The sequence below is a fragment of the Plantactinospora sp. B6F1 genome (assembly GCF_040120695.1).
Taxonomy (GTDB): Bacteria; Actinomycetota; Actinomycetes; order Mycobacteriales; family Micromonosporaceae; genus Plantactinospora.
Window position 1 is genome coordinate 1 of the sequence record NZ_JBEEAC010000035.1, and the last position, 56,272, is coordinate 56,272.

53 protein-coding genes and 1 pseudogene (1 of these 54 cut by a window edge) are annotated in these 56,272 nt (G+C 71.9%); 32 read left to right on the plus strand and 22 right to left on the minus strand.

What is annotated here, in order from left to right; genetic code table 11:
- Positions 1-74 precede the first annotated feature (74 nt).
- The gene (locus tag ABNF97_RS28695) at positions 75-1,058 is read right to left on the minus strand and encodes a GlxA family transcriptional regulator (RefSeq protein WP_349340447.1); all 984 of its coding nucleotides are present in this window, start codon (positions 1,056-1,058) and stop codon (positions 75-77) included.
- 184 nt (positions 1,059-1,242) lie between these two features.
- Here ABNF97_RS28695 and ABNF97_RS28700 point away from each other — a divergent pair, with 184 nt between their 5' ends.
- The 4 genes from ABNF97_RS28700 to folE all read left to right on the plus strand — a co-directional run bounded on the left by ABNF97_RS28700 (position 1,243) and on the right by folE (position 5,315).
- Complete coding sequence (locus ABNF97_RS28700; protein WP_349340448.1) at positions 1,243-1,374, plus strand: hypothetical protein; 132 nt, start codon at positions 1,243-1,245, stop codon at positions 1,372-1,374.
- Between the two features lie 102 nt (positions 1,375-1,476).
- On the plus strand, positions 1,477-2,052 hold the full coding sequence (gene hpt / locus ABNF97_RS28705) for a hypoxanthine phosphoribosyltransferase (RefSeq protein WP_130465432.1): 576 nt from the start codon (positions 1,477-1,479) through the stop codon (positions 2,050-2,052).
- Between the two features lie 516 nt (positions 2,053-2,568).
- Positions 2,569-4,596 (plus strand): ATP-dependent zinc metalloprotease FtsH, encoded by a 2,028-nt coding sequence (gene ftsH, locus ABNF97_RS28710; RefSeq protein ID WP_130465431.1) that lies wholly within the window; start codon positions 2,569-2,571, stop codon positions 4,594-4,596.
- Positions 4,597-4,637: 41 nt separating this feature from the next.
- The gene (gene folE / locus ABNF97_RS28715) at positions 4,638-5,315 is read left to right on the plus strand and encodes a GTP cyclohydrolase I FolE (protein WP_130465430.1); all 678 of its coding nucleotides are present in this window, start codon (positions 4,638-4,640) and stop codon (positions 5,313-5,315) included.
- 82 nt (positions 5,316-5,397) lie between these two features.
- On the opposite strand, the gene ABNF97_RS28720 is transcribed toward folE, so the two are convergent.
- Positions 5,398-5,829: a hypothetical protein gene (locus tag ABNF97_RS28720; RefSeq protein ID WP_130465429.1), complete on the minus strand. Its 432-nt coding sequence runs from the start codon at positions 5,827-5,829 to the stop codon at positions 5,398-5,400.
- Positions 5,826-8,747: an FtsK/SpoIIIE domain-containing protein gene (locus ABNF97_RS28725; protein WP_502930561.1), complete on the minus strand. Its 2,922-nt coding sequence runs from the start codon at positions 8,745-8,747 to the stop codon at positions 5,826-5,828. The genes ABNF97_RS28720 and ABNF97_RS28725 overlap by 4 nt, the downstream gene beginning before the upstream one ends.
- A gap of 193 nt (positions 8,748-8,940) precedes the next feature.
- On the opposite strand from ABNF97_RS28725, the gene ABNF97_RS28730 reads away from it, so the two are divergent.
- Entirely contained in the window at positions 8,941-9,498 is a 558-nt protein-coding gene (locus ABNF97_RS28730; RefSeq protein ID WP_349340475.1) for a hypothetical protein, read from the plus strand.
- Between the two features lie 13 nt (positions 9,499-9,511).
- Here ABNF97_RS28730 and ABNF97_RS28735 read toward each other — a convergent pair whose 3' ends face one another.
- The 3 genes from ABNF97_RS28735 to ABNF97_RS28745 form a co-directional block, all read right to left on the minus strand.
- On the minus strand, positions 9,512-10,141 hold the full coding sequence (locus ABNF97_RS28735; RefSeq protein ID WP_349340449.1) for a hypothetical protein: 630 nt from the start codon (positions 10,139-10,141) through the stop codon (positions 9,512-9,514).
- 114 nt (positions 10,142-10,255) lie between these two features.
- Positions 10,256-10,810: a Uma2 family endonuclease gene (locus ABNF97_RS28740; protein WP_349340450.1), complete on the minus strand. Its 555-nt coding sequence runs from the start codon at positions 10,808-10,810 to the stop codon at positions 10,256-10,258.
- A 119-nt stretch (positions 10,811-10,929) separates the two neighbouring features.
- Positions 10,930-11,157 (minus strand): winged helix-turn-helix domain-containing protein, encoded by a 228-nt coding sequence (locus tag ABNF97_RS28745; RefSeq protein WP_349340451.1) that lies wholly within the window; start codon positions 11,155-11,157, stop codon positions 10,930-10,932.
- A 396-nt stretch (positions 11,158-11,553) separates the two neighbouring features.
- Between ABNF97_RS28745 and ABNF97_RS28750 the strand changes: the two genes are divergently transcribed.
- On the plus strand, positions 11,554-11,868 hold the full coding sequence (locus ABNF97_RS28750; protein WP_502930562.1) for a DivIVA domain-containing protein: 315 nt from the start codon (positions 11,554-11,556) through the stop codon (positions 11,866-11,868).
- Positions 11,865-12,131, plus strand: coding sequence for a hypothetical protein (locus ABNF97_RS28755; protein WP_349340452.1), 267 nt, complete (start codon positions 11,865-11,867; stop codon positions 12,129-12,131). The genes ABNF97_RS28750 and ABNF97_RS28755 overlap by 4 nt, the downstream gene beginning before the upstream one ends.
- 79 nt (positions 12,132-12,210) lie before the next feature.
- Here ABNF97_RS28755 and ABNF97_RS28760 read toward each other — a convergent pair whose 3' ends face one another.
- On the minus strand, positions 12,211-12,615 hold the full coding sequence (locus tag ABNF97_RS28760; RefSeq protein WP_207230669.1) for a MerR family transcriptional regulator: 405 nt from the start codon (positions 12,613-12,615) through the stop codon (positions 12,211-12,213).
- 107 nt (positions 12,616-12,722) lie between these two features.
- On the opposite strand from ABNF97_RS28760, the gene lipP1 reads away from it, so the two are divergent.
- Complete coding sequence (lipP1, locus tag ABNF97_RS28765) at positions 12,723-13,685, plus strand: LipP1 family hormone-sensitive lipase (protein ID WP_349340453.1); 963 nt, start codon at positions 12,723-12,725, stop codon at positions 13,683-13,685.
- Between the two features lie 113 nt (positions 13,686-13,798).
- On the opposite strand, the gene ABNF97_RS28770 is transcribed toward lipP1, so the two are convergent.
- The 9 genes and pseudogenes from ABNF97_RS28770 to ABNF97_RS28810 all read right to left on the minus strand — a co-directional run bounded on the left by ABNF97_RS28770 (position 13,799) and on the right by ABNF97_RS28810 (position 23,755).
- Positions 13,799-14,776, minus strand: coding sequence for an aldo/keto reductase (locus ABNF97_RS28770; protein WP_349340454.1), 978 nt, complete (start codon positions 14,774-14,776; stop codon positions 13,799-13,801).
- A complete protein-coding gene (locus ABNF97_RS28775) occupies positions 14,754-15,164 on the minus strand; it encodes a MerR family transcriptional regulator (protein ID WP_349340455.1) in 411 nt (136 codons plus the stop codon). The genes ABNF97_RS28770 and ABNF97_RS28775 overlap by 23 nt, the downstream gene beginning before the upstream one ends.
- A 33-nt stretch (positions 15,165-15,197) precedes the next feature.
- Positions 15,198-15,347 (minus strand): hypothetical protein, encoded by a 150-nt coding sequence (locus tag ABNF97_RS28780; RefSeq protein WP_349340456.1) that lies wholly within the window; start codon positions 15,345-15,347, stop codon positions 15,198-15,200.
- 387 nt (positions 15,348-15,734) lie between these two features.
- Positions 15,735-16,871: a M23 family metallopeptidase gene (locus ABNF97_RS28785; RefSeq protein ID WP_349340457.1), complete on the minus strand. Its 1,137-nt coding sequence runs from the start codon at positions 16,869-16,871 to the stop codon at positions 15,735-15,737.
- Positions 16,872-16,897: 26 nt separating this feature from the next.
- Positions 16,898-17,443 (minus strand): hypothetical protein, encoded by a 546-nt coding sequence (locus ABNF97_RS28790; protein ID WP_349340458.1) that lies wholly within the window; start codon positions 17,441-17,443, stop codon positions 16,898-16,900.
- A gap of 4 nt (positions 17,444-17,447) precedes the next feature.
- Positions 17,448-19,397, minus strand: coding sequence for an MFS transporter (locus tag ABNF97_RS28795; protein WP_349340459.1), 1,950 nt, complete (start codon positions 19,395-19,397; stop codon positions 17,448-17,450).
- A 2-nt stretch (positions 19,398-19,399) separates the two neighbouring features.
- Positions 19,400-22,157, minus strand: a pseudogene (locus ABNF97_RS28800) (ATP-binding protein); the annotation flags it as partial.
- 902 nt (positions 22,158-23,059) lie between these two features.
- Positions 23,060-23,422: a hypothetical protein gene (locus ABNF97_RS28805; RefSeq protein ID WP_130465418.1), complete on the minus strand. Its 363-nt coding sequence runs from the start codon at positions 23,420-23,422 to the stop codon at positions 23,060-23,062.
- A gap of 15 nt (positions 23,423-23,437) precedes the next feature.
- On the minus strand, positions 23,438-23,755 hold the full coding sequence (locus ABNF97_RS28810) for a hypothetical protein (RefSeq protein ID WP_130465417.1): 318 nt from the start codon (positions 23,753-23,755) through the stop codon (positions 23,438-23,440).
- A gap of 458 nt (positions 23,756-24,213) precedes the next feature.
- Between ABNF97_RS28810 and folP the strand changes: the two genes are divergently transcribed.
- The 7 genes from folP to ABNF97_RS28845 all read left to right on the plus strand — a co-directional run bounded on the left by folP (position 24,214) and on the right by ABNF97_RS28845 (position 29,262).
- Positions 24,214-25,035: a dihydropteroate synthase gene (gene folP / locus ABNF97_RS28815; protein WP_130466377.1), complete on the plus strand. Its 822-nt coding sequence runs from the start codon at positions 24,214-24,216 to the stop codon at positions 25,033-25,035.
- A gap of 83 nt (positions 25,036-25,118) precedes the next feature.
- A complete protein-coding gene (gene folB, locus ABNF97_RS28820; RefSeq protein ID WP_130466376.1) occupies positions 25,119-25,496 on the plus strand; it encodes a dihydroneopterin aldolase in 378 nt (125 codons plus the stop codon).
- Positions 25,493-26,017 (plus strand): 2-amino-4-hydroxy-6-hydroxymethyldihydropteridine diphosphokinase, encoded by a 525-nt coding sequence (gene folK, locus ABNF97_RS28825; RefSeq protein WP_130465416.1) that lies wholly within the window; start codon positions 25,493-25,495, stop codon positions 26,015-26,017. Before folB ends, folK begins: the two co-directional genes overlap by 4 nt.
- A 185-nt stretch (positions 26,018-26,202) precedes the next feature.
- Positions 26,203-26,682, plus strand: a complete 480-nt coding sequence (locus ABNF97_RS28830; RefSeq protein ID WP_349340477.1) for a DUF3180 domain-containing protein — start codon at positions 26,203-26,205, stop codon at positions 26,680-26,682.
- Positions 26,683-26,860: 178 nt separating this feature from the next.
- Positions 26,861-28,204 (plus strand): ABC transporter permease, encoded by a 1,344-nt coding sequence (locus tag ABNF97_RS28835; RefSeq protein WP_349340461.1) that lies wholly within the window; start codon positions 26,861-26,863, stop codon positions 28,202-28,204.
- A gap of 96 nt (positions 28,205-28,300) precedes the next feature.
- Positions 28,301-28,609: a hypothetical protein gene (locus ABNF97_RS28840; RefSeq protein ID WP_130465414.1), complete on the plus strand. Its 309-nt coding sequence runs from the start codon at positions 28,301-28,303 to the stop codon at positions 28,607-28,609.
- Between the two features lie 161 nt (positions 28,610-28,770).
- Positions 28,771-29,262, plus strand: a complete 492-nt coding sequence (locus tag ABNF97_RS28845) for a hypothetical protein (RefSeq protein WP_130465413.1) — start codon at positions 28,771-28,773, stop codon at positions 29,260-29,262.
- A gap of 77 nt (positions 29,263-29,339) precedes the next feature.
- Here the strand turns inward: ABNF97_RS28845 and ABNF97_RS28850 are convergent, their stop codons facing one another.
- Complete coding sequence (locus tag ABNF97_RS28850; protein WP_349340462.1) at positions 29,340-30,368, minus strand: ABC transporter ATP-binding protein; 1,029 nt, start codon at positions 30,366-30,368, stop codon at positions 29,340-29,342.
- Between the two features lie 2 nt (positions 30,369-30,370).
- Here ABNF97_RS28850 and ABNF97_RS28855 point away from each other — a divergent pair, with 2 nt between their 5' ends.
- The 4 genes from ABNF97_RS28855 (at position 30,371) to ABNF97_RS28870 (ending at position 35,571) form a co-directional block, all read left to right on the plus strand.
- Complete coding sequence (locus ABNF97_RS28855; protein ID WP_130465411.1) at positions 30,371-31,063, plus strand: ABC transporter permease subunit; 693 nt, start codon at positions 30,371-30,373, stop codon at positions 31,061-31,063.
- A 205-nt stretch (positions 31,064-31,268) separates the two neighbouring features.
- The gene (locus ABNF97_RS28860) at positions 31,269-32,003 is read left to right on the plus strand and encodes an ABC transporter permease subunit (protein ID WP_130465410.1); all 735 of its coding nucleotides are present in this window, start codon (positions 31,269-31,271) and stop codon (positions 32,001-32,003) included.
- Positions 32,004-32,313: 310 nt separating this feature from the next.
- Positions 32,314-33,327 carry a glycine betaine ABC transporter substrate-binding protein gene (locus ABNF97_RS28865; RefSeq protein ID WP_130465409.1) on the plus strand — a complete coding sequence of 338 codons (1,014 nt, stop codon included), beginning with the start codon at positions 32,314-32,316 and terminating at the stop codon, positions 33,325-33,327.
- Between the two features lie 144 nt (positions 33,328-33,471).
- On the plus strand, positions 33,472-35,571 hold the full coding sequence (locus ABNF97_RS28870) for a hypothetical protein (RefSeq protein ID WP_349340463.1): 2,100 nt from the start codon (positions 33,472-33,474) through the stop codon (positions 35,569-35,571).
- Positions 35,572-35,614: 43 nt separating this feature from the next.
- On the opposite strand, the gene ABNF97_RS28875 is transcribed toward ABNF97_RS28870, so the two are convergent.
- Both ABNF97_RS28875 and ABNF97_RS28880 read right to left on the minus strand, forming a co-directional pair.
- Positions 35,615-36,778 (minus strand): NADH-quinone oxidoreductase subunit D, encoded by a 1,164-nt coding sequence (locus tag ABNF97_RS28875; protein WP_486484883.1) that lies wholly within the window; start codon positions 36,776-36,778, stop codon positions 35,615-35,617.
- A 140-nt stretch (positions 36,779-36,918) separates the two neighbouring features.
- Positions 36,919-38,022, minus strand: a complete 1,104-nt coding sequence (locus tag ABNF97_RS28880; protein WP_349340464.1) for an SAM-dependent methyltransferase — start codon at positions 38,020-38,022, stop codon at positions 36,919-36,921.
- 268 nt (positions 38,023-38,290) lie between these two features.
- On the opposite strand from ABNF97_RS28880, the gene ABNF97_RS28885 reads away from it, so the two are divergent.
- The 10 genes from ABNF97_RS28885 to ABNF97_RS28930 all read left to right on the plus strand — a co-directional run bounded on the left by ABNF97_RS28885 (position 38,291) and on the right by ABNF97_RS28930 (position 50,575).
- Positions 38,291-39,340, plus strand: coding sequence for a DUF2520 domain-containing protein (locus ABNF97_RS28885; protein WP_130465405.1), 1,050 nt, complete (start codon positions 38,291-38,293; stop codon positions 39,338-39,340).
- 22 nt (positions 39,341-39,362) lie between these two features.
- The gene (panC, locus tag ABNF97_RS28890) at positions 39,363-40,223 is read left to right on the plus strand and encodes a pantoate--beta-alanine ligase (RefSeq protein WP_130465404.1); all 861 of its coding nucleotides are present in this window, start codon (positions 39,363-39,365) and stop codon (positions 40,221-40,223) included.
- Positions 40,224-40,276: 53 nt separating this feature from the next.
- Positions 40,277-40,702, plus strand: coding sequence for an aspartate 1-decarboxylase (gene panD / locus ABNF97_RS28895; RefSeq protein WP_130465403.1), 426 nt, complete (start codon positions 40,277-40,279; stop codon positions 40,700-40,702).
- A 200-nt stretch (positions 40,703-40,902) separates the two neighbouring features.
- The gene (locus tag ABNF97_RS28900; RefSeq protein ID WP_349340465.1) at positions 40,903-41,805 is read left to right on the plus strand and encodes a septum formation family protein; all 903 of its coding nucleotides are present in this window, start codon (positions 40,903-40,905) and stop codon (positions 41,803-41,805) included.
- 136 nt (positions 41,806-41,941) lie between these two features.
- Positions 41,942-43,660 carry an L-aspartate oxidase gene (locus tag ABNF97_RS28905; protein ID WP_130465401.1) on the plus strand — a complete coding sequence of 573 codons (1,719 nt, stop codon included), beginning with the start codon at positions 41,942-41,944 and terminating at the stop codon, positions 43,658-43,660.
- The gene (gene nadC, locus ABNF97_RS28910) at positions 43,657-44,544 is read left to right on the plus strand and encodes a carboxylating nicotinate-nucleotide diphosphorylase (protein WP_349340478.1); all 888 of its coding nucleotides are present in this window, start codon (positions 43,657-43,659) and stop codon (positions 44,542-44,544) included. Before ABNF97_RS28905 ends, nadC begins: the two co-directional genes overlap by 4 nt.
- A 40-nt stretch (positions 44,545-44,584) precedes the next feature.
- Entirely contained in the window at positions 44,585-45,343 is a 759-nt protein-coding gene (locus ABNF97_RS28915; RefSeq protein ID WP_130465400.1) for a type III pantothenate kinase, read from the plus strand.
- A gap of 169 nt (positions 45,344-45,512) precedes the next feature.
- Positions 45,513-46,967 (plus strand): lysine--tRNA ligase, encoded by a 1,455-nt coding sequence (gene lysS, locus ABNF97_RS28920; RefSeq protein WP_486484993.1) that lies wholly within the window; start codon positions 45,513-45,515, stop codon positions 46,965-46,967.
- Positions 46,968-47,077: 110 nt separating this feature from the next.
- Complete coding sequence (locus ABNF97_RS28925; RefSeq protein WP_130465398.1) at positions 47,078-47,428, plus strand: Lsr2 dimerization domain-containing protein; 351 nt, start codon at positions 47,078-47,080, stop codon at positions 47,426-47,428.
- Positions 47,429-48,043: 615 nt separating this feature from the next.
- The gene (locus ABNF97_RS28930; protein ID WP_130466373.1) at positions 48,044-50,575 is read left to right on the plus strand and encodes an AAA family ATPase; all 2,532 of its coding nucleotides are present in this window, start codon (positions 48,044-48,046) and stop codon (positions 50,573-50,575) included.
- 75 nt (positions 50,576-50,650) lie between these two features.
- On the opposite strand, the gene ABNF97_RS28935 is transcribed toward ABNF97_RS28930, so the two are convergent.
- Positions 50,651-51,538: an HhH-GPD family protein gene (locus ABNF97_RS28935; protein ID WP_349340466.1), complete on the minus strand. Its 888-nt coding sequence runs from the start codon at positions 51,536-51,538 to the stop codon at positions 50,651-50,653.
- 117 nt (positions 51,539-51,655) lie between these two features.
- Here ABNF97_RS28935 and ABNF97_RS28940 point away from each other — a divergent pair, with 117 nt between their 5' ends.
- The 3 genes from ABNF97_RS28940 (at position 51,656) to ABNF97_RS28950 (ending at position 53,559) form a co-directional block, all read left to right on the plus strand.
- Positions 51,656-52,168, plus strand: coding sequence for a glycine cleavage system transcriptional repressor (locus ABNF97_RS28940; RefSeq protein ID WP_349340467.1), 513 nt, complete (start codon positions 51,656-51,658; stop codon positions 52,166-52,168).
- 20 nt (positions 52,169-52,188) lie between these two features.
- Positions 52,189-52,746: a peptide deformylase gene (locus ABNF97_RS28945; RefSeq protein WP_349340479.1), complete on the plus strand. Its 558-nt coding sequence runs from the start codon at positions 52,189-52,191 to the stop codon at positions 52,744-52,746.
- A gap of 81 nt (positions 52,747-52,827) precedes the next feature.
- Positions 52,828-53,559, plus strand: a complete 732-nt coding sequence (locus ABNF97_RS28950; protein ID WP_349340468.1) for a hypothetical protein — start codon at positions 52,828-52,830, stop codon at positions 53,557-53,559.
- Positions 53,560-53,688: 129 nt separating this feature from the next.
- Here the strand turns inward: ABNF97_RS28950 and disA are convergent, their stop codons facing one another.
- Positions 53,689-54,870 carry a DNA integrity scanning diadenylate cyclase DisA gene (disA, locus tag ABNF97_RS28955; RefSeq protein ID WP_349340469.1) on the minus strand — a complete coding sequence of 394 codons (1,182 nt, stop codon included), beginning with the start codon at positions 54,868-54,870 and terminating at the stop codon, positions 53,689-53,691.
- Between the two features lie 237 nt (positions 54,871-55,107).
- Positions 55,108-56,272: the 3' portion of a DNA repair protein RadA gene (radA, locus tag ABNF97_RS28960; protein ID WP_130465393.1), read on the minus strand. The gene runs 281 nt beyond the window's last position; 1,165 of the gene's 1,446 nt are visible here — the last part of the coding sequence; its start codon lies off the right edge, out of view; it ends in the stop codon at positions 55,108-55,110.

The window sequence follows — 56,272 nt, forward strand, 5'->3', positions numbered from 1 at the left end:
GCCCCCCCCCCCCACGCCGGGTGTCTATGTGTGTGTCCACGCCGCCGTGTCTATGTGTGTCCATGCCGCTGTGGTCAGCCGGGGAGGAGGGCCTGGTCGTGCGGGGCGCGGCTCCGGAAGGTCGACCGGTAGGCGTGCGGGGTGGCGCCGAGCCGGCGGCCGAAGTGGTGCCGCAGGGTGGCCGCGTCGCGGAAGCCGGCCCGGCTGGCGACCGCCTCGACGCTCAGCTCGGTCTCCTCCAGCAGCCGCCGGGCCAGCAGCACCCGCTGGTTGGTGATCCAGTCGTGCGGTGTGGTGCCGGTCTCGGCCCGGAAGCGCCGGGCGAAGGTGCGGGGCGCCATGTGCGCTCGGCCGGCGAGGTCGTCGACGGTGAGTGGCCGGTCGAGGTGCTCCATCAGCCAGCTCAGCACCGGCTCCAGGGTGGGCGCCGCCGGGGTGGGTGCGATCGGTGCCTCGATGTACTGCGCCTGCCCGCCGTCGCGGTGCGGTGGCACCACCATCCGGCGGGCCAGTTTGGTGGCGAGCGCCGAGCCGTGCTCCTGGCGGACCAGGTGCAGGCAGGCGTCGATCCCGGCCGCCGTGCCGGCCCCGGTGAGCAGGTTGCCGTCCTGCACGTAGAGCGAGTTGCAGCGCACCTTGGCCAGCGGGTACATCTCGGCGAGCCGGTCGGCGTACTTCCAGTGGGTGGTGCACTCGCGCCCGTCGAGCAGGCCGGCGGCGGCCAGCACGAACGCGCCCGAGCAGACACTGAGCACGTACGCCCCGCGGTCGGCGGCGCGGCGCAGCGCCGCCAGCACGCTCTCCGGGATCGGGGCGCCGATGTGGTGTATCGCGGGCAGGGCGACCAGGTCGGCGTCCTCGACCGGGGTCAGGTCCGCGCTCGGGGTCAGGCCGAAGCCGGACCGGGTGCGGACCGGCCTGCCGTCGTGGGTGCAGACGTCGAAGCGGTAGCCGGGGAAGCCGTCGGCGACCCGGTCGGTGCCGAAGACCTCGCAGAGCACCCCCAGCTCGAAGGGGGCCACCGGTTCCAGGGCGATCACGGCCACGTTGCGGAGCATGGATCGAGGCTAGCCGAGATGTGGCAGAAATTCGATGGTGTATGGCAAAGCTGCCACTGTCCGAACGGTACCCGGCGGCGCAGACTGGAGTCACGACAGCCGGTGCGCACCGGCGGCGAACCAAAAGGACCGGTCAGGCCCGCGATACCGGGCCGGCCGCATCGACCGGAGAGGTCACGCCGCCATGGAACTCTTCTTCTCGCTCTTCTTCCTCGTCCTGGTCCTCGCCTCGATGCTCGGACTCACCGCCGACAGCCGCGACTCGGCCGACTGGCGGCCCAGCAACGGCGGCTGGCGGGCGTCGCCCCGCGGCTGAGGTACCGGGTCGAACCGTCCGCGCCTGGCCAGCCGGGGTGGGCACCGCGGGAAGGTGCCGCCCCGGCGACGGGCGCGAAGGGGCGTACGGCAGGCTAGGCGCATGGTGCAGGGCTCCTGGTACGACGCCGACATCGACCACGTGATCATCTCGGAGGAGCAGATTCGGGAAAAGATCGCGGAACTGGCCAAACAGGTGGCCGCGGACTACGCAACCGTGGAGGACGGAATCCTCCTGGTCTGCGTGCTCAAGGGGGCGGTCATGTTCATGGCCGACTTCTCCCGGGCCCTGGGCCGATACGGCCCCTCGGCCGAACTCGAGTTCATGGCCCTCTCCTCGTACGGGCAGGGCACCAGCTCCTCCGGGACCCTGCGGATCCGCAAGGACCTGGACCGGGACATCGCCGGCCGGCACGTGGTGGTGGTGGAGGACATCGTCGACTCCGGGCTCACCCTCTCCTGGCTGCTGCGCTATCTGGAGTCCCGGAAGGCGGCCAGCGTCGAGGTGGTGGCGCTGTTCCGCAAGCCGGACGCGATCAAGGTCTCGGTGCCGGTGAAGTACGTCGGCTTCGACATCCCGAGCGAGTTCGTGGTCGGCTACGGGCTGGACTTCGCCGAGCGCTACCGCGAGGTCCCCTACGTCGGCGTGCTGAAGCCGGAGGTCTACGCCCGGTCCTGAGCCGGCCCGTCGACGAGCCGGCCGGACCTCCGGCTCGTCCTCGTCGGGACGGGACTTTTTCGGCCCGGCTCGGACCCCTCGTCCGGTCTTCAACGCGAACCGATGTCCGGTACGCCCTGAGCATCCTGAATGTCATCGCCGAAATATCGAGTCGACGTACAGCGCGCTCCCAGGAAACGCGGTTACGGTATGCGGTGGTGGCGCGGAGCATCCCGCGCCGGGTTCCCTGCCCAGTTTGACCCGAAAGATGGGCCGTACGGGGTCAGGCGCTCGGTAATGGTCCGTGCTCACCCGGCACCCCGGGCGGAAGCGGACCTGTTACCCCAGGGCTCGCAGGCTCGCTCCTCTCGCTCACGGTGTACCGTCGAATGACCGCGGCGCGGTACCAAGCGCCCGGCGTCGGGGCCGGCTCGCAAGGGCCCGGTGTCGGCCCGTCGCTCCGGCGGCGACAGAAGGCAACCAGACGATCAGGACGTCGATCAGGAGGGTCCGGGCGTTAAGGCGCTCGACAACAGCATGGAACGTACGCGTTTCTTCCGCCGCCCGGTGGTCTGGATCATCCTGGTGATCATCGGTGCGATAGCGCTCAGCTCATTCTTCAGTGGCGGCCCGAGCTATCACAAGGTCGAGACCAACGTGGTGCTCGACCAGCTCAACAAGGGCGACATCGAGAAGGCCATCTTCCAGGACAAGGAGCAGACGCTCCAGCTCGACCTGAAGAGCGCGGCCAAGTTCGGTGACACCGAGACGGACAAGATCCAGGCCCAGTTCCCGTACGAGGTGGGCGACGAGGTCTGGAACTCGGTCGCCGCCGCCAAGGCGGCCGGCCGGATCAGCGGTCCGATCGACACCGAGGTCTCCGGGGACAACCTCTTCGTCTCACTGCTGGTCAACCTGCTGCCGATCGTCATCCTGGTGATCCTGCTGCTGCTCTTCATGTCGCAGATGCAGGGCGGCGGCTCCCGGGTGCTCAACTTCGGCAAGTCCAAGGCCAAGATGATCACCAAGGACACCCCGAAGACCACCTTCGCGGACGTCGCGGGCTCGGAGGAGGCCGTCGAGGAGCTGCACGAGATCAAGGATTTCCTGCAGAACCCGGCGAAGTACCAGGCCCTCGGCGCCAAGATCCCCAAAGGTGTGCTCCTCTTCGGCCCGCCCGGTACCGGTAAGACGCTGCTCGCCCGGGCCGTGGCCGGCGAGGCCGGCGTGCCGTTCTACTCGATCTCCGGCTCCGACTTCGTGGAGATGTTCGTCGGCGTCGGTGCCAGCCGGGTCCGCGACCTCTTCGAGCAGGCCAAGGCGAACGCCCCGGCGATCGTCTTCGTCGACGAGATCGACGCGGTCGGCCGGCACCGTGGCGCCGGCATGGGCGGCGGCCACGACGAGCGGGAGCAGACGCTCAACCAGCTCCTGGTCGAGATGGACGGCTTCGACACCAAGGGCGGCGTGATCCTGATCGCCGCGACCAACCGGCCGGACATCCTCGACCCCGCGCTGCTGCGCCCGGGCCGGTTCGACCGGCAGATCGCGGTCGACACCCCGGACATGGAGGGCCGCAAGGCGATCCTGCGGGTGCACGCCAAGGGCAAGCCGTTCTCGCCCGACGTCGACCTCGACGCGGTGGCGCGGCGTACCCCGGGCTTCACCGGTGCCGACCTCGCCAATGTGATCAACGAGTCGGCGCTGCTGACCGCCCGCAGCGACAAGCGGGCGATCTCCAACGACGCGCTGGAGGAGTCGATCGACCGGGTGGTCGCCGGCCCGCAGCGCCGGACCCGGGTGATGAGCGACAAGGAAAAGAAAATCACGGCCTACCACGAGGGCGGGCACGCTCTGGTCGCCTGGGCACTGCCGCACTCCGCCCCGGTGCACAAGGTCACGATCCTCTCCCGGAGCCGCTCCCTCGGGCACACCCTGGTGCTGCCGACCGAGGACAAGTACACCCAGACCCGGGCCGAGATGATCGACACCCTGGCGTACGCACTGGGCGGCCGGGCCGCCGAGGAACTCGTCTTCCACGAGCCGACCACCGGTGCCGCGGACGACATCGTCAAGGCCAGCGCGCTGGCCCGAGCGATGATCACCCAGTACGGGATGAGCAGCAAGCTCGGCGCCATCAAGTACGGCACCAGCGGCGACGAGCCGTTCCTGGGCCGCAACATGGGGCACGAGCGGGACTACTCGGACGCGGTGGCCGCCGAGATCGACGCCGAGATCCGGTCGCTGATCGAGCTGGCCCACGACGAGGCCTGGGAGATCCTGGTGGAATACCGGGACGTCCTGGACAACCTCGTGCTGGAGTTGATCGAGAAGGAGACCCTCTCCACGGCCGACATGGCGCGGATCTGCGCCCGGGTGGTCAAGCGGCCGCCGATGGCGCCGTACAACGGGTTCGGCAAGCGACAGCCGTCGACCGAGCCGCCGGTGCTCACCCCGGCCGAGAAGGAGAAGCTCAAGGCGCAGGCCGAGGCCGACGGCGTCCAGGCGACCGTCGGGGGCAACACCACCAGCAACACCACCCCCAACTCGGATGGTCCACACTGAGCGCAGCAAGCTACCAGGCCGCCGACATCACTGCCGGCGGCCTGTCCGCGTCCGCCACCGAGCCGGACGGCGACGAGGAGCTGGACTACCTCGCCGCCCGGTTGGTCAACGGCAAGCTCGGCGGCGGGCCGGTCGAGGATGCCGTCGACCTCGCCCGGATCGAGAAGGCGGTCCGGGAGATCCTGATCGCCGTCGGCGAGGACCCGGACCGGGACGGCCTGCGCCAGACGCCGGCCCGGGTGGCCCGGGCCTACGCCGAACTCTTCGCCGGACTGCGGGTCGACCCGGCCCAGGTGCTCAGCACCACCTTCGAGGCCCACCACGAGGAACTCGTAGTGGTCCGGGACATCGACGTGATGAGCCTCTGCGAGCACCATCTGCTGCCGTTCCGGGGTTCGGCGCACATCGGCTACATCCCGGGCGAGAACGGCCGGATCACCGGGCTCTCCAAGCTGGCCCGGCTGGTCGAGGTCTACGCCCGCCGGCCGCAGGTGCAGGAGCGGCTGACCTCGCAGATCGCCGACCTGCTGCTGACCAGGCTGGAGCCGCGCGGCGTGATCGTGGTGCTGGAGTGTGAGCACATGTGCATGGCGATGCGGGGCATCCAGAAGTCCGGCGCCAAGACCATCACCTCGGCGGTACGCGGACTGCTGCAACGGGACGCCAAATCCCGCTCCGAAGCGATGGCGCTGATCCTGAACGCCGGCCGCGCCATCTGAGGCGGCCGTTCGGGGCCATCCGGCCGGCCCCGTCCCCGGTCAGGGCAGTCGCCCCGGTCCGGGGCCACCCGGCCCGCCTGGGCTATCTGATCAGGTAGACGCCGCCGAGGCAGAACGCCGTCAGCAGGCCCAGCAGGCCGGTCACGAGCGCGCCGTAGAGCAGCACCCGGGTCCACGGCAGCGTGCCGGCGCCGGGCAGCCTGGTGGCGGCGTCCGCCGCGTCCGCGGTCGCCCGGGCATCCCGCAGCGCCGCCAGCACCGCCTGGTGACCGTCGGCCATCGCCTGTCCGGCCGCCACGACCTCGGGCTCGGTGGGTACCAGCTCGGCCTCGGAGACGCCCAACGCGCGCAGCCGGGACTGCTGGGGTACCAGCCTGGCCCGGAGCCCGGCCAGCTCCTCCCGGGCGCTGTGCACGCCCCGCTCCTGCTCGGCGGCGGCGGTGGCAGCGGAACGCCGTACCGCGTCCAGCCGCTGAGCGGCGGCCAGGTAGTCCTGCCAGGGGTCTGCGCTCACCGCGTGCCTTCCCCGTCCGGTGTGCCGTAGGGGACGACCAGGCGGGCCAGCTCGGTGCGGCGATCGTAGAGCAGCGCCCGGCCGGGGCGGGGGTGCCACCGTACCGGCCGGCCCAGCAGCCGGGTCACCTCCGACCCGGGTACGTCGAGGAAGAGCAGCCCGTCGACAGTGGCCGATGGCTGCGTTACGGCAGCCTCGGTGCCGTTCGCCGGCTCCGGATCGGCGGCCGGTCCTGTCCCCGGCCGTTCGGCGTCCGGTGGTTCGGGCTGAGGCGGTTCGGCGACCAGGTTGGCGAACGGTTCCACCGCCCGCCACCAGCCGAGCAGGTGTACGCCCCGCCCCGGTCCGTCGCGCAGCAGTGCCCGGAGCCGGTCGACCAGCGGGTTGCCGACGCGGGCCAGCTCGTCCATCCCGAACGCCACCAGGTAGCCGGGTCCGGGAAGCCCCAGCGCGCCAGCCAGCCCGCCGGCGTCCACCCGGCACACCGGATGCCGCCGGGACAGCTCGGCGGCCAGTGCCTCGGCCACCGGATCCGGGCCCGGGGCCGCGATCACGAACTCGATGCTGCCGGCGGGGTGCTGCCCGGCAAGCCCTCGGGCCGCGCCGGCCACGACCCCGGCGCCGGACCGATCCGGCCCGAGGACCGCGAGATGCCGGCCGGGCGACCGGTCGAGCGGTAACTCCGCCGGGCGCGGTGACACGTCGACCAGCAACCCGACCGGCGCGTTCGCCGGGTGCGGCAGGTCCACCACGCCTGCTGTTCCGCCGGTTCCGGCCGGCTCGTCGTTCTCGGCGGGCTGGCTGTTCTCGGCCGGCTGGCTGTTCTCGGCCGGACCGCTGTTCTCGGCCGGCCGACCGGTTCCGGCCGGTCTGCCGGTCTCCGTCGGTTCGCCGGCACCGGGTGTGACCGGATCGGCGGCCGGGACCGGCGGCGGTGGCGGGGTCAGGTAGCCGATGAAGACGGCCGGAGCGGGCGTGCCGGCCGGGCGGTCTGCCCAGAGCCGATGTCGCAGGCCGCTGAGCACGCCCGGGTCGGCGTGCGGATCGGGGAACCGGACCGTCCGTTCGTGCCCCCGGGTCGCGCCGCGCGGACCGCCCAGCCCGCCAGCGGTGTTCACCACCGCCGTACCCAGGGGCAGGCCCGCCGCCGAGTCGTTCGTCGGCTCCAGCACGTCCGTGCCGCCAGGCAGCGCCACCCGGACCGGGAACTGCCCGAGGAACGAGTCCCGCCGGGCGCGCAGCGCGGCCAGGGCCGGCGCCGGTCGGCCGGCCAGGATCAGGTGGACCCCCGCCGACCGGCCCCGTCGGGCCACCGACTCCAGCCGGACCAGTGCCTCGGCACCGATCGCGTCCTCCTCGGCCAGCAGCACCGCGTACTCGTCCAGCACGCAGAGGATCCGGGGGGCGGCACGGCGGTCGGGGTCGGCCCGCTGGGCGGGCACCGGCGCCGCGCCGGCCGGGTGGCCCGGCCCCACCGCTGCCGGGGACGGCTCCGCCGCGCCACGACGGTCCAGTTCGGCGTCGAGTTCGCGGAGCACCGCGAGGCCGTACTCCCGGTCGGCCTGCACCCCGACGGCCCGGACGTGCGGCAGCCACGGCCCGCCCGGCCCGGTGCCGCCGGACCCGTCCGCCGGCCCCGGCACGAACTCGGCGAACGCCGTCCCCTCGGCGAAGTCGATCAGATAGAGCGCCAACTCGTCCGGGTGGTAGCGGGTGCAGAGCCCGTAGAGGACGTTCACCAGGAACGCGCTCTTGCCGGCGCCGCCCCGGCCGCCGACCAGCCAGTGCGGGGTGCGTTCGTCGAACCCGAGCGGCACGGTCCGGTCACCGTCGTGCCCGACCGGGGTGCTGAGCCCGGCGGCGGCGGACTCGGTCCAAAATCCGTCCGCCGGCTCCGGCAGCAGGTCGTCGACGGTACGCCGGTAGTCGGCGCGGAACCGCGCGGCCAGGTCCCGGCAGACCCGGTCCAGCAGCGGGACCGGCGGGCAGTCGTCGAGGAAGACCGGCGCGCCCAGACCGGTACCCGGCAGGTGCGGTGCCGGAGCGCTGAACGAGGCTCCGGGCGGGTCGCCGACCAGCGCGTACGGGTTGCGCATCGCGATCATGGTGGATCGGGCCAGCGGTGCCTGACTCGTCTCCGCGGACAGTGGCGGAGGCGGCCAGCCGGCGACGATCAGGTGCAGCCCCGCCTCCGGACCCTCCCGGGCCAGTACGCCGATCCGGGCCAGGTCGCTCGGCTCGGACAGCTCCGGCAGCGAGCCGACCACCACCAGCAGGGTGCGGTCGTGCCGGTTGTAGCGGGCGGTGGCCGGCCGGGTGGGGCGTACCCATTGCTCGGCCTCGGCCAGCACGGCCCGCAGGCCGGTGCGGTCGGTGGCCGGCGGCGGCATCAGGCCCGCGTCGGCGAGCGGGGCGAACGGGGCGAAGAGCTGGCCCTCGGCGGTGGCGTCGACGCCCCGCACCAGCAGCGAGCCGGCCGGGGCGGCGGCGAGCAGCCGGAGGAGTACGCAGCGGAGCAGCCCGGCGACCCGGGGATCCCGGCTGTCCGCGTCGACGGTGAGGTGGCCGGTGCCGAGCAGCGGCACCACCACCGGAAACCGGGCGTCGTCCAGTGGTTGGGCGGTGCCGATCCGCACGAAGGCCGGTCGGGCGGGGCCGCCGAGCGGGGCGTCCTCGGACTGGGCGTCCAGCGGTGCGCCGAGCCACCCCGGAGCGAGTTGGCTCGCCGCCGCGCGCAGCCGTTCGGCGAGTTCGTGCTGCTCCCGCTGGTCGGCGGGGATCGGCCGGATCGCCTCCAGGGCGGTGGCCGCGGCGGCGGTGGTGGCGGCGGCCCGGCGGTGCAGTACGGCGGCTGTGCCGGCGGCGGCCCGCCAGCGCAGCGTGGCGGCGTGCCCGGTCGGCCCCCTCCAGGTGTCCACCGCACCAACTCCCTCGTCCTGGTCTGAGACGGTATCCCAGTGCGGCGGCATCTTCGGGGACCTGCCGGGATGGTCGTGGCACAGATAGCTGAGGTAGCGGATAGTTATCAGTTGCTCCCTTTTGGTTATCAAGCTGGAATTCACGCCCATTGGGTACCCGGGCGCCAGCGGTTAGCCTCAGGGGGTGGAATCAGTGCATCCCCCGGCCGATTCCCAGGTGTCCCGGGTACCCACCCAGCGGACCCCGCCCGGGCAGGCCGCTCCCGAGCCGGTCGCACCGCCACCGGCGCCACGTCGACGGCGGCTGGGCCTGGTGCTGGCGGTCGTCGGCGGCGCGCTTGCGCTGTTCTGCCTGGCCGGCGCCGCACTCGCGTACGTCGCCTACGACCGGTTCACCGCACCCGACCGGAGCGCCCCGGACGTGGTGGTCGACAACTACCTGCGGGCCTACCTGGTCGACGAGAACGACGTACTCGCCGAACAGTTCGAGTGCGCCGACCGGGCTGGGCTAGCCCCGCTGCGGACGCTCCGCGCCGACCTGGCGGCCCGGGAGCGGCAGTTCCAGATCACCTTCACGGTGAAGTGGGGGCCGCTGGACGTACGCACCCAGGGGGAGCGCGCCGAGGTCACGGTGGAACTGGTGATCTCGTACCTGGTAGACAACCTCTCGCAGACCGAGCACCAGCGGTGGCGCTTCGGCACCACCCAGGACGACGGCTGGCGGGTCTGCGCCGCCGACCCGGTGACCTGACGGGCCCGCCGGGTCACTCGATCCAGAGCAGGTGCACCGGCACCTCCAGTGTGGTCGGCGGCCGGCCGCTCCAGGCCCAGCGGTACCAGTCCAGCTCGGCGGTGACCCGCACGCAGATGTCGCCGTCGTCGCTGGTGTAGACCTCGGTGACCGCGCGCAGGTCGCGCCGCTCGACTGCGTCGGCGACCTGGACCACCCGGCGGCCGGCGACCGCGTCCGCCTCGACCACCGGCACCGGCGCCCGGTGCGTCGGCGCGTCCAGCGAGACCAGCCGGGAGATCACGTCCGGCCGGGCCGGACGGGGGATCGGCGGAGTGCCGCCCCCGGACGACGGGGCCTCGCCGAGAATCTCCACCCAGACCCGCTCCACCGGCACCAGTGGGGCGAAGACCTCGGTCTGCTCCGCCTCCGCCCGGTACCACTCGTGCTCGGCCAGCACCGGCACGTAGGTGCGGCTGCCCTGCACCACCCGCTCGTCCGCCCGCAGGTCGGCCCGCCAGCCGAGCCCGGGCAACCCGACCAGCACCCGACGGCCCCGCAGGTCCACCCGGTTCGCGGCGGCGGCGATCACGATCGGTCGGGGCGGCGCCGGAGCCCAGTCGGGCTGGCCGGCGAACGGATCGGGAAGGGGATCATGACTCACGGATCGCTCGACCTACCTGTGGCTCCTGGACGGAACGCGCTCGGCGCCTGACACCGCTATTCTCCAGGCTCCCACTTCGACGGCAACACGTTGCGTGACGGTCAGCCGACCAGATCAGTCCAGGCCGTGCTCTCCCGGGGCGGTGTTGAGCACCCAGGCGAGCGGCATTGTGGCTCCCGCCTGGTAGCGCGTGCCGTCGAGCCGGTACATGGTGACGGTCTGACCTGGGTCCTGGTCGATGGTCCAGTACTGCGGTATGCCCGCGCCGGCATACTCGGCCGGTTTGGCGGCGGTGTCCATGGCAGCCGACCCGGGCGAGATGATCTCAACCGCGAGCAGCACGTCCGCGACCGGCAGCCATACGGATTCGGCTTGCGGCTTACTCCAGACGACCAGATCGGGGATGCGACCGCCGACACCGCCGGTCACGCCGGGGATGCGCAGGCCGACGGCCTGGGCGACGCGGTCCGCCGGGATGCCGGCGGCGAGCAGCCAGCCCATGAGCCGGGTGGCGATGATCGCGTGCGTGTATCCAGCCGGCGGCATGACCGACAGCACTCCCTCAGGGCTGATCTCATACCGGTGGTGCTCATCCGCGGCCATCATCGCGGTGAGGTCGTCAAGCGTGATCACCGTGGGCATGTGTCGACCGACGGCCTCCGCACTCATGCCCGCCATGTTACTGGCCGGCCTGAGCTTGTGGGGCCTGGTCAGCGCCGATGAAGTGCGATTCGTCGATGACGCCGGGCCGCGCGAAGGCGGCAAGCGCCGGCTCGAGTTCGCCACCATCACCGTCCTGGCTTCTCGGCGACGAAGACGCCGCGACCTGGGCGGCCGATCAGGATTCCACGCTGGCGGAGCCGGGCCACTGCTCGCGAGATGGTCGACTTCGATACGTCGTAGTGGTCGGCCAGTTCGCTGGTCGAGGGAATCTGAGTGCCAGGTGGCAGGTCACCTTCCTTGATGCGCTTTACAAGATCGTCGATCAGCTCGTTCATGGTTGGCGGGATAGGCACGGTTCGTCCCCTGCGGTCGGTTGGCCCATCCAGTATTGATCACGGTTCGCGACGTAGGCAATGCAGGTACGCAAAATGACGCCGCATCCTCGAATGACGTACTTGACGTAGGTGACACTGGACGAGTAACTTCGCAGACGGCGGTTGCAGGGCCTTTGTGGTCGGTTGGCACCTTCGCAGGGCGATGCGAGCGCCGTAACACCTCTCCGGCATCGGCTGGCAGACGAGCACCTCATGCGACAGCAGGGCTGCCCCTGTTGCCGTACCGCCGCTCTGGGCTGCGGTGGCCGGGGCGGGGTGGTCCGGGCGGACCCGAAACGGCCGGATCACCCCCACCACCAGCGCAGGCACGAGGACGGGAACAGGACGGCACACCAGGCGAAAGGATGGACGGACGTGCGACAACTCCTTCGGCGCATCCTGACGAGACCGACGGGAGCGGACCGGTTGTCTTCGGTGCTCGGCGAGCGCCGCTCTCGGCCGTACCAGCCGATGCGGCCCTGGCAGGTGCGGGGCCGGCGGTTCCGGACGACCTGGCGTGGTCTGGATCCGGGCGAGGTCGCGGCCTTTCTCGACCGGGTCGCCGACGATCTCGGCAGCGTCTATGCCCAACTCTCCAGCAGCCAGGAGGAGGCGGCCCGGATCAGGGACGCGCTGCGGCGCTGGCAGTCCGCCCAGGCGCCGAGCATGCGCGAGATGGCGCGACGGTGAGCGCTGAACTGCACCGGTACGTCATCCACCTGCCGATCGTCACGACCGACCTGCCCCGGGCCCGTGTCCTGGCCCGGACCGTCGCCCGGGCGCTGACCTTCCTCTGCGTGGACGTGCCGGAGACCACCGTCTCGGAAGAACGGAACCAGGACGTACGCCATCGGGTCTTCTGCACCCGGCGGCTGCCCAACGGCCGCCGCTGCGGGCTGCGGATCGACCACGAGATTCCGTGCACCCCACGAGTACGGCGGCGGTCGATATGACGACGTGCTGGTCGGCGCCGACGGTGCCCGGGCGGCTTCCACCGCGCGAGCCAGGGGCAACAGGCCGGAGGGACATCGGCTACCGTGCTGTGTCCCCTTCCCTGATGTGGGACTTGAACTCGGGACATTCGATCAGCGGGGTGTGGGTGCAGGCGGAGGCGTGCCGGAGGCTGTCGCGCATGCGTGTGAGGCGAGCGACGTCCTGGTCCAGCTCTCGAGCCTTTTCCGCCATCCGCTCGCGCAACTCGGCGTCGCCAGGACTCGCGACGAGGAAACGCGCGATCTGCGCCAAGGTGAACCCGGCAGCTTGCGCACAACCGATGAGCGTGATCCGGTCGATGACGTCGGGGCTGAATGTCCGGCGTAAGCCGTTGCGCCCGCTCGACCGGATCAGCCCGCGCCGTTCGTAGAACCTGAGCGCCGATGCCGTCATCCCGGTCTGCTCGGCGACCTCGGCGATGTCCAGTTCTGCCGTGCGCGGCACGTCGCAGCTCCTCTTCGATTGACCAGGTGGGCGCCCTTGACTTGAACCACGGTACAAGTCAGAGGCTGTGGGAACACATCCCGCTCCGGACTGGGAGATCACCCACCATGCCACTCCACCCCCAGGTCAAGGCACACCTCGATCGGCTTGCTGCCGTCAGGTTCGGCAGCCTGCACACCGTCTCGCCCGCGCAGGCGCGTGCTGGGGCCCGCCGATTGACTGCGGCGTCGGTCGGCGAACCGGAGAAGGTGGCCGAGGTATGCGACCGCGTGGCCGCGACCGAGGCCGGCGAGGTGCCGATGCGCATCTATCGCCCGCTCGGCGTCCCGACGGGCGGCCGAGCGCTTCCCGTCGTGGTCTACTTCCACGGCGGCGGCTACGTGCTGGGCGACCTGGACTCCCATGACGGCCTCGCCCGCGCGCTCTCCAACGGTTCGCGAAGCGTGGTCGTGTCAGTCGACTACCCCCTGGCACCGGAGAACAAGTTCCCCGCTCCGGTCAACGCGGGCTACGCGGCGACCAAGTGGGTCGCCGACAATGCCGGCGAACTAGGAGTAGACCCGGCGCGACTCGCCGTTGCCGGCGACAGCGCCGGCGGCAACCTCGCCGCCGTCGTCACCCTCAAGGCACGTGCCGCCGAACAGCCGCACATCGGATTTCAACTGCTCGTCTACCCAGATCTTGACTTCCGGCGTACGAACCAGTCAATCAGCGAGTTCGCCGGTAGGTACGGCAACATCACCCGGGAGGCCCAGGAGTGGTTCATGAACCACTACCTCACCACTGAGGACGACAAGCTCCACCCGTTCGTGTCCCCGCTTCTGCAGCCCGACCTGAGCGGACTCCCACCCGCCTTCATCATCACCGCGGAGTACGACGCCCTACGCGACGAGGGCGAGGAGTACGGCCAGCGCCTGACCGCCGCAGGCGTACCCGTGACCGTCAAGCGCTACGACGGGATGATCCACGAGTTCCTGCGCCATCCGTTCGACGACGCAAAAATCGCCATCGGCGACGCCACGGCCGCCCTTAGGAACGTCTTCAACCCCGGGGGCACCATCGATGTGTAACTGACTGGTCAGCCACTCCGGGTGGCTGGCCGGCGGCCAGCGACATTCAGCCGCTAACGGCAGCTCCCGTTCAGGACACGGGCACCTCGATGATCGGCAGCGCGAGCAGCGGGTCACTTGCCGACCCAGCGCGCGGCGGCATCCGAGAGCCGCTCGCCTCGAACAGCGTTTGTCGGCATGAGATCGGCAATGTGTTGGATTTGCTCGGACGTCAACGTTAACGTGGCAGCGGCGGCGTTGTCTTCAAGGTGGCGGACCTTGGTCGTGCCTGGGATCGGGACAGTGCCCCGTTCGAGAAGCCAGGCCAGTGCAAGTTGTGCCGGTGTTACGCCCATTTCGCCAGCGAGCGCCCGCAAACGGTCGACAAGGGCCAGGTTGGCGGCTCGATTGCCCCCGCTGAAGCGGGGGTTGCCACTACGCAGGTCGTCGTCGCCGAACGCGGTATCGGTGGTGATCTCCCCGGTGAGCAGGGCCCGGCTGATCGGCGAGTAGGCGACGAGGGTGATGTCGAGTTCGCGGCAGGTCGGCAGTATCTCGTCCTCGACGTCGCGGCTGAGCAACGAGTACTCGGTTTGTAGCGCAGCGAGCGGATGGACAGCATGAGCCTGTCGCAGGGTCTGCGCGTTCACTTCAGACAGTCCCAGGTGGCGGACCTTACCTGCGGCCACCAGTTCGGCCATCGCTGCGATGGTGTCCTCGGTGGGGACATCGGGGTTTCGCCGGTGCAGGTAGAACAGGTCGATGTGATCAACGCCGAGGCGTTGCAGCGATTTGTCGCAGGATTTCCTTGCCCAGTCTGGTGAGGAGTCGATGCGCATCGGGCCGTTGTCGCGCCGGATCCCGAACTTGGTACACAGGAACACTCGGTCGCGTCGATCGTGAATTGCTTTGGCGATGAGCTGTTCATTGTGGCCATCGCCATAGGAGGCGGAGGTGTCGATGACGTCAATGTCGAGGTCGAGGGCTCGGTGAATGGTACGTATGGATTGCGCCTCCTCTGGACGGGGCCCGTATAGTGCGCTCATTCCCATACAGCCCAGGCCGATGGCCGAGACTGTGGGGCCGGATTCACCCAGCGTGACTTTGCGCATTGTTGTCCTCCAGAAAGCTGCGGTAACGGTCGATTTTGCGGTCGATGACGACGAGATCCCGCTGGAGGGCGGCGATGCGGTCCAGCGTGCGCTGACGGTGTGACTCAAGCAGTGCCAGCCGGTCGGGCCGGGTGGCGGCGCCGCCATGGATCAAGGCGACATATTCGTGCATCTCGGTGAGCGGCATACCGGTCGCCCGCATCTTGATCAGGAGCTCCAGCCGGTCGAGGTCAAGCGGACGGTAGCGACGCTGCCCTGCGGCATCTCGCGGGATCGTCTCGAGAAGCCCGATGCGCTCGTACCAGCGCAGAGTGTCGGGAGACAGGCCAACCATGTCGGATACCTGGCCGATTGTCGGACCGTCGATCGCCGATGCGTCGCTCCCCATGGCGGCAGCATGCCCTCTGGAGCCGACTCCAGGTCAAATAGAGATACCCAGATGTGAGGCTGCGGCGGCGTCGTCCATGGCGCCGTTCTCGAACGCGGTGTGGTAGCGGGCGATCGCGGCTTCGGTGCCAACGATCTGGTTGGTGACGACGGCGAGACCGGGGGAGCTCAGGGGTCTTCTCATCGATCTGTCGTCTTCTTTACGGGTCAGGGCAGCATGTACCACCATTTCGCCGGCAAGCCCGACCTGGCGCTCGCCGCGATCAACCGCACGGCCGAGGAGATGCGGACCAAGGCCGAGGCGCGGTTCGCCACCTCCGGCACGGCCGTAGAGCGGGTCACCGCCTATCTGCGACGCGAACGGGACGTCCTCAAGGCTGCCCCATCGGCCGCCTTACTCAGGATCCCGAGGTCATGGACGATCCGACCCTGCGCGCACCGGTCGAGGCGACCCTCTCCTGGCTACGCGAACGCCTCAGCCAGGTGCTGACCGAAGGCCGTGACCGCGGGGGGCTCCGATACCGCGATCAGGAGGTTCTCAACCTCGCGGGAGCAGGTTGCATTGGATGCATCACCGCTCAGTTCCGGTGAGGGGTGCGCCGCGGTCCCGCATGAACGGCACCGGGTCGATGGCGCCGTGCCGGCTCCGGTCCCCGCGCAGGTGCACCTCGAAGTGCAGGTGCGGCCCCGACGAGTTGCCGCTCGATCCGACCCGCCCGATCACCTGCCCGGCCTCCACCATGTCGTTCTTGGAGACCATCGGCCTTTCGACCATGTGGCAGTACCGGGTGATCACGTTGCCCGCGTGCAGGATGTCGACGAACCAACCGCAGCCGCCCTTGCCCGGGAAGCCGTCCACGTCACAGCTCAACCGGCCGCGTCGGTCCGGGTCGCAGCGGGCGACCAGTACCCGGCCGGTCGCCGCCGCCCGGATCTCGGTGGTGTACCTGGCGGCGCCGATGTCGACGCCGTTGTGCGCCGGCCGGGCGGCGGTACGGAACCCGGAGCCGACCCCACCGGGAATCGGTGCGGTCCAGCCCGAGGCGGCGATCTCCGCCCCGTCGGCGCAGCCGAGCCCGAGGTCGGTACCGGCGGCCCGGGCGGCCCCACCGGTCAACGCGTTCACGATCTCGGTCGCCAGCGGCTCGTGCTTCGCGTACGCGTTCGGGAAGGCGCTGATCTGCACCGCCTGGGCGGCCCGGGTCAGCGTCCGCTTCTGCCAGTCCCGGATGGTCTTCAACTTCTGGTAGAACTTCCGGGCCGCGTACTCCGGGTCCAGGATCTGCTCCGGGGTGCCCCAGCCGGTGCTGGGCCGCTGCTGGAAGAGCCCGAGCGAGTCGTGGTCGTTGCGGTCGCCGAGGTGCCCCAGGTTGTTCAGGCCGGACTCCTGCATGGCGGTGGCGACCGCGATCACCCAGGCCCGGGGCGGCAGTTCCAGCTCCCGGCCTACCTTGATGATGATCGCCGCGTGCCGCATCTGGCTCGCCTTGTAGGGCCCGACCAGCGGCAGATCCCCGTCGGTCTTGACCGGGTCGGTGTTGCCGCAGCCGAAGGTGGCCGCCGCCATGTTCTCCTCCTCCGAGGCGAACATGGTCACCAGGAACGCGCCGGTGCCCCCGACGCAGCAGAGCAGCGCGAGTACCCCGGTCAGCGCCATCGCCAGCGCGACCCGACGTACCGGCCGCCGGGCCGGACCGCGGTCGGTCATCCCCACACCTGCCTCCCCGCGCCCGCTCAGCGCCGCTGCCAGTCCACCGTGTCGACCCGCCAGCGCCCCTGGTGGGCGACCAGGCCGAGCCGGAGTTCGCCGGAGTCCACCGGTACGACCACCTCGACGAGGCTGTCGTTCAGAGGTACGACGAGCAGGTCGCCGGTGATCCGGTCGGCCGGCACGGTGACCGGGTCGACCCCGGTCAACTGCTCGGCCAGGGTCTCGGTGGCGAGCGGCCGGAGCCCCTCGTGCCACTCGGCGGCGGCCACGTCCCGGTGGTCGAGCCAGGCGGTGGCGAAGGACCGGGCCACCGCCGCCGGCTCGGGTGCGCCGGGACTGGTCCGCGGCGACGGCTCCGTCGTCACCGTCAGTCCGTCGTCGCCCGCCTCCGGGTCGGTGACGTTGATCGGGCCGGGAGTGCCGCCGATGAGGGTGGGCCGGTCGTTGCCGGGTCCGGCCACCAGCCGGGCCGCGCCGACGATCCCGACGACCACCACGGCGATCGCGACGGCGATCCCGAGCCGGGACCGGAGGAGCCGGGTGAAGAGGAACTCGAGGGCCCGCCGCATCGGGTCACCTCGCCTCGGAGCGGATCCGGGGCGCCCGGGCGGGCGCCGGATCGGGTGCCGGCGCGGAATCGGGCCGGTAGATCACGTAGGAGGGGTTCTCCACCGGCACGTCCGGCTCGGTCCACTCCGCCGGCCGACGTTGGGACGACCGGCCGGGGCGTGAGCCGCTGCCGGGGGCGTCGGCCGGGGAGGTGTCGGCCGGGCCGGTGTCCAGGTCGGTACTGCTCTCCGCGCGGCTGGCGGCGCCGGCCTGCACCGGGTCCTCGTGCCGGGTCTCCGGGCGTATGTTGGTCTGCTGGATCACCAGGCTGCGGTTCTTGACCCGGATGTCGGTGCGGTGGTCCGGGTCGTCGAGCTGCGACGCGGCCCGGACGTCCCGGAAGAACCGGCGGTGCCAGGAGCCGGCCGAGGCGATCACCTCGGTGCTGTCCTTGCCGCCGAGCTGGGTGATCCGGCGGTACGGCCGCAGCAGCAGCCAGCCCACCACCCCGCAGAGCCAGACCAGCACCACCTGGAGCCAGCCGGGAATGGTCGGGGTGCTCATCACCAGGTCGACGGCGAAGAGATAGATCGCCGCGCCGGTGCCGAAGATGGCGATGTTGAACACGGCGGCCACCACGGCGTTGCCGAGCCGGCGCAGCCCGGCGCTGGCCGGGCGGAGCAGTCCGACCGTGCCGAGCACCGGTGCGGCGATCACCGCCCACCGGAAGAGCAGGAAGCCGAGGAGCACCAGCAGGGACGCGGTCAGGTCGAACATCGCGAAGAGGATCGCGGCCAGGATGGCGATCAGCCCGGCGCCGATCCGGTCCGAGTCCCGGGCGCCGCGCAGGTACTCGTACGCCTCCGGGTCCTCCTTCTGGATCTGCGCGGCGACCTTCATCCACTGTTCCTGCTTGGCCGAGACGGTGGTCTGCCGGGTCTCCGGGTTGGCGGCGATCTTCGCCGTCTCCTCCCAGGTGAACGCCTTGGCGTCGTAGAGCGCCCGGCCGTACTTGCGGGCCGTCTCGCTGTCCGAGGAGCCGAGCGCGCCGCGCAGCCAGTTGCGGTAGAGCATCGACTCGGTCGCGGTGTCGGCGGCCCGCAGCGCCGGTGGCCGGTTGTCCTTGCAGCCGGCCGGGTTGAGCGAGCCGCAGCGGTCGGCCGGGATGCTCTTGTCCCGGGGGCCGACCGCCTCGTGCACCACGGTCAGGGTGGTGACCAGGGTGCCGTCGGCGACGTTGGCGGACCGGACCGGCCAGGCGGCGATCGCGGTCACCGCGACCATCACCAGCACCGCCCAGCCGGCGGTGGTCATCGCGTTGCTCATGTCCGACTGCCGGGAGCGCCAGAGCAGGTAGATGCCGACGACGCAGAGGGTGATGATGCCGAAGACGCTGAACACCCGCTCGTAGACGGCCTTGGTGGCCTGCTCCACCAGCGGGTCGGCCCAGTCCCACATGGTGCTCGGGTCCCAGGCCCGCTCGCGCAGCGCGTTCGAGGCACCGATGATCGCGGCGGCGATCCTGATCTCGCCGTCCGCGATCTTGTTGAAGACCTTGCTGCCCGGGTCGATCACGTCCGAGGCGCAACCGCCCGAGTCGTCGTACGTCTCGTAGCTGTAGCCGGCGTTGCCGTACTCGGTGTACATGCCCTTCACGCCCGGCTTGCCGCTCGCCTCCGGGCGGGTGGCGAACCAGCCGCCGAGCCCCTGGTCGGGCGCGCTCGGGGTGGGCGCCTTCACGCAGTCCCGGATGTTCTGGCCGACGTTGGCGAGCCGGTCGACGCAGTCCCGGAAGTCCGCCTCCCACTCGGCGGTGGTGCAGAGCGCGACCTTGGCCTGGCTCGGCACCGGCGTTGCGGCGGCCGGAGCGGCGGCGGCCGGCGTGGCGCTGCCGAGCACCGGCCAGCTCAGGGTGGCGGTCGCCAGCACCCCGATCGCGAGCAGCAGGGCGGCGAGGCGGGCTCCGAGCCTCATGGTCAAGCCTCCAGGTCCGCGACGGGGGAGGGCAGGTTGGCCTGGGCGGCCTTCGCCGTGACCGGGGTGGTGTCCAGGTGGTCGAGCAGGCCGGGCACGTACGAGACGTCGACGCGTACCTTCTGCACCCGGCCGTCGACGTCACGCATCACGAACTCCCGGAAGCCGAGCCGGTCCGCGGACGACGTGTCCACACTGGAAAGCGAGGCCAGGGTCGCCTCGTAGCCGTCGTTCACCGGCACCCGGAGCAGCCGCAGCGCCTCGGAGGCGATCTCGACGTCCTCGGCGATCCGGCCGACGAAGACGGTGGAGACCAGGTTCTGCACGTCCAGCCCGAGGATGTCCTTCGGGTTCTGCGAGGAAACCAGGGCGGCGAGGTTCCACTTGCGGGAGTCCCGGGCCAGCCGGACCAGGAACGACCGGCCGGAGCGCCAGCCCTCCATGAAGTGCGCCTCGTCCAGGCCGACCAGTTTGCGCGACGACATCGCGCCGCCGTAGCAGCGACGTACCGCCAGCCGGTGCGCGGTGTGCAGCATCGGCAGCGCCAGCGCCTCCTCGGCCGACCAGTACTCCCGCTCGATCTTCAGGTCCGGCAGCCGCAGCCCGGCCATGGTGATCACGGTCAGCGTGGCGTCGGCCCCGAGCAGCCCCTCCGGTGGCCGGCCGAAGAAGAGCAGCGCCAGCGGCATCTCGGCGGTGTCCAGCAGTAGGTTGGCCAGCTCCCGGCCCTCGTCCTCCAGCCCGGCCAGGCAGGCGACCACGTCGTCCAGGGTGGAGGTCTCCTCGGCCGGCACCTGCCGGACCGCGTGCCGGAACAGCGTGGCGGTGGAGGCCTCCCGGGCCACCTGCGGTGGCACCAGCATCATGCAGATGTCCTGCACCAGCATCCGGCGCTCGGCCCGGGCGTTGGAGACCGCGATCTGGAACTCCCGGTCACCCGCCGCGCCGGTGGGGAACTCGCTGCGCAGCGGGGTCGGGATCAGCGCGTAGGGCGCCAGGGTGCCGTGCTCGGAGCCGGTCAGGTTCAGCACCCGCGAATACGGCCGAAGCTCCGGCATCGCGCAGAGCCGGGCCAGCGGGCCGGACGGGTCGAGCAGGGTCACCTGCACCCCTCGGCGGGCGGCCAGGTAGCCGAGCGCGCCGAGCAGGGTCGACTTGCCACCGCCCGGCTCGGCGACGAAGACGGCGAGGCCGGAACGCTCGCGCACCTCCATCGGGAAGTGCAGGTCGAGGAAGACCGGCCGGCGGCAGGTGCCGGCGGTACGCCCGATCAGGTCGCCGCGCCGGTCGCCGACGGTGGAGGCGGCCTGCGGCAGCGCGGCGGCCAGCAGCGGAACCGGCATCCGGCGCAGGTAGCCGGTGTTGGCGATCGGTTCGCCGGGAATGAACTCCCGGGCCAGCCAGTCCTGGTTCTTCGGATGCTGGAGCGAGATCCGCAGCTCTCGCGAGTAGAGCTGGATCAGCCGGCGGGCCCGCTCCAGGCACTCCTCCCTGGTCCGTCCCCCGACCGCGATCCGGTGCCAGCCGTGCGCCCGGGCCGAGTCCACCGGCAGCCCGGTGGTCATCTCGTCGCCGATCACCAGCGCCCGCTTGGCGAGCCGCTCCAGCTCGGGCGGGGCGTCGATGCCGTGCTCGGCGTAGTCGAGCTGCTGGGAGCGGATCATCCGCAGCCGGTGTTCGAGGTTGCGGAACGAGTCGGCGGAGCCGAGGATGTCGACCCGGGTGGAGAGCTCCATCGGCCAGGGCAGCCGCTCGTGGAAGTGCAGCCACGGCTCGTGCCGCTCCGGGATCTCCAGCGGTTCCATCCGGCCCACCGCGAGTACGGCGACGTGCCGCTCCTCCCCGGTCATCCGGTTGACCAGCTTCACCGTCGACCCGTACGGGCTGCGGTAGCGCTCCACCTGCTCGGTCAGGGCGAGCAGGTCGCCGCGCTCCCACCGGCCGTTGGTGACCGGCGAGAGCTGGCCGGGCGGGGCCATGCAGAGCGCCACGGAGCGGTACATCAGCCACTCCAGCTCGTCGGCGGTGACCTGCCGCCCGCGCATCCCGAAGGCGCCGAGCACCTCGTCGAACTGCTCGACCGTCCGGCCCAGCTTGCGGCGTTCCCCGTCGGAGGTGCCCCGGCCGAAGGCCCGGAGGATCCGCTCGGCCAGCGAGTTGCCGAGCGACCGTCGGGCGAAGGTGACGCCGAGGTAGGTCTGCCCCTCGGCGTGGTTGACCGATAGCAGGTGCCGCTGGGCGGCGACCAGGTGGTCCGACCAGCTCGGGGCGCCGGACACGGTGGCCAGCGGCTGCGGGGTGTGCTGGTCGATCGTCCGGGCCCACTCGTCGGCCGGGAACGGCCGGGTGGTCCGGCGCAGGTGCAGCCGGAAGCCGGCGAGGCCGGCGTACTGCTCGGAGATGGCCGCGAGCAGCGCCTCCCGTTCGGCGTCCGGCCGGAACGCCCAGCGCACCTCCGGCAGCCAGTACCACGCGGTGACGGTGTTCGGGGTGAAGGTCAGGTGACCGGCGATCTCGGTGATGGCCAGCTCGACGGCGGGATCCCGGTCACCGAAGCGGAGCTTCGGTGCGCGTACCCGCTGGGGTTTGGTCAGCGGCTGCGGCCCGGCCGGCTTCGACGCGCTCCGCCGCTGCTTCGGTGCGACCGGCGCTCGGTCCCGGTCCCCGTCCCGGGCGGGATCGCGGCGGTCGCGGGTGGGACGGTCGGCGGTCCGGCGGTCTGGTCGTTCGGCGGGCTCGCGGACGATCGGCAGCGCGCCCGAGTGTTCGCCACCGCGCTGCTGCGGCGCCGGGCCCGGACGCCCGGGGTACGCCTCGGGCGGGGTGCCGGCCAGGGCCGCGGTCCGGTCGGCCGCCGGGGTGCGGTGCGCCGCTGGTTCGGTCGGCCGCCCGGCACCGGTGACCGGGTCGGGGTCGGGGCGGCCCGGTTCCGCCTGCCGGCGGGGGACGTCTGCCACCTGCCGGTGGGCGGCCTCCTCCACCTGCCGGTGGGCGGCCTCGGCCAGGGCGTCGGTGGGTTCGTCCTGCCCGGGGCGGGTGGCCGGCGGCGCGACCCGGGCGGTGGGCTGGCCGGGCACCGCCTCCCGCTGGCCCGTGCCGCCCGCCGGGGGCTCGTCCGGTTCCCAGGTCGGCAGGCCGACGGCGGCGTCCCGATCCTCGCCCCAGCGCCCGCGCGGTTGCGGGGTGGGACGCTGCGCGGGGCGGGGTGCCGGCGCGGCCGGCGGGGACGGTTGGACCGGCCCGCCGAAGAGGTCGAGGAAGGGGGAGTCGATGTCCGGGTGCTCGACCGGGGCGCGCGGCGGGGCCGGTGCCGCGCTGGCGGGTCGGGCCGGTGCCGCGCTCGCGGGTCGGGCCGGGCGGTTCCGGGTCGGTGGCTGCGGCGCCTGGAAGACGGCGACCGCGCCGTGGCCGGTGTTGCTGAGCAGCGCCGCGTCGTACTCGTTCTCCTCGACCAGCTCGGACGGCGGGTAGCCGGAGGACTGCGTACCGTTACCGGGGTTGTCGGCCGGGTGAGCTGCCGGGTGCGACGAGCCCGGCCGGGAGGGGCGGGTCATGCCGCCGCCTCGCCCGGCCTGGCGAACTCCGTGGTCCTGACGAACTCCGTGCTGGAGCGGCAGGGGAATCTGGTTCGCTCGGTCACGCCGTCACCTCACTGGGGTCGGTCATGTCAACTGCTCCCGGATCCGGATACGGGTCGCGACCAGTCGGGGGTCGCGCTGCTCTGTCGCCGGTTCGCGGGTGCGCCGCCAGTCGGTCAGTGCCGTCCGGATGACCATCCGGGCGGGCCGGTCGGGATCGACGTACCGGAAGACGAAGGATGTGGTGACCATCGCGAGCGCGATCTCCCAGGCGGGGATCAGCTCGACCTTGAGGGTGAAGAGCCAATGAATGAACATGAACAGCGGCACCAGCAACATGAAGAGCCCGTACTGCGTGTATGGCAGGTGGACGGGCAACGTGTAGCCGGGCGGCCCCAGGTAGACCAGGCGGGCCCGATAGATGTCGTCGTCGGTGCGCAGCCGCATCTCGTGCTCCGCGGTCTATTCGAAGATCAGGTTGATCAGGTTCTCGCCGACGAAGAACAGCGTCGCCGCCCCGGCGATGAAGGCCAGGCCGAGCAGCGCGATCGCCGAGCTGGTCAGTACCTTGGAGACCTCGCCCTTGCTGGCCCGACCGATGAAGATCACGCCGAGCACGGCGAGCAGGATGGGCGCGATGTTTCCGGCGAAGAAGCCGACGATCCCTTCGGTGTCGATATTGCCCTCGGGCGGTGGCTCGGCGGCCGTGACCGACGCGAGGGTGTGGAGCGCGTGCGTGGCGGCCGGCCATGCCGTCTCCACCAGCTCCATGGCGAACATCGGAATCCTCCCCGGGTGCGGTGACGCCTCGCCTCCGCACTGCTGTCAAGCCCGGTCAACCGGGTCGGTCGTGGGGTGTTGATCGACCCTGCGTCTCGCAATCACCGCGAAGAGTGATGGTTTGTGGGCATCTTTGTCCTAATTCGGCCCATCTCTTAAGTTCTGGCATCTGGCTGATGCGAGCGTACGGCGCGTGCCTGTTTGGAACAAGCGGCGACGAGTGCCACCGATCCGCCCCGACCCGCCGGTTTTCACGCCCCTCCGACCCGGACCGTCGCGCGGCGGCGGACCGGCGCCGGGCGGCGGAGCGGCGCCCGGCCGCGGCAGGGGGCGAGCTGGGGTGTTGCCGGCTGGGTGGGTAGCGTCGGGGGGTGAGCGAGTCAGTCCCGGGTGCCGCCGCCACAGGTGGTGGATCGCCCCTCGTCGGCGAGCTGCTCGGCGCGTCCCGGCCGGTGGTGATGGGCGTCCTCAACGTCACGCCCGACTCCTTCTCCGACGGCGGCCGGTACGCCGACCTCGACGCCGCGGTACGGCACGGGGTACGGATGCACGCCGACGGCGCCCACCTCGTCGACGTGGGTGGCGAGTCCACCCGGCCCGGCGCCGACCGGGTCGACGCGGAGACCGAGGCCGCCCGGGTGCTGCCGGTCATCCGGGAACTCGCCGCCCGGGGAGTGCCGATGAGCGTCGACACCTACCGGGCCAGCGTCGCCGCCGCCGCGCTGGAGGCCGGCGCGACCGTGGTCAACGACGTCTCCGGGGGGCTCGCCGACCCGGACATGGCCAAGGTGGTCGCCGAGGCGGGCTGCCCGTGGATCCTGATGCACTGGCGGGCGCACGCCAAGCGGATGCAGGAACTCGCCCACTACACCGACGTGGTCGCCGACGTGCGGGCCGAGCTGGCGCAGCGGGTCTCCGACGCCCTCGCCGCCGGGGTCGCCGCCGACCGCATCGTCATCGACCCCGGCCTCGGCTTCGCCAAGCGCCCCGCCGACAACTGGCAGCTGACCGCCCGGCTGCCGGAGCTGCTGGCGCTCGGCTATCCGCTGCTCTTCGGGGCGAGCCGCAAGTCGTACCTGGGTGCGCTGCTGGCCGACCCGGACGGCACGCCCCGGCCGACCGAGGGGCGTACCGCCGCCACGATCGCCACCAGCGTGCTCGCGGTCGCGGCCGGAGCCTGGGGGGTACGGGTGCACGACGTGCGGGAGACGGTGGACGCGCTCGCGGTCTGGACCGCCAGCGGCCGCCCCCGGCTGGCGACCGGGGAGGTGGCCGGATGACGGGTACGGCTGGCGACCGGGAGGAGGCGCAGGTCGGGGCATCCGACCGCGAGACCGATCGGATCGCCCGGGAGACTGACCGGATCGCCCGGGAGACCGACCGGATCGTGCTGACCGGGCTGCGGGCACGCGGCCGGCACGGCGTCTACGACTTCGAGCGCGCCCAGGGGCAGGACTTCGTCGTCGACGTGGTGCTGGAACTCGACCTGGGCGCGGCGGCCCGCTCCGACGACGTGGCCGACACCGTGCACTACGGCGAACTGGCCGAGCGGCTGGTCGGGATCGTGACAGGCGAGCCGGTCAACCTGATCGAGACGCTGGCCGAGCGGCTCGCCGCCGCCTGTCTGGCCGATCCACGGGTACTCGGCACCTCGGTCACCGTGCACAAGCCACAGGCGCCGATCCCGCACGACTTCGCCGACGTGGCGGTGACGGTGACCCGGAGGAGGCCGACCCGATGACCCGGGCCGTGCTCTCGCTCGGCAGCAACCTCGGCGACCGGCTGGAACACCTGCGCACGGCGGTGACCGGGCTGCGCGACGTACTTCTGGTGGCGTCCGGGATCTACGAGACGCCGCCGTGGGGTGACCCGGACCAGCCGGCGTACCTGAACGCGGCGTTGATGGTCGCCGACGACGCGGCCGGCCCGCGCGACTGGCTCGACCGGGCCCGGGCCGCCGAGGCGGCGGCCGGCCGGGTCAGAGACCCGGAGCGCCGGTTCGGGCCGCGCAGCCTCGACGTCGACGTGATCGGAGTCTGGACGGCCGACGGTCAGCCGGTGCACAGCGCCGACCCGGAGTTGACCCTGCCGCACCCCCGCGCCCACCTGCGGGCCTTCGTGCTCCGGCCGTGGATCGACATCGAGCCGTACGGGCGGCTGCCCGGCCACGGCGCTCTGACCGACCTGATGTCGACCGAACCGGTCGGCACCGACGCGCTGGACCTGCGCCCTCGTCCGGATCTGCGGTTAGAGTCGGATTGACGGTGACCGGTCGAGGATGGCCGGTCGACGGTGACCGGGCCGCGGGCCGGACGGGTCCGCCGACCGGCGGGACGCGCCCGTCCGGTCGACACCGGACCGGCGCCCCGTGTCGACGAGCGGAGTGAGGAAGAGTTGTGACCGAGCGCAGACCCCCGACGCGCGGCCCGGCCCCCGAGCGCGGGCGGATGGGTCCGACCAGACCCGCCTCGCTGGTCGTGGCCGGGCTCGCCTCGGCGGCCCTGGCCTGGTTGCTGGTCAGCAGCTTCTACAGCCACATTCCGCCGCTGCCCTGGCTGCCCATCGTCACGCTGCTCGGGCTGGCCGCCCTGGAGGGCTTCGCCGCGGCGAACACCCGGGCCCGGATCGAGCGCAGGCCCGGCCGGGACCCGGTCGACCCGCTGGCGGTGGCCCGGTTCGTCGTACTGGCCAAGGCGTCGGCGCTGGCCGGGGCGATCTTCGCCGGCTTCTACGCCGGCTTGGACGTCTGGCTGCTCATCGAGCGGACCCGGGCGGCCGCCAACGACGTACCGGCGGCCAGTGCCGGACTCGGCGCGTCGCTCGCCCTGGTGGGTGCGGCGCTCTGGTTGGAACGCTCCTGCCGGGTGCCTGATCGTGATGATCGAGACTCGGAGAGTGACGACCTGAGGCGGCGCGACGAGCCCTGAGCAGGCCGTCCGGGTAATCGACGCGTACCGGGGGTGACGGCCGGGCGTGCTCGCGGGTACGGTGCCTCCGACCGGGCCGGATCCGCCAACTCCGCTGGATCGGGCCCACGTCCGACCGCTTCGGTCCCGGATGCCGCCCCGGGCCGGGGCCTGTTCGCTGGACGAACGGGAGGCGCGCATGGCGTACGACGATTCGATCTATCGGCGACGGGACCCCGGAATTGATCCGGTCGGTACCAGCGAGCGGGAGGATCCCCGGTACGGCGGTGACCCCGGATACGACGCCGACCCCCGTACGTCGTCCAGCCACCTCACCGGGCGGTTCATGGGTGGCGAGTCGGCCACCGTCAGCGACCCGGACCCGGTCGCACCGACCCGGCGACGGAACGTCTCGCCGGCCGCGCTGGAGAACGTCTTCGACGATCCCGCACACGGCGAGCCCGGACGGGATCGGATCGGGGTGCACCTGCTCTGGGAGCTGGTGCTGCTGGTCGTGGTGGCGGTGCTGCTCTTCCTGTGCAACCGGGACTATCCCGACCTGCTCCGGGGCGCGCAGCGGGAGAGCCTGCTCGTCTTCGGTACCGCGATCGGGCTGCTCACTCTCGGCGCCGGGCTGACCCTGCGGACCGCCGCGCCCAACCTCGCACTGGGCCCGGTCGCGGTCGCCGCCGCGCTGCACTTCGCGGAGAACTCCGACCGGGGCGTCGTGTCGGCGATGCTGCCGGCGCTGGTCGCCGGGGTGGGCGTCGGCCTGGTGATCGCCATCCTGGTGGTGGGCTTCCACGTACCGGGCTGGGCGGCCAGCCTTGCCGCCGGACTCGCGGTGATCGTCTTCATCGAGCAGCGGAGCGCCCCGGTCGACGTGCAGGGCGAGTACGACCCGACCCGGCACGCGGTCTACCTCTTCGCCGGCTTTGCCGCCGTCGCCGTGCTGGCCGGCCTCTTCGGCACCGTCAAGACGGTACGCCGGGCCGTCGGCCGGTTCCGCCCGGTGGCTGACCCGGCGCTGCGCCGGGGTGGGGGTGCCGGATTCATCGTCACGTTCGGCCTGGTGGTGTCGACGGTCTTCGCCGTCGCGGCGGGAATGCTGCTCGCGGCCGGCGGCACCGGGCCGGTGCCGCCGACCACCGGCATCGAGTGGACCGGTCTGGCCTTCGGCGCCGCGCTGCTCGGTGGCGCCAGCGCCTTCGGGCGGCGGGGCGGGATCGCCGGCGGGATGCTCGCGGCCGTCGCGCTGGCGCTGTTCATCCGGTACGCCGACGAGCGCAACCTGGACATCGCGCCGGCCGCCCTGGCCGCCGTGCTGGTGACCGCCGGTCTGGTGGTGACCCGGCTGGTCGAGGCGAACGGCCGCCCCCGGTCCTACGCCGAACCGGAGCGGGACTGGGTGGAGGAGCCGGAGACGCCGAGGGCGAGCTGGGACACCGCCCAGGCGTCGCCGCCGGAGCCGTGGACCTCCACGCTGCCGAGCCAGCAGACCGACCGCTGGGGCGGCGACCGCTGGGACGCCCCGGACCGCTGACGCTGGTGGATCGTTGACGCGGCCGGCCGTCGGCGCTGGTGGATCGTTGGTACTGGCGGTGCGGCTTGCGGCGGTTCGGGCGGATAGGCTCGGCCCATGACGGAATCGCGTCCCGAGTCCCGTACCACCCCGACCTTTGCCGAACTGGACGCGCTCTCCACGGAGGAGCTGCGGCAGCGGGCCTTCGCGCTGGCCCGGGAACGGCGGGACATCGGATTCTTCTGGTCGGTGATCCGGCACCTGCCGAACGCGGACGAGGCGGCGGCGCTGGACGGCGCGCCGAACGCGGCCGGCCCGACCGTCGACGAGGCGGTCGCGCTCTGGCGGGAGTTCACCGGCCACGGCTACGAGGAGACCGCACCGCTGCTCCGGGCTGCCTTCATCGACTATCTACAGAAGCCCTGACCGGGGACCCTACAGAGGCACTGACCTGGACCCTACAGAAGCCCTGACCGGGATCCCGAAGCCCTGACCGGGACACCGGGCCGCCCGTCTGGTGAACCCAGCGCACCCCGCGAACATGACACCGGGTTTCGCGATCAGATTCCCCTGGGAATTACCTGTGCATGGCTCTCACCAACAGATACAAGACGGCCACGGGTGCGGGCACGCTCACCGCACTCGTACTGGTCCTGGTCTTCGGCAGCCCCTGGTATGCCGACTGGGCCCGGAGCGAGACCGACCCTGACACGGCGGGTGGCTGGTTCCTCCGGCTGCTCGCCTGGCCCTCGTGGCGGTTCGACTCCGACGACACGATCCAGAACGTCATCGCCGCCGACCTCAAGGCAATCCTGGTGGTGGTGCTCACCTGGGTCTTCCTCTACCTGTTGCCCGGCTCGCAACTGGCCCGGGCCCGGGGCACCGTCAGCCAGTTTCTCGCGGGCTGGTCGGCGTACGTCTTCGCCGGTGCGTTCGCGGCCCTGCTCGCCACGTTGATCGGCAGTAATCCGTCGCTGCTCGGCGCGTTCCAGGCCGCCGGCAGCGGTGCCACGTACGGCTTTTTCGTCGGCTGGATCATCGGCCTGGCCACCCTCGGCGGCTGGCGGGGCCGGCACTGAGCCCGCCACCGCACCGGACCCGTTCGGCCCGATGGCGTGCCGGGCGGCGGTCCGGTGCGGGCCCCCGTGAGGAGCGACTATCCGCCGACCGGGTCGGCCGGGTAGTCGATGCTGAGAATCTGGTGCCGGCTGACCGTCCCGAGCGGCTCGCCACCCTCGCCGGTCACCATGGCGTCGTCCGAGTTGGTCCGGAGCAGCACCGCCAGCGCGTCGTAGAGCGACGACCCGAGCGGCACGGCGGGCAGCCCGGCAGCGCTGACCGGGTCGGCCAGCGGACGCAGCAGGTCCGGGGTGATCGGGGTGACCGCGAGTCGCCGGATCGCCCGGTCCGCCCCGACGAACTCCCGGACGAACGCCGACCTGGGCTCGCCGAGCAGGGTCGCCGGGCTGGCATACTGCTCCAGCCTGCCGCCCTGGGAGAGCACCACGATCCGGTCGCCCAGCCGTACCGCCTCGTCAAGGTCGTGGGTGACCAGCACGATCGTCTTGCGTACCTCCGCCTGGAGCCGCAGGAACTCCTCCTGGAGCCGGGCCCGCGCGATCGGGTCGACGGCCGAGAACGGCTCGTCCATCAGCAGCACCACCGGGTCGGCGGCCAGCGCCCTGGCCACCCCGACCCGCTGTCGCTGGCCGCCGGAGAGTTCGTGCGGATAGCGCGGGCCGAAGGTGGCCGGGTCGAGACCGACCAGTTCCAGCAGCTCCGCGCCGCGTTGCGCGATCCGCGCCTTCGGCCAGCCGGACAACCGGGGTACGGTGCCGACGTTCGCGGCGATGGTCTGGTGCGGGAAGAGCCCGACGTTCTGGATCACGTAGCCGATCCGCCGCCGGAGCCGCACCGGATCGGTCCGGGTGACGTCCTCGTCGCCGAGCAGGATCCGTCCCGAGGTCGGCTCGATCAGCCGGTTGATCATGCGGAGCACCGTGGACTTGCCGCAGCCGGAGGGCCCGATCAGCACGACCAACTCGCCGGCCTTGACCTCCAGACTCAGCTCGTCGACCGCTACCGTGCTGTCGGGATACTGCTTGCGTACCTGGTCGAGGGTGATCGCGGCGGCACCCGTGGTGCCGGCGGACCCGGCGGAGCGGGCCTCCGGGGTAACGTCCACGTATGTCCTTCCGGGTGATCGACCGGGCTGACCCGGGTAATCCGTGGTTCTCCTGGGATTATGTGCAGCGCAACTCGGAGACGATTCTCGCCGCACTGCGGGAGCACGCGTCCCTCACCGCCCAGGCCGTGCTGATCGCCGCCGTGGTAGCGATCCCGCTCGCCGTGCTGGCGTACTGGTTCCGGCCGCTCACCGGGCCGATTCTCGCACTCTCGGGTGTGCTCTACACCGTTCCGTCGCTGGCACTGTTCGCATTCGTCGCACCGTACCTCGGGACGGGGACGACGACGGTGCTGCTCGGGCTGGTCCTCTACGCCCTGCTGCTGATCGTCCGGAACGCACTCGCCGGGCTCAACCAGGTGCCGGAGGAGGTCCGGGACGCGGCCCAGGGCATGGGGTACGGCCGATTCGCCCGTCTGCTCCGGATCGACCTGCCGCTGGCGTTCCCGGGTATCCTCACCGGCCTGCGCCTGGCGACCGTTTCCACGGTGGCCCTGGTCACCGTCGGGGTGCTCGTCGGGCACGGCGGCCTCGGGCAGCTCATCCTCGGCGGGTTCCGAAACAACTTCTTCAAGGCCGAGATCATGACCGGCACCCTGCTCTGCGTACTCCTGGCCCTGGTGCTGGACCTGCTCCTTGCCGGCCTCGGCCGGCTGCTCACCCCGTGGGCACGGCGTCGGCGAGCGACCGGGTGAGCGCGAGGAGTGAGCCGGTGTTGCGAGCCCCGCAGTCGCGAGCCGGAGATGAGCAGGGGTGAGCGCGAGGAGTGAGCCGGTGTTGCGAGCCCCGCAGTCGCGAGCCGGAGATGAGCAGGGGTGAGCGCGAGGAGTGAGCCGGTGTTGCGAGCCCCGCAGTCGCGAGCCGGAGATGAGCAGGGGTGAGCGCGAGGAGTGAGCGGCGATGAACCCGATCGAGCAGGCCGTCGTCTGGCTGAACGACCCGCTCAACTGGACCAATCCCGGTGGCGTGCTCGACCGGCTGGTCGAGCACCTGGTGATCTCCGGCGCCGCCGTCGCGATCGGCTGCCTGGTCGCCTGGCCGCTCGGGCTCTGGCTCGGGCACACCGGCCGGGGCGGTGGCATGGTGGTGCTGGTCTCCAACGTCACGCTGGCGATCCCGACCATCGCGCTGCTGACCATCCTGCCGCTGACCGCGCTCGGCTTCGGTAAGCCGCCGGTGATCATCGCGTTGGCGGTCTTCGCGGTGCCGCCGCTGCTGGCGAACGCGTACACCGGGATCCGGCAGGTTGATCCGGAGGTGCGGGAAGCCGCGCGCGGGATGGGACTCTCCGGCGGGCAGTTGCTGCGCCGGGTGGAGCTGCCGCTCGCGGTGCCGTACCTGGCGGCGGGGTTCCGTACCGCCGCGGTGCAGGTGGTGGCGACCGCCGCGCTCGCCTCGTTCGTCAACGGAGGCGGGCTTGGCCAGATCATCAGCGCCGGGTTCGGGCTGGGCATCTCGGTCGGCGGTGGGCAGATCCTGGCCGGCGGGCTCCTCGTCGCCCTACTCGCGCTCCTGGTCGAACTGGTCTTCGCGCTGCTGGAACGGGTGGTCACGCCCCGGCCGCTGCGCCGTGCCCGGCGCCGGATCATCCGCCGCGCCGACCAGCGGGCGGCGGCCGCGGTCACCGGCTCCTGACCGGTCACCGGCTCCTGACCAATCACCGGGCTCCTGACCGGTCGGGGCGGTGTGGGTTTGGTCACTCTTGCAGTCCTCGGCGAGGCCGGATGGGGTGATCTGGTCCGTGCGATTTTCGCTTAGAGTGGTCAAGTAGCTGCGCTCTGTGGCTCTTTGCGTGACGATCCGGTGACGAAGCCCATCGCGAATTGTCGTACCCGGCGAGAGGATGTTTCGTGAGAAGGCGCGGGCGGCCTTCCTGACATGTCGCCCGTCGGACACGCGGCCGGCCCGATCCGGGCCGCGCCGGGACACAGGAGGCGGGCGATTCATGCGTACACGTTCACGTCTGGCAGCCGGCGCCGCCGGTGCGGTCGTCGCGGCTGGGTTCCTCGCCGGCTGCGGTGGGGCCGGCTCGTCCGGCACCCAGGCTCCGGCGACCGGGGCGCAGGGTGCCGGTTGCGCACCGGTGGCCGGGTCGAGCCTGGTCGTGCTCGACGACGACAAGAAGCTGCAGAACAGCGACAACATCATTCCGGCGATCAACAGCAAGGTGGCCCAGCCGCCGCTGGTCGCGGCCCTGGACAAGGTCTCGGACAGCCTCGACACACCCAAGCTGATCGGCCTCAACAGGGCGGTCGACGTCGAGCGCAAGACCCCGAAGGTGGCCGCCGAGGAGTTCGCCGCGGCCAACAACCTCACCGCAGGCATCCCGACCGGCGGCACCGGGTCGATCACCGTCGGCGTGGCCAACTTCAGCGAGAGCCAGACCCTGGGCGAGCTGTACCGGATCGCCCTCACCGCCGCCGGCTATGAGGTCAAGGTCCAGCAGATCGGCAACCGCGAACTCTACGAGCCGGCCCTGGAGAAGGGCGACATCCAGGTCGTCCCGGAGTACGCCGCGACGATGGCCGACTTCCTGAACAACAAGGTCAACGCATCCTCCGGGTCCACCCCACCGCCGATCTCCTCACCGGACCTCGACCAGACCGTCAACGGGCTCAGGGCGGCCGGTGAGAAGGTCGGCATCACCTTCGGCAAGCCGTCGGCGGCCCAGGACCAGAACGCGTTCGCGGTCACCAAGGAGTTTGCCGACAAGTACGGCGTCCGCACGCTCAGCGAGCTGGCGGCGAAGTGCTCCGGCTCGGCGACCGTGCTCGGCGGGCCGCCGGAGTGCCCGCAGCGGCCGAAGTGCCAGGCCGGACTGGTGCAGGTTTACAACTTCAACGCGGGCCGGTTCGACTCGCTCGACGCCGGTGGCCCGCAGACCAAGTCGGCGCTGACCAGCGGCACGATCAGCGTTGGGCTGGTCTTCTCGTCGGACGGCGCGCTGGCCACGAGCTGACCGTCGGCGCGGGGGTGCACCTCCCGCCCGAGGAGTGGAACCGACCGTGGCCGGTCGACGTCGCCGTACGTGGCGTCGACCGGCCGCTCACATGCCCGCCGCAGCCATTCCGGTCCCCGGCAAGTGTGAGTAGGCTCGACTGCCATGTCAGCCCGCGAGGCCACCGAGGGAACCCGCCGTAGGCCGCTGCTGACCGTACTCTTCTGGTCCGGGGTCGGGCTGGCTCCGCTGGCCGCCCTGTTGCTCCTGGTGGGGCAGGGCAACGGGCCGCTCCGGATCGCGGCGGTGCTCGCCGTGCTGGCGGTCGTACTCATCGGATTGTCGATCACGTTGCGCGGCGACTCGGAGGGCGTCCGGCTGGACATCGAGGAGACCCTCGCCGAGGAACTCGACGACCTTCGGGGCGAGTTGCGCAACGACATCGCCACCGCCGCCCGGGCCACGCACAAGGCGTTCGGCGAGAAGCTGGCGGTCGTGCAGGGCAACGTCGAGGCGCTGCGTGGCCAGATCGAGACTTTCCGGGCCACTGCCGCCGCGCCGGGCGGCTCCGCCGCCCCTGCCGGGCCGGGCACCTCCGCCTCCGTCATGGCGGGCACCACCCCCGCCTCCACCAAATCGGGCAGGTCTTCCGCCTCTGCGGTGTCGGGCAGGTCTTCCGCCGCTGCCGTGTCCGGCGCCGGGGCCGGTCCGGCCGTTGGTGACGCACCGGTGGCCGGCGGTCCGGCTCGGTCCCACGCCTCGACTCATTCACACGCCTCGACTCATTCACACGCCGCGGACCAGAGCGACAACACCGGCGAGTTCCACGGCCGCCCCGGTGGCGGATACCGGGACGGCGGCCACCAGGGGAGTGACTATCCCGACGGCGACCGGCCCGGGGCGGGGCGGCGGCGGTACGACCGGGACGACGGCGCACCGGGCGAGTCCGGGCAGTACGGCCGCTCGTGGTCGCAGGGCGCGCGAACGCACCGGGGCGGTCCGGCGGGAATGCCCGGCGGCCCCGGTGGGGTGTCCGGACCGCCGCTCGGCCGAGGCGTCGTCCGGCACACCGAGACCGTGCAGGTGACCACCCGGCAGACCATCGTCGGCGGACACGAAGACGATCATGGCCACGGTTACGACGGCGGAACCTACGGTGCAGCCGGCTACGGCGGCGGCGTCCATTCGGGCGGCTACGGGGACGGCGCCCCTTCGGGCGGCTATGGCGGCGGCGCCCATTCGAGCGGCCATGGCGGCGGAACCCACGGTGGCGGTGGCCGGGCCGGCGGCTACGGCGCCGGAACCATTGGCGGCGGCGTACACGGCGGCGGCTCGGCCGGGACCTACGGCGGCGCCGGCTCGGGCGGCGGGACCTACGGCGGCGGGACCTACGGCGGTGCCGGTTCCGGTGGCGGGACCTACGGCGGTGGCACCTACAGCGGTGCCGGTTCGGGGGACGGGACCTACGACGGCGGGACCTACGGCGGCGCGGCAGCACACGGTGCCGATGCGGGCGGTGGCACCTACGGCGGTGGCACTTACGGCGGTGGCACGTACGGCGGTCGCCGGGAGTCGGACGGGCGCGACGAGGATCCGGACGACCGGCGGGCGCGGGGTCGGGGCTCCGCCGAGGCTGCCGACGAGGGGCGGGCCGGGTGGCGGTCCGGCGGCTGGCGTGGCCGTCCGGCCGACCCGGAGCCGGAGACCGGCGACCCGGCCGACGACTCGTACTGGGCCGAGCTGCGGGCCGGCGACCGCTGGGCATCCGTGCGCGACGACGACCGGGGCCGCGAGGTCCGGATGGGCGAGCGACGGGCGTCGATGCGGTCCGACGGGTCGGGTACGGAGTTGCGGGTCGAGGACCGCTGGGCGGAGATGCGCCGGGAGGAGCCGGGGCCGGACGAGGGCCGGCGGACCGGTCGCCAGTGGTCGGAGCCCGCCGACGAAGACCGACGGTACGGCGACCAGCGCGGCTCGGGCGGCTGGTCCGGTCAGGACGGTGCCCGGCACGGCGCCGGTGCCGACCTCGGTGACGGCCGGGGCTGGGAGCCCTCCGGCGGTGCCGCGGCACTGCCCGCCGCAGGGGTGGACCCGGCTTCCGTCTGGGGCCCACCCAGCCAGAAGCCGGAACCGGAGCCTGCCCGGCGGGGGCGGCGGCACCGCGACGACGAAGAGTACGGCTACCCGCCGTTGGACGAGGCACCCCGGGCCGGCGGTACCCGCCGTTCCGGGTACGGCTACTCCGCCGACGGCGACTGGCGTTGACCGGTCACCTGCCCCACCGGTTACCTGCCGATGGCGCCGACAGCTACTTGTCGATGTCGCCGACGACGAAGAACATCGAGCCCAGGATCGCGATCAGGTCCGGCACCAGGCAGCCGGGGAGCAGCGTGGCCAGGGCCTGCACGTTGGCGTACGAGGCGGTGCGCAGCTTCATCCGCCACGGCGTCTTGTCACCCCGGGATACCAGGTAGTAGCCGTTGATCCCGAGCGGGTTCTCGGTCCAGGCGTAGGTGTGCCCCTCCGGGGCCTTCACCACCTTGGGCAGCCGCACGTTCACCGGACCGCTGATCCGGTCGACCTGGTCCAGGCAGCGTTCCGCGAGGTCGAGTGAGACGTACACCTGGTCGAGCAGGATCTCGAACCGGGAGTGGCAGTCACCGGCGCTGCGGGTGACCACCGGCACCTCCAGCGCCCCGTACGCCAGGTAGGGCTCGTCCCGGCGCAGGTCGAAGTCGAGCCCGGAGGCCCGGGCTACCGGTCCGGAGGCGCCGTACGCGGCCGCGTCGGCGGCGGAGAGCACCCCGACCCCGACGGTACGGGCCAGGAAGATCTCGTTGCGCCGGATCACGTTGTCCAGGTCCGGCAGGCGGCGGCGTACCTCGCCGATCGCCGTCCTGGCCCGTCGGGTCCAGCCGGCCGGCACCTCTTCCTTGAGCCCGCCGACCCGGTTGAACATGTAGTGGATCCGGCCGCCGGAGACCTCCTCCAGCACCGCCTGGAGGGTTTCGCGTTCCCGAAACGCGTAGAACATCGGGGTGATGGCGCCGATCTCCAGCGGGTAGGAGCCGAGGAACATCAGGTGGTTGAGCACCCGGTTCAGTTCGGCGAGGGCGGTACGCAGCCAGACGGCCCGCTCCGGCACCTCCATCCCCATCATCCGCTCGACGGCGAGCACCACGCCGAGTTCGTTGGAGAACGCCGACAGCCAGTCGTGCCTGTTGGCCAGCACGATGATCTGCCGGTAGTCGCGTACCTCGAAGAGCTTCTCGGCGCCCCGGTGCATGTAGCCGACGATCGGCTCGCAGGAGATCACCCGCTCGCCGTCGAGCACCAGCTTGAGCCGGAGTACGCCGTGGGTCGACGGATGCTGCGGCCCGATGTTCAGCACCATGTCGGCGGTGTCCAGGCCCGCCCCGGTGCCGACGGTCAGCTCCCGCAGCGCGCCGGTGTCGGCAGTCATGTCCGCCATCGTGCCACGATCCGCCGGAACGCATCGCCGAGGCGGACACCGGAGTAGGACGGAGGAAGGACGCGCCCCAGGCGATCGAGGGCCGGTTTCGTCGCGGTCGACCGGTCGCCCTCGGTGGACGACCGCGAGCGACCGGGCGGTCATCGCGCGGGTTGCCCCGGCGCCGGTGCACCGGATTCTCCGCCGAGCCATCCGGTGGGGCCCGGGTCGACGCCGACCGGTTGGAGCAGCCACCAGTGGCCGCCGAGACCGGCCGGGTCGGTGAGTTCGGCCGCGGCGGAGGCCCGCGCCAACGCCCGGACGTAGCCGGCCGGGTCGGTGGAGGCCATCGCCAGCGCGGGTCGCCGCCCGTCGGCTCCGAGCGCCCGCAGCGCGGTGCGCTGTTCGACCAGGGTGTACGGCAGTCCGGCCAGCGCCGTACCGGCCGCCGCCACCGAGTCCATCGCGACATGTGCGGTCAGGTCGCAGCTGCCGTCCGGTACCGGGTAGACCTGACGGCCGGAGCGGAACCCGGTCAGCGTGCCGTGCACCGGGCGGTCGTCCCGCAGGTGTCCGTAGTCGACGGCGAGCGCCAATCCCCGGTGCAGGCTGCCGACCGCCTCCGCCCAGGCGGTGTCCCGGGGCAGCCCGATCTCGGCCCGGATCGGGGACGGTTGCACCCGGTCCGGGGGCGGCTCGATCCGGTCCGGCGAGGGCTGGTCCGGAGGAGACTCGTCCGTCGATGTCGGCCACCAGCGGGCCAGCCAGTCCGCCTCGGCCGGGTCGAGCGGGCCGCCGGGCGACTCCGCGCCGGTGGCCGGGTCCACGAGTACCCGTCGCCAGCCGGCCCGGCCGGATTCCGCCACGTCCAGCGGTACGTTGTCCAGCCACTCGGTCGCGATCAGCAGGCCGACGACCCGCTCCGGCAGGTCCGAGCGCCAATTGATCGGCTCCGGCAGCGAGTCGGGTCGCGGGGCGAGTTCGACCGCGGTCAGCCGGAGCCGGGCGGCGAGTTCCGGCGGGGCGAGCCGGGCCAGGGTGCCGAGCAGTTCCCCCCGGCCGGCGCCGACGTCGACCACGTGCAGCGGATCCGGCCGGCCCAGCGCGGCGTCGAGCCGGGCCAGCAGCCGCAGCAGGGCGCCGCCCAGCACCGGTACGGCGTGGGCGCTGGTCCGGAAGTGCGCGGCCGGCCCGGCGCCGCTGACGAAGAACCCCTGCGCGCCGTAGAGGGCGGTGGTCATCGCGGCTCGCCATCCGATCGGCACCGACCCAGGTTATGCGGCGCGCTGCTCAATCCACGCCCGGTACGGCACCGATGGCCGGGCCGATCCGGACGGCCGTCACGTCGGGACATGTCCGGGCACATCAGGGACAGGTAGCGGCATGCCGGGGTGTCCCGTGTGCCACGTCACCAACTGGGCGAAGCGGTCGTGGCAGGCGGGTGAAGGTTTTCACACCTCTTGGTCCTGAACTGGCCGGACGGCGCATACTTGCGATCGACCGGTACCACTTATCGAGGACTGGATCATTGCTATGAGCGCTTCCGCGCGCCCGCGTACCGCCGCCTCCGGCGGGACGGACCGGCCAACGGCCGCCGCCCCGAGCCGTGACCGCGCCGGCCAGGGCCAGACGCCGCCGCAGCGTCCCCGCCAGCTCACCGTCGGCGTGATCGGCGCCGGCCGGGTCGGTGCCGTGCTCGGTGCCGCGCTGGGCCGGGCCGGACACCGGGTGGTCGCCGCCTCCGGGGTCTCGACCGCCGCCCGGGACCGGATCGACCGGCTGCTGCCGGGGACCACCGTACGCCCCGCCGACGAGGTGGCCCGGGCCGCCGTCGACCTGCTGCTGATCGCCGTACCGGACGACGCGCTGGCGCCGGTGGTCGCCGGTCTGGCCGGGACCGGTGCGCTCCGGCCCGGACAGGTGGTGACACACACCTCCGGCGCGCACGGCCTCGACGTGCTCGCCCCGGCCGTGGCGGTCGGGGCACTCCCGCTGGCGCTGCACCCGGCGATGACCTTCACCGGTACCGCCGACGACCTGCACCGGCTGCCGGGCATCTCCTACGGGGTGACCGTGCCGGAGCGACTGCGGCCGTTCGCCGTCCGGCTCGTCGCCGACCTCGGCGGGGTACCGGAGTGGGTGGCCGAACCGGACCGTCCGCTCTACCATGCCGCCCTCGCGCACGGCGCGAACCATCTCGTCACGCTGGTCAACGAGGCGGTGGACCTGCTCCGCGCCGCCGGGGTGGCCCAGCCGGCGAAGGTGCTCGGCCCGCTGCTCCGGGCCGCCCTGGACAACTCGCTGCGGCTCGGCGACGCGGCGCTGACCGGGCCGGTGTCCCGGGGCGACGCCGGTACGCTCGCCCGGCACCTGGACCGGCTGGCCGTCACCGCTCCGGAGTCGGTGCCCGGCTATCTCGCGCTGGCCCGGCGTACCGCCGACCGGGCGATCGCGACCGGCCGGCTCCGCCCGGCCGACGCCGAGGTCCTGCTCGGGGTGCTGGCCGACCGGGACCGGAAGGCGCTGGCCGACCGCGACCGGAAGGCGCTGGCCGACCGGGACCGGAAGGTCGCCGCCGCGTGACCGGCGGGAAGGGGGAGCCGAGATGACCACGGTGCTGCGTACCCGGGCAGAGCTGGCGGCCGCGCGGGCGTCCCTGCCGGGGAGGCTGGCGGTGGTGATGACCATGGGCGCCCTGCACTCCGGGCACGAGGCGCTGCTGCGGGCGGCCCGGGAGCAGGCCGACACGGTGCTGGCGACGATCTTCGTGAACCCGCTCCAGTTCGGCCCGAACGAGGACTTCGACCGGTACCCCCGGACCTTCGAGGACGACCTGGCGGTCTGCCGGGGGGCCGGGGTCGGGTACGTCTTCGCCCCGTCGCGGGAGGAGCTGTATCCGGACGGCGAGCCGATGGTGCGGGTCGACCCGGGCAGCCTCGGCGAGGAGCTGGAGGGCGCCAGCCGGCCCGGCTTCTTCACCGGGGTGCTGACCGTGGTGGCGAAGCTGCTCAACCTGCTCCGGCCGGACGTGGCGCTCTTCGGCGAGAAGGACTACCAGCAGCTCACCCTGGTCCGCCGGATGGTCCGGGATCTGGAGCTGGACGTGGCGATCGTCGGTGTGCCGACCGTACGCGAGCCGGACGGGTTGGCCCTGTCCAGCCGCAACCGCTACCTCTCCACACAGGAGCGGAGCGCCGCGCTACGGCTGTCGGCGGCGCTGCGGGCCGGCAACGCCGCCGCCGGGGCCGGTCGGGGTGCCGACGCCGCCCTCGCCGCCGCATACCGCGCCTTCGGCGACGGTACGACCGGCGCCAAGCTGGACTACCTGGTGCTGACCGCCCCGGACCTGGGCCCGGCGCCGGCCACCGGCCCGGCCCGGATGCTGGTGGCCGCCCGGGTCGGCTCCACCCGGCTGATCGACAACATGCCGGTCGACCTGGCTCCGGCTCCCGACCCGGGCGACTGAGGCGTCGACCTCCCGAGACCGTCCGAGAACCCTGCCGCACGGAGGACGTACCGATGTTCCGCACCATGCTCAAGTCGAAGATCCACCGGGCCACGGTGACCCAGGCGGACCTGCACTACGTCGGCTCGGTGACCATCGACGCCGACCTGTTGGACGCCGCCGACCTGCTCCCCGGCGAGCAGGTCGCGATCGTGGACGTGACGAACGGGGCGCGGCTGGAGACGTACGTGATCGCCGGTGAGCGCGGCAGCGGGGTGATCGGCATCAACGGCGCCGCCGCGCACCTGGTGCACCCCGGCGACCTGGTCATCCTGATCTCGTACGGCCAGATGGACGACGCCGAGGCGCGGACGTACCAGCCGCGGATCGTGCACGTCGACGCGAAGAACCGGGTCATCGAGCTGGGCGCCGACCCGGCGGAAGCCGTACCCGGGATGGTCGGTGACCCGGTCCGGGGTGACCTCGTCACGACCGGCTGACCGACCCGCTCGCCCGGGGCGCCCGCCGGCACCCGGTTGCCACCCGGTCGAACCCCGCCCCCTCCCCGCTGACCAGCCTGTTCGGCGCGTCGGTCAGCCCGAGGCGACCCGCCGGGGAGATGATCTCGCCGTCCGGATGACCCCGCCGGTTAACGTAGGGTGCAGCCATCCGGACTGTTGGTCGCCCTGGGGAGGACGCGATGCGCCGTTGGATGAGCGCCCTGGCGTTGGCCGGGGCAGTCCTGCTCGGCGTCGCCGGCTGCGCGCCTCCGGACGGTACCGACGGCGACCTGACCAACGGCTGGGCTCCGGTCGGCGAGCCGGCGGTCTTCACCCCGACGGCCGAGACCTGCCACCGGGCCGACTTCTCCGAGACGGTCTACCTGTCGTCGTACGTGCCGGTGGACTGCACCGACAACCACCGGCTGGAGACCGTGCACGTGGGCACGTTCGCCGGGGCGGGCGAGGCGGAGAAGCCGCCGGCACCCGGCTCGCCGCAGTTCACCACCGCGTACGCCGAGTGCGACAGCCGGGCGCGCGGCTTCCTCGGCGCCGACTGGCGTACCGGCCGGTTGTGGCTCGGGGTGGCGGTGCCCTCCCCGAAGGGCTGGCTGGCCGGGGCCCGGTGGTTCCGTTGCGACCTCACCGAACTGTCCAATGTCGAGGAGGATGGCGAGGCGGTCAGCCGGACGGCGAGCCTGAAGGGCGCGCTGCGCGAGGCCGGGCCGTTGCGGCTGGGCTGCTACGCCACCACCGTGACCCGGACCGAGACCATCGACCGGATGCCCCCGGTGGAGTGCTCGGCCCGGCACAACACCGAGTTCGCCGGGGTGTGGCGGGCACCGGCGACGTTGAAGTACCCGACGGCGGATCGGGACTGGCAGCCCCTCTACGACGGCTGTTACAGCGTCGCGGCCCGGTTCGTCGCGGTGTCGCAGAGCACGATCCGGTTCCGTACCGGTGTCGTGGCGCTGCCCGGCGGCCGGGACGACTGGACGGCGGGGAACCGGGGCGTCCGCTGCTATCTGTGGGTCTCCGAGGGCAGGTTCACCCGCTCGCTCAAGGGTGCCGGCGCCGACGCCCTACCGATCCGGACCCGCTGAGCGCCCGCCGATCCGGCCCGCTGAGCGCGGTCGATCCCGCAGCGGAGGGTCGTTCCGTCCGGATCGGGGAGCGTCGTAGGCCACTTCTCCCGCCCCCGGGCCCCCCGACAGCCCCGGCACGGGGTTGACTGGAGCGATGCAGTTTCCGACCGTCGACCTGCCGGTGGTACCCCGGTTGCTGGCCGCGCCGGCACCCGGTTGGGTGGAGACGACCGACGTGATCGTGATCGGGTCGGGCATCGCCGGGCTCACCGCCGCGCTGCACCTGCGCGAGGCGGGGCTGCACGTCACCGTGGTGACCAAGGTCAACATCGATGACGGCTCGACCCGGTGGGCGCAGGGCGGCATAGCGGCCGTACTCGATCCGCTGGACACCCCCGCCGCGCACGCCTCGGACACCGAGCTGGCCGGGGTCGGGCTCTGCGACCCGGCGGCGGTACGGGTGCTGGTGGCGGAGGGGCCGAGCCGGCTGCGGGAGCTGATCCGGACCGGTGCCGAGTTCGACCGCAACCCGGACGGCTCGCTGATGCTCACTCGGGAGGGCGGCCACCGGGCGGACCGGATCGTGCACGCCGGCGGCGACGCGACCGGGGCCGAGGTGCAGCGGGCACTGCACGCTGCGGTCGGCCGCGACCCCTGGATCCGGCTGGTCGAGCATGCCCTGGTCCTCGACCTGCTCCGGGCCCCGGACGGCGGCTGGGCCGGTCCCGGACGGGCCTGCGGGATAACCCTGCACGTGCTCGGCGAGGGCAGTGAGGACGGGGTCGGTGCGATCCTGGCCCGGGCGGTGGTGCTGGCCACCGGCGGGATGGGGCAGATCTTCGCCGCCACCACCAATCCGGCGGTCTCCACCGGGGACGGGGTCGCCCTGGCGATGCGGGCCGGCGCCGCCGTCACCGACCTGGAGTTCGTCCAGTTCCACCCGACCGCGCTGATGGCGTCGGCCATCCCGGACAGCGACGGCGTCCCGGACAGCGACGGCGTCCCGGCCCTGGCCGCCCAGCAGCCGCTGGTCTCCGAGGCGCTGCGCGGTGAGGGCGCGTACCTGGTCGACGCGGACGGCAAGCGGTTCATGGTCGGCCAGCACGAGCTGGCCGAGCTGGCGCCCCGGGACGTGGTCGCCAAGGGAATACACGGGGTACTGCTGGCCACCGGCGCCGACCACGTCTTCCTGGACGCCCGGCACCTCGGGGCGGAGTTCCTGGCCCGGCGGTTCCCCACCATCGTCGCCTCCTGCCGCGCCGCCGGGATCGACCCGGCCGAGCAGCCGATCCCGGTCGCTCCGGCCGCGCACTACGCCTCCGGCGGGGTCCGCACCGACCTGCACGGCCGCACCTCCATCCCCGGCCTGTACGCCTGCGGCGAGGTCGCCTGCACCGGCGTGCACGGCGCCAACCGGCTGGCCAGCAACTCGCTGCTGGAGGGGCTGGTCTTCGCCCGCCGGATCGCCCAGGACATCGCCCGGGATCTGCCGGCCCAGGTCGAGCCGGTCCGGACCGGGGCGTGGCAGGGCGGCGCGGGCGCGACGATCGACCCGGCGGTGCGGCCGCGCCTGGCCAGGGCGATGACCAGGGGCGCCGGGGTGCTCCGCTCCGCCGACTCGCTGCGGGCGACCGCCGCGGAGCTGGTCACCCTCGGCGCGACCCGGGCCGCGCCGCGTACCGCGAGCTGGGAGGCGACCAACCTGATCACGGTGGCCGCGGCGCTCGTCGGTGCGGCGTACGCCCGGCAGGAGACCCGGGGCTGCCATTGGCGCGAGGACTTCTCGGAATCGCGCGACGATTGGCTCGGGCACCTGGTCGGGTCGATCGGTCCGGCGGGCAACCTCGAACAGGACTGGGAGGCACTGTGCTGACAGACTCGACCACGCGGGCGCTGCGGGACGCCGGGCTCGACCCGGTGGAGGTGGAACGCATCGTGCGGGGGGCGCTGGACGAGGACCTGGGGCCGGAGCGGCTGGACGTGACCAGCGTGGCGACGATTCCGGACGACCAGGTCGACACCGCCGACCTGGTGGCCCGGGCCGACGGGGTCGTCGCCGGACTGGCGGTGGCGGCGGCCGTCTTCGAACTGGCGGCCGGCGCGGACGTCCGGGTGCTGCCGGTGGCGACCGACGGCGCCGAGGTCGGCGTGGGGGACGTGCTGGCCACGGTGACCGGGCCGACCCGGGGGCTGCTCACCGCCGAGCGGACCGCGCTGAACCTGCTCTGCCGGATCTCCGGGGTGGCGACGCACACCCGCGCCTGGGTGGCGGCGCTGGGCGGCGGCAAGGCGACCGTGCTGGACACCCGCAAGACCACTCCCGGGCTGCGCCCGCTGGAGAAGTACGCGGTCCGGGCCGGCGGCGGCGCCAACAAGCGACTCGGGCTGTACGACGTGGCGATGATCAAGGACAACCACAAGCTGGCGGCCGGCGGTGTCGGTCCGGCGTACCGGCGGGTCCGGGAGGCGTTCCCGGCGGTGCCGATCCAGGTCGAGGTGACCACGGTGGCCGAGGCGCTGGAGGCGGTCGAGGCGGGCGCCGACTTCCTGCTCTGCGACAACATGTCCCCGGCGCTGCTGACCGAGGTGGTGGCGGCGGTGGGCGACCGGGCCGAGCTGGAGGCGACCGGCGGGCTGACCCTGGCCACCGCCGCCGAGTACGCGGCGACGGGTGTCGACTACCTCTCGGTTGGGGCGCTCACGCACTCCTCGCCTATCTTGGACATCGCACTGGACCTCCGCTCGCGCGCCGCGTAGCGGCGGGACGCGCCACGACTCGGGGTTCGGGACTGACGACATGCTGCTCTGTATCGACATCGGCAACACCAACACCGTGCTGGCGACCTTCGAGGGCGAGAAGCTGGTCCACTCCTGGCGGATCAAGACGGATGCCCGGTCCACCGCCGACGAGCTGGGGCTGAAGCTGCGCGGCCTGCTGGCCGCCGGCGCGGTGGAGGTCACCGGGGTGGCCGCCTGTTCGACGGTGCCGGCGGCGCTGCGCTCGCTGCGTACGATGCTGGCCCGGTACTACGGCGACATCCCGTACGTGATCGTCGAGCCGGGGGTGAGGACCGGGGTGCAGTTGGCGATCGACAACCCGAAGGAGGTCGGCGCCGACCGGGTGGTCAACACCCTGGCCGCGTTCACCCTCTACGGCGGGCCGTCGATCGTGGTCGACTTCGGCACCACCACCAACTTCGACGTGATCAGCGGCCGGGGCGAGTTCCTCGGCGGTGCGTTCGCGCCCGGCATCGAGATCTCCTTCGACGCGCTCGCCGCCCGGGCCGCCCAGCTGCGCAAGGTCGAGCCGGCGGTACCCCGTTCGGTGGTCGGCAAGAACACCGTCGAGTGCCTCCAGGCCGGGATGTACTTCGGTTTCGCCGGTCAGGTGGACCGGATCGTCGAGCGGATGATCGACGAGCTGGGCGAGGTCCGGGCGGTGATCGCCACCGGCGGGCTGGCGGCCCTGGTGATCGGCGAGTGTCGGACGATCACCCACCACGAGCCGATGATCACGCTGATCGGGCTGCGCATGGTCTACGACCGCAACCGCTGACCTTCCCCGCCGCGGCTGGTCGACCATGCCGGGGTTATCCGGTGCCCCGCCCCCGACCCACTTGAGTACGCTCGGGGCCGAACTCCGCCGACACGATTTCCCGAGGAAGCATGCCGTGAGCCAGCAGATCTCGAACCCCGCCGACCCCGTGGACGACCTTCCCGAGCAGATGCGGGTCCGCAGGGAGAAGCGGGACCGCATGCTCGCCGAGGGCGTCGAACCGTACCCGGTGGGATATCCGCGTACCGCGACTCTCGCCGAGATCCGGGCCCGTTACGCGGACCTTCCGACCGACACCGCCAGCGGGGACGTCGCCGCCGTCACCGGCCGGGTGATCTTCGTACGCAACACCGGCAAGCTCTGTTTCGCCACCCTGCGGGACGGCGACGGCACCGAACTCCAGGCGATGCTCTCGCTCGACCGGGTCGGGCAGGAGCGGCTCGACGCCTGGAAGCGGCTGGTCGACCTCGGCGACCACGTCGGGGTTACCGGTGAGGTGATTACCAGCCGGCGCGGGGAGCTTTCCGTGCTCGCCGATTCCTGGGCGCCGACCGCGAAGGCGCTCCGGCCGCTGCCGGTGGCGCACAAGCCGCTTAGTGAGGAGGCCCGGGTCCGGCAGCGTTATGTCGATCTGATCGTGCGCCCCCGCGCCCGGGAGATGGTACGCACCCGGGCGGCGACGCTGCGTAGTCTGCGCGATTCGCTGCACGCCCGGAGTTTCATCGAAGTTGAAACCCCCATGCTGCAACCGCTGCCGGGTGGGGCCACGGCCAGGCCATTCGTGACGCACAGCAATGCGTTAGACACGGATCTGTATCTGCGAATCGCCCCCGAGCTTTTTCTCAAGCGGGCGGCGGTCGGCGGCATCGACCGGGTCTTCGAGATCAACCGCAACTTCCGTAATGAGGGGGTCGACTCTTCGCACTCGCCCGAGTTCGCCATGCTGGAGGTGTACGAGGCGTACGGTGACTACGACACCATGGCGACCCTCACCCGTGACCTGGTGCAGGCAGCCGCGCTCGCCGCCGCCGGGTCTCACCTGGTCACCCACGCCGACGGCACCGAGTTCGACCTCGGCGGTCAGTGGCGTTCGGTGACCCTCTACGGCACCCTTTCCGAGGCGCTCGGCGAGGAGGTGACCGTCCGCACCGCAATGGCCGACCTGCTGGGATACGCGGAAAAGGTCGGTCTCGCGGTCGACCCGACGTGGGGTCCGGGCAAGCTCGCCGAGGAGCTTTTCGAGGAGCTGGTCGTCCCGACGCTGCGCCAGCCCACCTTCGTCCGGGACTACCCGGAAGAGACCAGCCCGCTGGTCCGGGCGCACCCTGACGAGGCGGGCCTGACCGCGAAATGGGACCTCTACGTGCTCGGTTTCGAGCTGGCCACCGGCTACACCGAGCTGGTCGACCCGGTGGTGCAGCGGGAGCGACTCGTGGCGCAGGCCCGGCGCTCGGCCTCCGGCGACGACGAGGCCATGCGGCTCGACGAGGACTTCCTGCGGGCCATGGAGTACGGAATGCCGCCGCTCGGGGGCATGGGAATGGGAATCGACCGGCTGCTGATGGCCCTCACGGGCCTCGGAATTCGGGAAACCATCCTCTTCCCGATGGTCCGACCCGAGTAGTGTCGCCGCACGACTTGTCGGGTAGTTTCGCCGTCCTATTGACGGAGCAAGCATCTAACGGGCTATTGTGCTCTTGTTTGCGGCGAACCTGCTCGAAAGGATAGCGACACGTGGCCAAGCAGATCATTCACAAGCTGGTCGATGACCTGGACGGCGGAGACGCGGACGAGACCGTCAAGTTCTCGCTCGACGGCGTGCAGTACGAGATCGACCTGTCGGAGAAGAACGCCGGCAAATTGCGGGAGCTATTCGCCCCGTACGTCGCCGCCGGGTCGAAGGTGGGCCGGGGTGGCGTGGTCGTCGGCGGCCGTGCCGCACGGGGGCGGGGTGGCGCGACCGCCGACCGCGAGCAGAACAAGGCGATCCGGGCCTGGGCCAAGAAGGAAGGCAAGGACATCTCCGACCGCGGGCGGATCCCGCAGGAGATCGTTGACGAGTACCACGCCAAGGCGGGCCGCTAGCGGCCGGCGCTTCCGTGGTCCCCGCGCGGGATGGGTGGACGATCAGTCCCCCATCCCGCGCATTTCTGTGTGCTGTGGGCAAGTATGAGAGGATTAGGGCGAGTGTCCGCTTCGTCGGCCGGTCGTCGAGCCGGATCACCGACCGGGGCCCGGTCGCCTCGGTCGCCTCGGTCTTCGAGTTCGACGGGTCGGTGATCCCGGTCGCTTCCCGCCCGCCGCGCAACCGCCGGTGGCGAGGTGTCGTCCGCGCGGCCGTCGCCGTCGGGAGCGATCTGTCGGTCCCGGGAACAACCTGACGGCCCAGGCGTTGTCCACAACCAGTGGACGAAGTTGTCCACAGCCTGTGGATGACGCGGGGCCGCGTCGTCCGGACGGAGGCTCGAATTTCGCTCTGCGCGTACAGCGGACGGTCCGGGAAGCATCGCTGAGCGTGGACTGTTGGTAAAAACGTCGCGTACCTGGCTCATTCCGGGAACACACGACCTCAGGAGAGTCGGCTCGCGGCGATAGAGTAAGGGAGCACGGACGTCCGCCCCGGATGTCCGGGTGGTGGCCCCGCCACGATGCTTGGACCATCAAGATCGAGTGCGCACGGCACGTGAGGAGCACGAGGGCATGTTCGAGCGGTTCACCGACCGAGCGCGGCGGGTTGTCGTCCTGGCTCAGGAAGAAGCCCGGATGCTCAACCACAACTACATCGGTACGGAGCACATCCTGTTGGGTCTCATCCATGAGGGTGAGGGCGTCGCGGCGAAGGCCCTGGAGAGTCTGGGGATCTCGCTGGAGGGCGTCCGCCAGCAGGTGGAGGAGATCATTGGCCAGGGCCAGCAGGCGCCGAGCGGGCACATCCCGTTCACGCCGCGGGCCAAGAAGGTGCTGGAGCTGTCGCTGCGCGAGGCGTTGCAGCTCGGGCACAACTACATCGGTACGGAGCACATCCTGCTCGGCCTGATCCGTGAGGGCGAGGGCGTCGCCGCCCAGGTGCTGGTCAAGCTCGGCGCCGACCTGAACCGGGTCCGTCAGCAGGTGATCCAGCTCCTCTCCGGCTACCAGGGCAAGGAGCCGGCCGCGGCCGGTACCGCGCCGGGTGAGGCCGCGCCGTCGACCAGTCTGGTGCTGGACCAGTTCGGCCGGAACCTGACCCAGGCCGCCCGGGAGGGCAAGCTCGACCCGGTCATCGGTCGGGAGAAGGAGATCGAGCGGGTGATGCAGGTGCTCTCCCGCCGTACCAAGAACAACCCGGTCCTGATCGGCGAGCCCGGGGTCGGCAAGACCGCGGTGGTCGAGGGGCTTTCCCAGCGGATCATCAAGGGCGAGGTGCCGGAGACGCTGAAGGACAAGCAGCTCTACACGCTTGACCTGGGCGCGCTGGTCGCCGGTTCGCGATACCGCGGTGACTTCGAGGAGCGCCTGAAGAAGGTTCTCAAGGAGATCCGCACCCGCGGCGACATCATCCTGTTCATCGACGAGATCCACACCCTGGTGGGTGCGGGTGCCGCCGAGGGTGCGATCGACGCGGCGAGCATCCTGAAGCCGATGCTGGCCCGTGGCGAGCTGCAGACCATCGGCGCGACGACGCTGGACGAGTACCGCAAGCACCTGGAGAAGGACGCCGCCCTGGAGCGGCGGTTCCAGCCGATCCAGGTGGGTGAGCCGTCGCTGACGCACACCATCGAAATACTGAAGGGCCTGCGGGATCGCTACGAGGCGCACCACCGGGTGAGCATCACCGACGCGGCGTTGGTCGCGGCGGCGACGTTGGCCGACCGGTACATCTCCGACCGGTTCCTGCCCGACAAGGCGATCGACCTGATCGACGAGGCCGGTGCGCGGATGCGGATCCGTCGGATGACGGCGCCGCCGGACCTGCGTGACTTCGACGAGCGGATCGCCCAGGTGCGCCGGGACAAGGAATCCGCGATCGACGCGCAGGACTTCGAGCGGGCCGCGCAGTTGCGGGACAAGGAGAAGCAGCTCCTTGGTCAGAAGGCGCAGCGGGAGAAGGAGTGGAAGGCCGGCGACCTGGACGTGGTTTCCGAGGTCGACGACGAGCAGATCGCCGAGGTGCTGGCGAACTGGACCGGTATCCCGGTCTACAAGCTGACCGAGGAGGAGACCTCCCGGCTGCTGCGTATGGAGGACGAGCTGCACAAGCGGGTCGTCGGCCAGGAGGACGCGGTCCGGGCGGTGTCGAAGGCGATCCGGCGTACCCGGGCCGGTCTGAAGGACCCGAAGCGGCCGTCCGGCTCGTTCATCTTCGCCGGTCCGTCCGGTGTCGGTAAGACCGAGCTGTCCAAGGCACTGGCGGAGTTCCTCTTCGGTAGCGAGGACGCGCTGATCCAGCTGGACATGTCCGAGTTCCACGACCGGTACACGGTGTCGCGGCTGGTCGGGGCGCCTCCCGGTTACGTCGGTTACGACGAGGGTGGCCAGCTGACCGAGAAGGTGCGGCGCCGGCCGTTCTCGGTGGTCCTGTTCGACGAGATCGAGAAGGCTCACCCGGACGTGTTCAACACCCTGCTCCAGATTCTGGAGGACGGGCGGTTGACCGACGGTCAGGGCCGGATCGTGGACTTCAAGAACACGGTCATCATCCTGACCACCAACCTGGGTACCAGGGACGTGGCCAAGGCGGTCTCGATGGGCTTCCAGGCCTCGGAGGATTCCGACTCGAACTACGAGCGGATGAAGCAGAAGGTCAACGACGAGCTGAAGCAGCACTTCCGGCCGGAGTTCCTCAACCGGATCGACGACACGATCGTGTTCCACCAGCTCAACCAGACCGAGATCCTCTCGATCGTGGACATCATGATCCAGCGGATCGAGACCCAGCTCCGTAACAAGGACATGGGCCTCGAGCTGACCGACAACGCCAAGAAGTACCTGGCGAAGAAGGGCTTCGACCCGGTGCTGGGCGCCCGGCCGCTGCGTCGGACGATCCAGCGCGACATCGAGGACAACCTGTCCGAGCGGATCCTGTTCAACGAGTTGACCCCGGGGCAGATCGTCGTCGTCGACTGCGAGGGCGACCCCGACAACACCGACAAGTCCAAGCTGGTCTTCCGCGGCGCGGAGAAGCCGGTCCCGGTGCCCGACGCGGTGCCGGCCGACCTCGGCAACACCGCCGCGGCCGGCGCGGACGAGTAGGCGGCGGCTCGGTAACAGACGGTTCGGCCCGGTGGCAGTCGCCACCGGGCCGAATTCGTTCGTGCGGAACGGGGGCTATCCGTCGGTGCCCTCGCCGGCCAGCACGCAGGTGTCGTCGACCATCTCGACCAGGCCGTCCTCGATAAGCCCGGCCAGCGCCCGGGAGCGTTGCAGGTCGTCCGACCAGACCAGATCCAGCCGGGCCCGGGGCACCGGGCCGGTAGCCTCCCGGAGTACGGCCAGCAGCTTGCCCCGGACCTGCCGGTCAGTGCCGGCGTACCGCTGTGGGCGGCGGGTCGGGCCGGACGGCGCGGTACGCCCCGACGCCCGCCACGCGCACCGGGCGGCCAGCGGACAGTCGACACACCGGGGTGCCCGGGCGGTGCAGACCAGCGCCCCCAGCTCCATGAACGCGGCGCTGGCCCGGGCGGCCCGCTCCGGTACCGCCGGCAGCAGTGCCTCGGTGGCGACCAGGTCGGCGGGACGGGTCGCCGGCCCCGCGTCCGGTTCCCCGGCAACGGCCCGGGCCACCAGCCGGCGTACGTTCGTGTCCACCACCGGATGCCGCTGGCCGTACGCGAACGCCGCTACCGCCCGGGCGGTGTAGTCGCCGACGCCGGGCAGCGCCAGCAACTCCTCCAGGGTGGATGGCACCTCCCCGCCATGTCGCCGCAGTACGGCCGCCGCACACTCGTGCAGCCGCAGCGCCCGTCGGGGATAGCCGAGCCGCCCCCACATCCGGATCGCCTCGGCCGGAGTGTCGGCGGCCAGGTCGGCCGGTGCGGGCCACCGGGCGAGCCAGGCCCGCCAGGCGGGAAGTACCCGCACCACCGGGGTCTGCTGCAGCATGACCTCGCTGACCAGGATCGGCCACGCCCCGATGCCGGGCTCTCGCCAGGGCAGGTCGCGGGCGTTCTCGTCGTACCACCGGATGGCGTCGGCGGCGAGTGGTGTAGTCGACATGGCGCCGTCGATCCTGTCATGCCGGCCGGGCGCCCGGTCGCGGCCGGGCGTCCCGGAGCGTGGGCCGGAGGCCGGGTCGGGTCCCGGACGGGGTGGACGATCCGGCAGACTGCCCGGATGAACGAGCTCGCGATCACCGTCATCGGTCCGGACCGGCCCGGCATCGTGGCCGACGTGACGGAGGCGCTGGCCCAGGTCGGGGCCAACCTGACCGACTCGACCATGACCCGGTTGCGCGGGCACTTCGCGATGACGTTGATCTGCGTCGGCCCGTCCGGTGCCGAGGCGGAGGCGGCGCTCGCCCCGGTCGTCGGAAACGGCCCGCTGGTGGCGACGGTTCGCCCGGTCGGCGCCGAAGCGACGAGTACGCCGCTCGGCGAGCCGTACCTGATGGCCGTGCACGGGGCCGATCGGCTCGGCATCGTCGCCGCGCTGACCCGGGTGATCGCCGAGGCCGGCGGCAACGTCACCGACCTGACCACCCGGCTGACCGGGCCGCTCTACGTCCTCCTCGCCGAGGTGGAGTTGCGGCCGGGCGCGGCCGACGGGATTGCCGCCCGGCTGGCCGAGGTGGCCGCCGGGCTGGACGTGGAGGTCACCCTGCGGCGAGCCGACTCGGACCTGCTGTGACCGGGAAGGACGGTTCCGGGATGGTCGAGGAGTGCGACCTGGGCGACTGGACCCCCGAGCTGCTCGGTGACCCGGGCCGGGTACGCCCGGTGGTGACCGCGCCGGCCGGGGTGCTGAGCCGGGCAGGTGTCACCGTGGACCCGTGCGACGACGAGGTGGTCCGACTCGCCGCCGACCTGGTGGCCACGATGCGGGTCTCGCCCGGCTGCGTGGGCCTGGCCGCACCGCAGATCGGGATCGGCGCCCGGGTCTTCGCGGTGGACGTGACCGGGCATCCCAAGACCGTCACCTCGCACGGCACCTTCGTGCTCTGCAACGCCGAGATCGTCGAGGCGAGCCGATGGCGGCCGGGGCGGGAGGGCTGCATGTCGGTCCCCGACCTGACCGGTGACGTGAAGCGGGCCAGCCGGGTGGTGGTGCGCGGGGTCCTGCCCGGCACCGGCGCGGCCGTCCGGGTGGTCACCGACGGCTTCGAGGCCCGGGCGCTTCAGCACGAGATCGACCACTGCGCGGGCCGGCTGTTCCTGGACCGGGTGGCCGGCGCGCACGCCGTCTACCAGCGCAAGGTCTATCTGTGAGCTGCGGCGCGGATACACCGGGCCGGGGCCCCGGCGCGTCGCGGGGGTCAGGGCCACGCGTGCCGATACGGTGAAACCATTATGCGTCTGACGGTTGGCCCCCTGCCGCCCGCCGTGTATTGGCGGCGTCGAGCCGTCGTGCTCGGCGCTCTGCTGCTCTTCCTGATCGTGCTGCTCTACTCCTGCATCAACACGGGCGGGGCGGACGACTCCGGAGGGGACAAGACCGCCGATCCCGGGCCGTCCCCGACGCTCACCCCGCACGTGGATCCTTCCGCGTCCGGCCCTCCCGACTCGGGTGCTCCGGAGCCGGGTGGTCCGGGCGGTGAGGAGCCGTCCGACCCGCCCGCGGACGACGGAGGGTCGGTCGAGCCGGCGGGTGGCGGTGAGGTGCCACCGGCGCCGCCGCCGGTCGCCAACGAGTGCACCGACCAGGAGATTTCGGTGATTCCGGTGCCCTCGCGGACCTCGGCCCAGCGGGGGCAGCCGATCGACCTGCGACTCAGGATCAAGAACGTCTCCGACCGGACCTGCAACCGGGACGTCGGCGCAGACCTCCAGGAGCTGTACATCAAGTCCGGCGCCCGGAAGGTCTGGTCGTCGGACGTGTGCAGCGAGGTCCGCTCCAACGACGTCCGGGCGTTCCCGCCCAACCACGAGAACGAATACAGGGTCTCCTGGAACGGGCGGGAGAGCTCCAGGTGCAGCAACCAGCTCGCCGCCGGGCCCTATCCGGCGGCCGGCACTTACCAGCTCTTCGGCCGGCTCGGCAACAAGCACAGCGAGCCGGTCCGGATCACCATCACCGGCTGACCGACGGCACCGTCCGGTCGCCACCGGACCGGACCGGACCGCCGGTCGCCGCCGGCCCCGCCCGCCGGTCGCCGCCGGTCGCGGTCAGCCGACTCCGAAGATCGGGGCTGGCCGACGCCGCCGGTCGGGTCAGACGTAGCGCTCCAGGATCGACGCCTCGGCGAGCCGGGACAACCCTTCCCGTACGCCCCTGGCGCGGGCGTCGCCGACCCCGTCGACGGCCTGCAGATCCTCCACGGTGGCGCCGAGCAGCCGTTGCAGGCTGCCGAAGTGGCCGACGAGCCGGTCGACCACCAGCCCGGGCAGCCGGGGCACCTTGGCGAGCAGCCGGAAACCGCGCGGGCTGACCGCCGCGTCCAGCGCGTCGGAGGCACCCGGATAGCCGATCGCCTTGGCGACCGCGACCAGGTCGATCAGCTCGGTGGCGGTGAGCAGGTCCAGCTCGACCAGCGCCTCGTCGAGGGTCCGCGCCTTGCGGCCGGTCGGCAGGTAGTCGCGGATCACCAGGGTCCGGTCGGCGTCCACCCCGGCCATCAGCTCGTCGAGTTGGAGGGCGAGCAGCCGGCCGTCGGTGCCCAGCTCCACCACGTAGCCGGCGATCTCGTCGGCGATCCGGCGGACCATCTCCAGCCGCTGCACCACGGCGACCGCGTCCCGTACGGTGACCAGATCCTCGATCTCCAGCGCGGAGAGGGTGCCGGAGACCTCGTCGAGGCGCAGCTTGTAACGCTCCAGGGTGGCCAGTGCCTGGTTGGCCCGGGACAGGATCGCGGCCGAGTCGTCCAGCACGTGCCGCTGGCCGTTGACGTAGAGGCTGATGATCCGCATCGACTGGCTGACCGAGATCACCGGGAAGCCGGTCTGCCGGGCGACCCGCTCGGCGGTGCGGTGCCGGGTGCCGGACTCCTCGGTCGGGATTGTGGGGTCGGGCATCAGGTGCACGGCGGCCCGGACGATCCGGGTGCCGTCGCTGGAGAGCACGACGGCGCCGTCCATCTTGCACAGTTCGCGGACCCGGGTGGCGGAGAACTCGACGTCGAGCGGGAAGCCGCCGGTGCAGAGCGTCTCGACGACCCGGTCGTAGCCGAGCACTATCAGGGCACCCGTGCGGCCGCGCAGGATGCGCTCCAGCCCGTCCCGCAGCGCCGTGCCCGGCGCCATCAGCGCCAGGTTGGCCCGCAACGGGTCACCCGTCGGCCCCGTCGCGTTCATGGTCATGCCGACGCCGATGGGACGGGCCGAGGTGCCGGCGCTGGTACGGACAGGAGAAGCCGCGCTGGCGGTTCGGTTCGCGTCGCGGTCGATCGGCACTCGGACATTCTACGGACCGCCCTGCGTTCGGTGCTGTCGCGGTTACTGTGACGTGCCACTGTGCCTGCTTCCTCCCATCGGCGTGCCGTTCGGTTCCGTCCGGGGCCGGCCGGGTTAGTGTCCAGTTTGTAGCTGATTGGCGAGCCCTGCGAGGCGTCGCCGTTCGCCCGGCCGCAGGTGGCAACGGCCGTAAGCATGCCATGCCCCGGCCAACAGCAGCCCGATGTGACCGTATGGTTACTCAGCCGACACCCGCGCCACGGACTGCAGCGCCGATCGGACGTCGGTGACTTCCATCACCCGCATGTTCTCCGGGGTCACTCCGCTGGCGCCCGGCCCGCAGCCGGTCGGCACGAGGGCGTACTTGAAGCCGAGCCGGGCCGCCTCCGCCAGCCGGCGCGGCACCGCGGCGACCCTGCGCACCTCACCGGTCAGCCCCACCTCGCCGATCGCCACCAGATCCGGTGCGATGGCCAGGTTGAGCCCGCCGGAGGCGACCGCCAGCGCGACGGCGAGGTCGGCGGCCGGCTCGACCACCCGGATCCCGCCGACGGTGGCGGCGAAGACCTCCCGGTCGTGCAGGGTCAGCCGCTCCGTCCGGCGCTGCAGCACCGCCAGCACCATCGCCAACCGGGCGCTGTCCAACCCGGAGACGGTCCGCCGGGGAGACCCGGCCACCGTCGCGCCGATCAGCGCCTGGACCTCGGTGACCAGCGCCCGCCGGCCCTCCATCGCGACCGTCACGCAGGTGCCGGGGACCGGGTCGGCGGAGCGGGTCAGGAACAGCCCGGAGGGGTCGGCGAGGCTGCTGATCCCGCCCTCGTGCATCTCGAAGCAGCCGACCTCGTCGGCGGTGCCGAACCGGTTCTTCACGCCGCGCACCATCCGCAGCGAGGAGTGCTTGTCGCCCTCGAAGTGCAGCACCACGTCGACCAGGTGCTCCAGCACCCGGGGGCCGGCCACCTGGCCGTCCTTGGTGACGTGCCCGACGAGTACGGTCGCGATGCCCCGCTCCTTGGCGACCGCTACCAGGGCGGCGGTGACCGCCCGGACCTGGGTGACCCCGCCCGGCACCCCCTCGGTGCCCGGGGTGGAGACGGTCTGCACCGAATCCAGCACCAGCAGGCCCGGCTTGACCGCGTCGAGGTGGCCGAGGACGGCGGAGAGGTCGTTCTCGGCGGCCAGATAGAGCCGGTCGTGCAGGGTGCCCATCCGCTCGGCCCGCAGCCGGACCTGGCTCACCGACTCCTCGCCGCTGACCACCAGAGACGGGCTGCCGGCACCGGCCGCCCACTGCTGGGCGACGTCGAGCAGCAGGGTCGACTTGCCGACGCCGGGCTCGCCGGCGAGCAGCACCACCGCGCCGGGCACCAGGCCGCCGCCGAGGACCCGATCCAGCTCG

Excerpts from the sequence above, each read along its gene's own strand:
- ABNF97_RS28695 (WP_349340447.1), bottom strand. The coding sequence starts at position 1,058 with ATGCTCCGCAACGTGGCCGTGATCGCCCTGGAACCGGTGGCCCCCTTC.
- ABNF97_RS28700 (WP_349340448.1), top strand. The coding sequence starts at position 1,243 with ATGGAACTCTTCTTCTCGCTCTTCTTCCTCGTCCTGGTCCTCGCCTCG.
- hpt (WP_130465432.1), top strand. The coding sequence starts at position 1,477 with ATGGTGCAGGGCTCCTGGTACGACGCCGACATCGACCACGTGATCATC.
- ftsH (WP_130465431.1), top strand. The coding sequence starts at position 2,569 with ATGGAACGTACGCGTTTCTTCCGCCGCCCGGTGGTCTGGATCATCCTG.
- ABNF97_RS28740 (WP_349340450.1), bottom strand. The coding sequence starts at position 10,810 with ATGAGTGCGGAGGCCGTCGGTCGACACATGCCCACGGTGATCACGCTT.
- lipP1 (WP_349340453.1), top strand. The coding sequence starts at position 12,723 with ATGCCACTCCACCCCCAGGTCAAGGCACACCTCGATCGGCTTGCTGCC.
- ABNF97_RS28770 (WP_349340454.1), bottom strand. The coding sequence starts at position 14,776 with ATGCGCAAAGTCACGCTGGGTGAATCCGGCCCCACAGTCTCGGCCATC.
- ABNF97_RS28775 (WP_349340455.1), bottom strand. The coding sequence starts at position 15,164 with ATGGGGAGCGACGCATCGGCGATCGACGGTCCGACAATCGGCCAGGTA.
- ABNF97_RS28780 (WP_349340456.1), bottom strand. The coding sequence starts at position 15,347 with ATGAGAAGACCCCTGAGCTCCCCCGGTCTCGCCGTCGTCACCAACCAG.
- ABNF97_RS28785 (WP_349340457.1), bottom strand. The coding sequence starts at position 16,871 with ATGACCGACCGCGGTCCGGCCCGGCGGCCGGTACGTCGGGTCGCGCTG.
- ABNF97_RS28790 (WP_349340458.1), bottom strand. The coding sequence starts at position 17,443 with ATGCGGCGGGCCCTCGAGTTCCTCTTCACCCGGCTCCTCCGGTCCCGG.
- ABNF97_RS28795 (WP_349340459.1), bottom strand. The coding sequence starts at position 19,397 with ATGAGGCTCGGAGCCCGCCTCGCCGCCCTGCTGCTCGCGATCGGGGTG.
- ABNF97_RS28805 (WP_130465418.1), bottom strand. The coding sequence starts at position 23,422 with ATGCGGCTGCGCACCGACGACGACATCTATCGGGCCCGCCTGGTCTAC.
- ABNF97_RS28810 (WP_130465417.1), bottom strand. The coding sequence starts at position 23,755 with ATGTTCGCCATGGAGCTGGTGGAGACGGCATGGCCGGCCGCCACGCAC.
- folP (WP_130466377.1), top strand. The coding sequence starts at position 24,214 with ATGGGCGTCCTCAACGTCACGCCCGACTCCTTCTCCGACGGCGGCCGG.
- folK (WP_130465416.1), top strand. The coding sequence starts at position 25,493 with ATGACCCGGGCCGTGCTCTCGCTCGGCAGCAACCTCGGCGACCGGCTG.
- ABNF97_RS28830 (WP_349340477.1), top strand. The coding sequence starts at position 26,203 with ATGGGTCCGACCAGACCCGCCTCGCTGGTCGTGGCCGGGCTCGCCTCG.
- ABNF97_RS28835 (WP_349340461.1), top strand. The coding sequence starts at position 26,861 with ATGGCGTACGACGATTCGATCTATCGGCGACGGGACCCCGGAATTGAT.
- ABNF97_RS28840 (WP_130465414.1), top strand. The coding sequence starts at position 28,301 with ATGACGGAATCGCGTCCCGAGTCCCGTACCACCCCGACCTTTGCCGAA.
- ABNF97_RS28845 (WP_130465413.1), top strand. The coding sequence starts at position 28,771 with ATGGCTCTCACCAACAGATACAAGACGGCCACGGGTGCGGGCACGCTC.
- ABNF97_RS28855 (WP_130465411.1), top strand. The coding sequence starts at position 30,371 with ATGTCCTTCCGGGTGATCGACCGGGCTGACCCGGGTAATCCGTGGTTC.
- ABNF97_RS28860 (WP_130465410.1), top strand. The coding sequence starts at position 31,269 with ATGAACCCGATCGAGCAGGCCGTCGTCTGGCTGAACGACCCGCTCAAC.
- ABNF97_RS28865 (WP_130465409.1), top strand. The coding sequence starts at position 32,314 with ATGCGTACACGTTCACGTCTGGCAGCCGGCGCCGCCGGTGCGGTCGTC.
- ABNF97_RS28870 (WP_349340463.1), top strand. The coding sequence starts at position 33,472 with ATGTCAGCCCGCGAGGCCACCGAGGGAACCCGCCGTAGGCCGCTGCTG.
- ABNF97_RS28875 (WP_486484883.1), bottom strand. The coding sequence starts at position 36,778 with ATGGCGGACATGACTGCCGACACCGGCGCGCTGCGGGAGCTGACCGTC.
- ABNF97_RS28885 (WP_130465405.1), top strand. The coding sequence starts at position 38,291 with ATGAGCGCTTCCGCGCGCCCGCGTACCGCCGCCTCCGGCGGGACGGAC.
- panC (WP_130465404.1), top strand. The coding sequence starts at position 39,363 with ATGACCACGGTGCTGCGTACCCGGGCAGAGCTGGCGGCCGCGCGGGCG.
- panD (WP_130465403.1), top strand. The coding sequence starts at position 40,277 with ATGTTCCGCACCATGCTCAAGTCGAAGATCCACCGGGCCACGGTGACC.
- ABNF97_RS28900 (WP_349340465.1), top strand. The coding sequence starts at position 40,903 with ATGCGCCGTTGGATGAGCGCCCTGGCGTTGGCCGGGGCAGTCCTGCTC.
- ABNF97_RS28905 (WP_130465401.1), top strand. The coding sequence starts at position 41,942 with ATGCAGTTTCCGACCGTCGACCTGCCGGTGGTACCCCGGTTGCTGGCC.
- ABNF97_RS28915 (WP_130465400.1), top strand. The coding sequence starts at position 44,585 with ATGCTGCTCTGTATCGACATCGGCAACACCAACACCGTGCTGGCGACC.
- lysS (WP_486484993.1), top strand. The coding sequence starts at position 45,513 with ATGCGGGTCCGCAGGGAGAAGCGGGACCGCATGCTCGCCGAGGGCGTC.
- ABNF97_RS28930 (WP_130466373.1), top strand. The coding sequence starts at position 48,044 with ATGTTCGAGCGGTTCACCGACCGAGCGCGGCGGGTTGTCGTCCTGGCT.
- ABNF97_RS28935 (WP_349340466.1), bottom strand. The coding sequence starts at position 51,538 with ATGTCGACTACACCACTCGCCGCCGACGCCATCCGGTGGTACGACGAG.
- ABNF97_RS28940 (WP_349340467.1), top strand. The coding sequence starts at position 51,656 with ATGAACGAGCTCGCGATCACCGTCATCGGTCCGGACCGGCCCGGCATC.
- ABNF97_RS28945 (WP_349340479.1), top strand. The coding sequence starts at position 52,189 with ATGGTCGAGGAGTGCGACCTGGGCGACTGGACCCCCGAGCTGCTCGGT.
- ABNF97_RS28950 (WP_349340468.1), top strand. The coding sequence starts at position 52,828 with ATGCGTCTGACGGTTGGCCCCCTGCCGCCCGCCGTGTATTGGCGGCGT.